The organism is Vibrio sp. TRT 2004, assembly GCF_050113735.1.
In the GTDB taxonomy this organism is placed as follows: Bacteria; Pseudomonadota; Gammaproteobacteria; order Enterobacterales; family Vibrionaceae; genus Vibrio.
In genome coordinates this window covers 115,343-173,013 of the sequence record NZ_JBNJOH010000004.1, presented here as the reverse complement: position 1 = coordinate 173,013, position 57,671 = coordinate 115,343, and the positions used below count along the sequence as shown (strand labels likewise).

Annotated in this window: 50 protein-coding genes (2 of these 50 running past the window's edge); 31 read left to right on the top strand and 19 right to left on the bottom strand. The window is 45.6% G+C overall.

Annotated features, from left to right (window positions below; translation table 11 throughout):
- The 13 genes in view from ACQEXR_RS03410 to ACQEXR_RS03350 are tightly spaced (at most 28 nt apart) and all read left to right on the top strand, a layout consistent with a single transcriptional unit that may run on beyond the window.
- Positions 1-38: the end of an A24 family peptidase gene (locus ACQEXR_RS03410; RefSeq protein WP_427019749.1), read on the top strand. It extends 481 nt beyond the left edge of the window; only the last 38 of its 519 coding nucleotides appear in the window; its start codon lies beyond the left edge, outside the window; its stop codon occupies positions 36-38.
- Between the two features lie 15 nt (positions 39-53).
- On the top strand, positions 54-1,400 hold the full coding sequence (locus ACQEXR_RS03405) for an AAA family ATPase (protein ID WP_138970414.1): 1,347 nt from the start codon (positions 54-56) through the stop codon (positions 1,398-1,400).
- Positions 1,397-2,140 carry a Flp pilus assembly protein CpaB gene (gene cpaB, locus ACQEXR_RS03400; protein ID WP_138970415.1) on the top strand — a complete coding sequence of 248 codons (744 nt, stop codon included), beginning with the start codon at positions 1,397-1,399 and terminating at the stop codon, positions 2,138-2,140. Before ACQEXR_RS03405 ends, cpaB begins: the two co-directional genes overlap by 4 nt.
- Positions 2,141-2,148: 8 nt before the next feature.
- The gene (locus ACQEXR_RS03395) at positions 2,149-3,606 is read left to right on the top strand and encodes a type II and III secretion system protein family protein (RefSeq protein WP_138970416.1); all 1,458 of its coding nucleotides are present in this window, start codon (positions 2,149-2,151) and stop codon (positions 3,604-3,606) included.
- Positions 3,607-3,615: 9 nt separating this feature from the next.
- The gene (locus tag ACQEXR_RS03390) at positions 3,616-3,879 is read left to right on the top strand and encodes a hypothetical protein (RefSeq protein WP_138970417.1); all 264 of its coding nucleotides are present in this window, start codon (positions 3,616-3,618) and stop codon (positions 3,877-3,879) included.
- Positions 3,880-3,897: 18 nt separating this feature from the next.
- Positions 3,898-5,133, top strand: a complete 1,236-nt coding sequence (locus ACQEXR_RS03385; RefSeq protein ID WP_138970418.1) for a pilus assembly protein TadG-related protein — start codon at positions 3,898-3,900, stop codon at positions 5,131-5,133.
- Positions 5,130-5,573, top strand: a complete 444-nt coding sequence (locus ACQEXR_RS03380) for a TadE/TadG family type IV pilus assembly protein (protein WP_427019748.1) — start codon at positions 5,130-5,132, stop codon at positions 5,571-5,573. The genes ACQEXR_RS03385 and ACQEXR_RS03380 overlap by 4 nt, the downstream gene beginning before the upstream one ends.
- Complete coding sequence (locus ACQEXR_RS03375) at positions 5,570-6,055, top strand: TadE/TadG family type IV pilus assembly protein (protein WP_138970420.1); 486 nt, start codon at positions 5,570-5,572, stop codon at positions 6,053-6,055. The genes ACQEXR_RS03380 and ACQEXR_RS03375 overlap by 4 nt, the downstream gene beginning before the upstream one ends.
- Positions 6,056-6,064: 9 nt before the next feature.
- A complete protein-coding gene (locus ACQEXR_RS03370; protein WP_427019747.1) occupies positions 6,065-7,285 on the top strand; it encodes an AAA family ATPase in 1,221 nt (406 codons plus the stop codon).
- A 28-nt stretch (positions 7,286-7,313) separates the two neighbouring features.
- Positions 7,314-8,804: a CpaF family protein gene (locus tag ACQEXR_RS03365; RefSeq protein ID WP_138970422.1), complete on the top strand. Its 1,491-nt coding sequence runs from the start codon at positions 7,314-7,316 to the stop codon at positions 8,802-8,804.
- An 11-nt stretch (positions 8,805-8,815) separates the two neighbouring features.
- Positions 8,816-9,784 carry a type II secretion system F family protein gene (locus tag ACQEXR_RS03360; protein WP_138970423.1) on the top strand — a complete coding sequence of 323 codons (969 nt, stop codon included), beginning with the start codon at positions 8,816-8,818 and terminating at the stop codon, positions 9,782-9,784.
- Position 9,785: 1 nt separating this feature from the next.
- The gene (locus ACQEXR_RS03355; protein ID WP_427019746.1) at positions 9,786-10,727 is read left to right on the top strand and encodes a type II secretion system F family protein; all 942 of its coding nucleotides are present in this window, start codon (positions 9,786-9,788) and stop codon (positions 10,725-10,727) included.
- A 9-nt stretch (positions 10,728-10,736) separates the two neighbouring features.
- A complete protein-coding gene (locus ACQEXR_RS03350; RefSeq protein WP_331426700.1) occupies positions 10,737-11,744 on the top strand; it encodes a tetratricopeptide repeat protein in 1,008 nt (335 codons plus the stop codon).
- Positions 11,745-11,787: 43 nt separating this feature from the next.
- Here the strand turns inward: ACQEXR_RS03350 and chrA are convergent, their stop codons facing one another.
- On the bottom strand, positions 11,788-12,933 hold the full coding sequence (gene chrA, locus ACQEXR_RS03345) for a chromate efflux transporter (RefSeq protein WP_331416479.1): 1,146 nt from the start codon (positions 12,931-12,933) through the stop codon (positions 11,788-11,790).
- Positions 12,934-13,039: 106 nt separating this feature from the next.
- Between chrA and ACQEXR_RS03340 the strand changes: the two genes are divergently transcribed.
- Positions 13,040-13,948 (top strand): LysR family transcriptional regulator, encoded by a 909-nt coding sequence (locus tag ACQEXR_RS03340; RefSeq protein ID WP_427019745.1) that lies wholly within the window; start codon positions 13,040-13,042, stop codon positions 13,946-13,948.
- On the opposite strand, the gene ACQEXR_RS03335 is transcribed toward ACQEXR_RS03340, so the two are convergent.
- Both ACQEXR_RS03335 and ACQEXR_RS03330 read right to left on the bottom strand, forming a co-directional pair.
- Positions 13,929-15,023 carry a phosphatase PAP2 family protein gene (locus ACQEXR_RS03335; RefSeq protein WP_138970428.1) on the bottom strand — a complete coding sequence of 365 codons (1,095 nt, stop codon included), beginning with the start codon at positions 15,021-15,023 and terminating at the stop codon, positions 13,929-13,931. The two genes, ACQEXR_RS03340 and ACQEXR_RS03335, sit on opposite strands and share 20 nt — an antisense overlap.
- Before the next feature lie 109 nt (positions 15,024-15,132).
- Entirely contained in the window at positions 15,133-16,215 is a 1,083-nt protein-coding gene (locus tag ACQEXR_RS03330) for an ABC transporter ATP-binding protein (RefSeq protein WP_427019744.1), read from the bottom strand.
- 343 nt (positions 16,216-16,558) lie between these two features.
- Between ACQEXR_RS03330 and ACQEXR_RS03325 the strand changes: the two genes are divergently transcribed.
- The 5 genes from ACQEXR_RS03325 (at position 16,559) to ACQEXR_RS03305 (ending at position 25,057) form a co-directional block, all read left to right on the top strand.
- Positions 16,559-17,479 carry a sugar ABC transporter permease gene (locus ACQEXR_RS03325; protein WP_331416483.1) on the top strand — a complete coding sequence of 307 codons (921 nt, stop codon included), beginning with the start codon at positions 16,559-16,561 and terminating at the stop codon, positions 17,477-17,479.
- Positions 17,479-18,330 carry a carbohydrate ABC transporter permease gene (locus tag ACQEXR_RS03320; protein ID WP_331416484.1) on the top strand — a complete coding sequence of 284 codons (852 nt, stop codon included), beginning with the start codon at positions 17,479-17,481 and terminating at the stop codon, positions 18,328-18,330. Before ACQEXR_RS03325 ends, ACQEXR_RS03320 begins: the two co-directional genes overlap by 1 nt.
- 108 nt (positions 18,331-18,438) lie before the next feature.
- Positions 18,439-19,665 carry an ABC transporter substrate-binding protein gene (locus tag ACQEXR_RS03315; protein WP_331416485.1) on the top strand — a complete coding sequence of 409 codons (1,227 nt, stop codon included), beginning with the start codon at positions 18,439-18,441 and terminating at the stop codon, positions 19,663-19,665.
- A gap of 159 nt (positions 19,666-19,824) precedes the next feature.
- Positions 19,825-22,932 (top strand): beta-galactosidase, encoded by a 3,108-nt coding sequence (locus ACQEXR_RS03310; RefSeq protein ID WP_427019743.1) that lies wholly within the window; start codon positions 19,825-19,827, stop codon positions 22,930-22,932.
- Between the two features lie 10 nt (positions 22,933-22,942).
- Complete coding sequence (locus tag ACQEXR_RS03305) at positions 22,943-25,057, top strand: alpha-galactosidase (RefSeq protein WP_427019742.1); 2,115 nt, start codon at positions 22,943-22,945, stop codon at positions 25,055-25,057.
- 31 nt (positions 25,058-25,088) lie between these two features.
- Here the strand turns inward: ACQEXR_RS03305 and ACQEXR_RS03300 are convergent, their stop codons facing one another.
- Positions 25,089-26,432: an MATE family efflux transporter gene (locus ACQEXR_RS03300; RefSeq protein WP_426950971.1), complete on the bottom strand. Its 1,344-nt coding sequence runs from the start codon at positions 26,430-26,432 to the stop codon at positions 25,089-25,091.
- A gap of 156 nt (positions 26,433-26,588) precedes the next feature.
- On the opposite strand from ACQEXR_RS03300, the gene ACQEXR_RS03295 reads away from it, so the two are divergent.
- Positions 26,589-27,302 (top strand): helix-turn-helix domain-containing protein, encoded by a 714-nt coding sequence (locus ACQEXR_RS03295; protein ID WP_427019741.1) that lies wholly within the window; start codon positions 26,589-26,591, stop codon positions 27,300-27,302.
- Here the strand turns inward: ACQEXR_RS03295 and ACQEXR_RS03290 are convergent.
- From ACQEXR_RS03290 to ebgR, 5 genes are all read right to left on the bottom strand, one after another.
- Positions 27,253-28,161 (bottom strand): DMT family transporter, encoded by a 909-nt coding sequence (locus ACQEXR_RS03290; protein ID WP_427019740.1) that lies wholly within the window; start codon positions 28,159-28,161, stop codon positions 27,253-27,255. The genes ACQEXR_RS03295 and ACQEXR_RS03290 overlap by 50 nt on opposite strands.
- A gap of 190 nt (positions 28,162-28,351) precedes the next feature.
- The gene (locus ACQEXR_RS03285) at positions 28,352-29,785 is read right to left on the bottom strand and encodes an amino acid permease (RefSeq protein ID WP_427019739.1); all 1,434 of its coding nucleotides are present in this window, start codon (positions 29,783-29,785) and stop codon (positions 28,352-28,354) included.
- 97 nt (positions 29,786-29,882) lie between these two features.
- Positions 29,883-30,335 carry a beta-galactosidase subunit beta gene (locus ACQEXR_RS03280; RefSeq protein ID WP_138970430.1) on the bottom strand — a complete coding sequence of 151 codons (453 nt, stop codon included), beginning with the start codon at positions 30,333-30,335 and terminating at the stop codon, positions 29,883-29,885.
- 3 nt (positions 30,336-30,338) lie between these two features.
- The gene (gene ebgA, locus ACQEXR_RS03275) at positions 30,339-33,443 is read right to left on the bottom strand and encodes a beta-galactosidase subunit alpha (RefSeq protein WP_427019738.1); all 3,105 of its coding nucleotides are present in this window, start codon (positions 33,441-33,443) and stop codon (positions 30,339-30,341) included.
- Positions 33,444-33,799: 356 nt separating this feature from the next.
- Positions 33,800-34,783: a transcriptional regulator EbgR gene (gene ebgR, locus ACQEXR_RS03270; RefSeq protein ID WP_427019737.1), complete on the bottom strand. Its 984-nt coding sequence runs from the start codon at positions 34,781-34,783 to the stop codon at positions 33,800-33,802.
- Between the two features lie 365 nt (positions 34,784-35,148).
- Between ebgR and galE the strand changes: the two genes are divergently transcribed.
- The 4 genes from galE (at position 35,149) to galM (ending at position 39,571) form a co-directional block, all read left to right on the top strand.
- Entirely contained in the window at positions 35,149-36,165 is a 1,017-nt protein-coding gene (gene galE, locus ACQEXR_RS03265; protein ID WP_331416492.1) for a UDP-glucose 4-epimerase GalE, read from the top strand.
- Between the two features lie 45 nt (positions 36,166-36,210).
- The gene (locus tag ACQEXR_RS03260; RefSeq protein WP_331416493.1) at positions 36,211-37,266 is read left to right on the top strand and encodes a UDP-glucose--hexose-1-phosphate uridylyltransferase; all 1,056 of its coding nucleotides are present in this window, start codon (positions 36,211-36,213) and stop codon (positions 37,264-37,266) included.
- A gap of 70 nt (positions 37,267-37,336) precedes the next feature.
- Complete coding sequence (galK, locus tag ACQEXR_RS03255; protein ID WP_427019736.1) at positions 37,337-38,497, top strand: galactokinase; 1,161 nt, start codon at positions 37,337-37,339, stop codon at positions 38,495-38,497.
- A gap of 9 nt (positions 38,498-38,506) precedes the next feature.
- Positions 38,507-39,571: a galactose-1-epimerase gene (gene galM, locus ACQEXR_RS03250; RefSeq protein ID WP_427019735.1), complete on the top strand. Its 1,065-nt coding sequence runs from the start codon at positions 38,507-38,509 to the stop codon at positions 39,569-39,571.
- A gap of 68 nt (positions 39,572-39,639) precedes the next feature.
- On the opposite strand, the gene ACQEXR_RS03245 is transcribed toward galM, so the two are convergent.
- Both ACQEXR_RS03245 and ACQEXR_RS03240 read right to left on the bottom strand, forming a co-directional pair.
- A complete protein-coding gene (locus tag ACQEXR_RS03245) occupies positions 39,640-39,984 on the bottom strand; it encodes a ribosome recycling factor family protein (protein WP_427019734.1) in 345 nt (114 codons plus the stop codon).
- A 3-nt stretch (positions 39,985-39,987) separates the two neighbouring features.
- Complete coding sequence (locus ACQEXR_RS03240; protein ID WP_427019733.1) at positions 39,988-40,881, bottom strand: LysR substrate-binding domain-containing protein; 894 nt, start codon at positions 40,879-40,881, stop codon at positions 39,988-39,990.
- 192 nt (positions 40,882-41,073) lie between these two features.
- Between ACQEXR_RS03240 and ACQEXR_RS03235 the strand changes: the two genes are divergently transcribed.
- Positions 41,074-41,955 (top strand): aldo/keto reductase, encoded by an 882-nt coding sequence (locus ACQEXR_RS03235; RefSeq protein WP_331416497.1) that lies wholly within the window; start codon positions 41,074-41,076, stop codon positions 41,953-41,955.
- Positions 41,956-42,014: 59 nt separating this feature from the next.
- On the opposite strand, the gene ACQEXR_RS03230 is transcribed toward ACQEXR_RS03235, so the two are convergent.
- Positions 42,015-43,019 carry a substrate-binding domain-containing protein gene (locus tag ACQEXR_RS03230; protein ID WP_138970440.1) on the bottom strand — a complete coding sequence of 335 codons (1,005 nt, stop codon included), beginning with the start codon at positions 43,017-43,019 and terminating at the stop codon, positions 42,015-42,017.
- Between the two features lie 166 nt (positions 43,020-43,185).
- Between ACQEXR_RS03230 and ACQEXR_RS03225 the strand changes: the two genes are divergently transcribed.
- Positions 43,186-43,518 (top strand): tRNA-binding protein, encoded by a 333-nt coding sequence (locus ACQEXR_RS03225; RefSeq protein WP_138970441.1) that lies wholly within the window; start codon positions 43,186-43,188, stop codon positions 43,516-43,518.
- A 64-nt stretch (positions 43,519-43,582) separates the two neighbouring features.
- Here ACQEXR_RS03225 and ACQEXR_RS03220 read toward each other — a convergent pair whose 3' ends face one another.
- The gene (locus ACQEXR_RS03220) at positions 43,583-44,143 is read right to left on the bottom strand and encodes a gamma-glutamylcyclotransferase family protein (RefSeq protein WP_427019732.1); all 561 of its coding nucleotides are present in this window, start codon (positions 44,141-44,143) and stop codon (positions 43,583-43,585) included.
- A gap of 247 nt (positions 44,144-44,390) precedes the next feature.
- On the opposite strand from ACQEXR_RS03220, the gene ACQEXR_RS03215 reads away from it, so the two are divergent.
- Positions 44,391-45,575 carry an NnrS family protein gene (locus ACQEXR_RS03215; protein WP_427019731.1) on the top strand — a complete coding sequence of 395 codons (1,185 nt, stop codon included), beginning with the start codon at positions 44,391-44,393 and terminating at the stop codon, positions 45,573-45,575.
- 78 nt (positions 45,576-45,653) lie between these two features.
- On the opposite strand, the gene glpD is transcribed toward ACQEXR_RS03215, so the two are convergent.
- The 4 genes from glpD to ACQEXR_RS03195 all read right to left on the bottom strand — a co-directional run bounded on the left by glpD (position 45,654) and on the right by ACQEXR_RS03195 (position 50,652).
- Positions 45,654-47,207 carry a glycerol-3-phosphate dehydrogenase gene (gene glpD, locus ACQEXR_RS03210; RefSeq protein ID WP_331416501.1) on the bottom strand — a complete coding sequence of 518 codons (1,554 nt, stop codon included), beginning with the start codon at positions 47,205-47,207 and terminating at the stop codon, positions 45,654-45,656.
- Positions 47,208-47,386: 179 nt separating this feature from the next.
- Positions 47,387-48,160 (bottom strand): DeoR/GlpR family transcriptional regulator, encoded by a 774-nt coding sequence (locus ACQEXR_RS03205; RefSeq protein WP_426950987.1) that lies wholly within the window; start codon positions 48,158-48,160, stop codon positions 47,387-47,389.
- Between the two features lie 173 nt (positions 48,161-48,333).
- Positions 48,334-49,851 (bottom strand): glycerol kinase GlpK, encoded by a 1,518-nt coding sequence (gene glpK, locus ACQEXR_RS03200; RefSeq protein WP_138970446.1) that lies wholly within the window; start codon positions 49,849-49,851, stop codon positions 48,334-48,336.
- Positions 49,852-50,127: 276 nt separating this feature from the next.
- Positions 50,128-50,652 (bottom strand): TetR/AcrR family transcriptional regulator, encoded by a 525-nt coding sequence (locus ACQEXR_RS03195; RefSeq protein WP_426951065.1) that lies wholly within the window; start codon positions 50,650-50,652, stop codon positions 50,128-50,130.
- A gap of 317 nt (positions 50,653-50,969) precedes the next feature.
- Between ACQEXR_RS03195 and ACQEXR_RS03190 the strand changes: the two genes are divergently transcribed.
- A complete protein-coding gene (locus tag ACQEXR_RS03190) occupies positions 50,970-51,503 on the top strand; it encodes a DUF2867 domain-containing protein (RefSeq protein ID WP_427019730.1) in 534 nt (177 codons plus the stop codon).
- A 27-nt stretch (positions 51,504-51,530) separates the two neighbouring features.
- Here ACQEXR_RS03190 and dapD read toward each other — a convergent pair whose 3' ends face one another.
- Together dapD and ACQEXR_RS03180 are read right to left on the bottom strand one after the other, a co-directional pair.
- On the bottom strand, positions 51,531-52,562 hold the full coding sequence (gene dapD, locus ACQEXR_RS03185; protein ID WP_138970447.1) for a 2,3,4,5-tetrahydropyridine-2,6-dicarboxylate N-succinyltransferase: 1,032 nt from the start codon (positions 52,560-52,562) through the stop codon (positions 51,531-51,533).
- A 322-nt stretch (positions 52,563-52,884) separates the two neighbouring features.
- Positions 52,885-53,493 carry a peroxiredoxin C gene (locus tag ACQEXR_RS03180; protein ID WP_269377677.1) on the bottom strand — a complete coding sequence of 203 codons (609 nt, stop codon included), beginning with the start codon at positions 53,491-53,493 and terminating at the stop codon, positions 52,885-52,887.
- Positions 53,494-53,691: 198 nt separating this feature from the next.
- On the opposite strand from ACQEXR_RS03180, the gene ACQEXR_RS03175 reads away from it, so the two are divergent.
- The 3 genes from ACQEXR_RS03175 to aceA form a co-directional block, all read left to right on the top strand.
- Positions 53,692-54,597, top strand: a complete 906-nt coding sequence (locus ACQEXR_RS03175; RefSeq protein ID WP_427019729.1) for a hydrogen peroxide-inducible genes activator — start codon at positions 53,692-53,694, stop codon at positions 54,595-54,597.
- Between the two features lie 710 nt (positions 54,598-55,307).
- The gene (gene aceB / locus ACQEXR_RS03170; RefSeq protein ID WP_331426681.1) at positions 55,308-56,954 is read left to right on the top strand and encodes a malate synthase A; all 1,647 of its coding nucleotides are present in this window, start codon (positions 55,308-55,310) and stop codon (positions 56,952-56,954) included.
- Between the two features lie 125 nt (positions 56,955-57,079).
- A protein-coding gene (aceA, locus tag ACQEXR_RS03165) for an isocitrate lyase (RefSeq protein WP_138970451.1) crosses the window boundary here: on the top strand, positions 57,080-57,671 show its 5' end (the start). 722 nt of this gene lie beyond the right edge of the window; the window shows 592 of its 1,314 coding nt (coding positions 1-592); the start codon lies at positions 57,080-57,082; the stop codon falls past the right edge of the window.

Genomic DNA, 57,671 nt, shown 5'->3' with positions numbered 1-57,671 from the left:
TTGTTGGAGTAGCGCTTTATTTCTATTTTCTGAATTAATCACAAGGAGTGTTTATGGTTCAGGCAATGTCCAAGGTTCAACATCGAACAGAGTTGACGCCGCAAGCTCCGCAACCCCCTGTGCCAACAAGCTTCGACGACTTAGGAATACCCAAAGCGGTGGTCGAAAATCTGGTCATCAAACACATTGCCGCCTATCCCAAGTCTGACATTCTCCAATTGACCAAGTTGTTATGTATCAATAGTCATATGATTGAGGATGTCATCGCAGGCCTAAGAGCAAAGTCAATGGTCGAGGTTTTTCAAGCTGCTTCCTCAACGTTTTCCACTCAATCTACCGGACATGTGCGCTATGGTTTGTCAGAATCAGGCATGCAGGAAGCCGATACCGCTTTTGTAAAAGATGCCTATTTAGGCCCAGTACCCGTCTCTTTGAATCAATATTGCGAAATGGTCAAGGCGCAGGACGTTCGAGCTCAAATGGTTAATCGAGCCGATGTCGAATATGCACTCTCAGATGTGCTGGGCGCTCATCGTATGGTCGGGGTTTTGGGGCCTGCGATTAATTCTGGTCGGGCGTTGTTGCTTTACGGCAGTGCAGGTTCAGGTAAAACCTTTGTCGCGACAAAAATTCTTAACTCACTCAACACTTCGGTTTACATCCCTCACGCTGTCTTCGCCGCGGGTAACATCATCAAAGTCTTTTCGCCTCAGCATCACAAGAGGGTATCCAGCTCAGATATTCAGTCCATCACGTTTAAAGAACAATTTGACCGCCGCTGGTGCCTTTGTGAACGACCCAGTATCCAAGTCGGTGGGGAATTAACCATGGACATGCTGGAGGTCAACCACAGCGAGCACAACAAGGTATGGATGGCTCCACTACAGATGATGGCGAACAACGGAATTTTTATTATCGACGATTTGGGCCGCCAGCCGATGCCAGTTGATACATTGCTGAACCGATGGATCGTACCGATGGAATATTTCTACGACTATCTGAACTTGCCCAATGGTCAACAGATCTCAATACCTTTTATCCTCACTCTTGCCTTTTCTACGAACCTAGATCCGGAAAAGATCAGTGACCCGGCTTTTTTACGTCGACTTGGCTACAAGATTCAGTTTGGTCCTCTACTCGAAGAAGAGTATCGCGAACTGTGGGGCATTATTGCGAAATCTAAAAATCTGACCCTTACCCAAGGGTGTTTTGAAACTTTATTTGACTTACATCGTCAGCATGACGTGGGCTTTTATCCTTGTTTACCAAAAGACATTGTAGGGATCAGCCGAGATATCATCGTATTTGAAGAAGTTGAACCTGTTATCTCCTCTGAAATCGTAAGCCGTGCGTGGGAAGTGTACTTTACAGCTGATGGCAAAGGAGGAGGTGCTCGATGAGTCGAAATCAAGTCATATTACTCTTTTTACTCTCCATTGCGTTTGGTTTAGGAGCCGTGTTTTTCGCCAAACAGTGGATGGACAACCAATTGCAGCCTCAAACTGAAGTAGAGGTGGTCGAGCGAGAGCCGGTGATCATTGCCTCTCAGGAAATACTCGCAGGGACGGTTATTGAGGAGCAACACATTACCAACAAGTTGCTAGAAAAAGCGTGGCGCTCTGAATCTCAATTTACATCGGCTGAAGAGTTGATCGGGCAAGTTGTTGCGAGCAATGTTTATCCGGGCGAGATAATCCATGTTAGCCGTCTAGCCAATCAGGGAGAGGGTTCAACGTTAGCATCTCTAATCCCAGAGAATAAACGTGCTGTGACTATTCGGGTAAACGATGTTATTGGTGTTGCGGGCTTCTTGCTGCCGGGCAATAAGGTGGATGTGTTAAATACGATTAAATACGGAAAAAACTCGGCTAATACCGTAACAGTGCTCAAAGAAATCAAAGTATTAGCTGTTGACCAAACGGCGAGAACCAAAGAAAACAAGCCAATTATCGTAAGGGCTGTGACGTTAGAGGTGACACCTAGTCAGGCCGAAAAGTTGTTGTCTGCCCAAAGTCGTGGAGACATACAGTTAGCATTACGTAATCCTCATGAAGAGGAAAAAGTGGTCAAAAAATATGTTGCCCCTAGTGTCACCATTATTAAGGGCACTGAATCCAGCAATATCCGCGTCAGGGACTGAGGTGAGCTATGAATAAAATAATAACACTGTTTTTTATCTTGCTGCTGTGCAGTGGTGTTACCTATGCGGCTTCACAATCAGGGAAAGTGGTCAAAGTTCCCCACCATAAATCCACACACGTAACATTAGCTGGCAAAGCAAAGCGTGTTTCATTGGGTGACCCGGATGTGCTTGATATCGTGATGCTCAAATCCGATGAGCTGTTTTTGATTGGTAAGAAGCTTGGCTCGACCAACCTGATGGCTTGGGATAGCCGTGGTCAACTGATTGAATCCATCAATATTGAAGTCACTCATGATTTAAACAGCCTCAAGGCCAAACTCTTTGAGTTTTTACCCAATGAAACCATTGAAGTGCACAGTGCTCAAAACCGATTGATTCTGAGTGGGCAGATAAGCAATCAAGCGGCAATGAATATTGCTTTGAGAGTGGCAGAAACCTACTCCGCTGGACGAGAAGCAGACAAGGAAAATGAGTCTCTGAGTAAGCAAGTTGATAAAACTGGCGTGATAAATCTGATGACGATTGGTGGTGCGCAGCAAGTCATGCTTGAAGTTACCGTTGCTGAAGTTCAGCGCAGCTTAGTGCGTAAGTTTGATGCTAACTTTGCTTTCTTCCAATCCAGCGGCTCTAAGTTTAAATGGGGCGGGGCATCTACCGCAGCTGGTATCGCGGGTGCGACGCCAATTTTTGAGATACCGACATCTGGTGATTACGGGATTTTAGGCTCCTTTATTGATGGCAATACCTTATTTAGTTTCGCCCTCGATGTCGCCCGACAAAACGGCACTGCGAAGGTATTGGCTGAGCCCAATTTGACTGCGTTGAGTGGCTCAAAAGCGGAATTTCTAGCTGGGGGTGAATTCCCAATCCCAGTACCGGATGATAAAGGTATAACGATCGAGTACAAAGAATATGGTGTGGGTCTGAAGTTCATCCCAACCGTGTTAAGCGACAAAAAAATTAATCTTAACTTAGCGGTGGATGTGAGTGAAATTGCCAACAGTTCTTCGCTGACTTTGTCTCCAGGTAGTACCAATAGCACCTACGTTATCCCTCCCATTACGCGTCGCAGTGCTTCGTCTACTCTTGAGCTAGCGGATGGACAGACGATTGGTATCGCTGGACTACTGAGTGAAAATGTACGTGATGTGGCGAGCAAGATGCCCGGTTTAGGCGATATTCCGATCTTGGGGCAAATGTTTAATAGCCAAGAGTATGTTTCAGGTGAAACTGAGCTGGTTATTTTAGTGACACCAAGGCTCGCGCAGCCAATTGACCGAAACAAGGTCACTCTGCCGACTGACTCTTTTGTCGAACCCAATGATTTTAAGTACTACTTACTCGGTCGTGGTTCGTATATCGCGCCTGTCAAGAAAACACCCAAAGCAAAACCTGCCGATGAACAAGAGTATGTTGACCGAAGTAAAGGCGGCACTGAAGGCACATTTGGACATAGTTTGTAGGAGAGCGATATGAAAAACGTAATAACTATAGCGATTGTTGTTTGTTGTTCCGCTCTGCTTCTCGGCTGCGCGAATAAACCGCGTTTAGGACACCATGTGGCCAAGGTAAAAACACAACAAACATACAATCAAAATGCATCTCAAGAAAACTTGGGAGTCATTCCTTCGGGTAGTGGTGAACGAATGGAAAGTGCCTATCAAGTCTATACAGGCAAACAGAGCTCCGACTTAGGAGGCACTGATAGTCAAGTTTTGCAGGGGTTTGCTAATTAGACCCTAAGGATGGACGCAATGAGGTTGCCAAGAGAGCGAATAGGTAAATATTCGCGACAAAGGGGCTTGGTTTTGGTCATGGTGACGGTAGCGATGCTTGCTTTGGTAGGCGTCGCTGCCTTGTCTATTGATGTAAGCCATGCTGTGCTAAATAAAGCGAGATTGCAAAACAGTGTCGATGCTGCTGCGTTAGCTGCCGCCATTGTCATGGATAGCGAAGGGACAAATGCCCAAGCGACCACCGCGGCCAACTCAACATTGAATAACGTCGCAGCGGCTACTGGCAACTCCGAAATGGACTTCTCCAATGCGACCGTCACAGTAGAGTATTCAAACGATCCCACCATATTTCCTCAGTCGAGTGGCTATAACGCGAACTTGGATACTTATGTTCGTGTCACTGTAAGTGCATACTCGCTTGATAATTTCTTTGCTTACCTATTTGGCGTCGATAAACAGTTAGTATCGAGCGCGGTGGCAGGACCAAGCCCGGGTATTGATGTGGTCAATGTTGTGCCTATGGCAGTATGTGAAGGTGATTCAGGCACTGGAGGTTCGACTGGCTACGATACAGGAGAACTCTACGCACTTAAAATTGCCGAACAGAATCAGAGTGATATGGGATCGGGTAATTATCAACTGCTTGACTTTGGTTCTGGTGCAGACACGGTGAGAAAAGCTCTCGCTGGTGGTTATGAAGGAAGTGTTGGGGTAGGTGATACCGTTATAACCAAACCCGGCAATACGATAGGTCCGGTAGGCCAGGGGCTAAACACGCGTTTTGGTGCTTATAGCGGTGGTGGGCTATCTGCCAGTGATTTTCCTTCAGACATCTACGTAAAGGAACCGGACACCAAAGCGACTTTAGATAATGATGGCAATATCGTTTACAACGATGAGAGTGTTGAAGGTGAGCCGTGGGGATACGAAGATTATAACGATGCGTTGCCGGATTGCTCAGGCGATCCTGACTGCAAAATGGACTCAGGCGGACAGCATGATCGACGTATTTTGGTCGTTCCAATTGTGGACTGCACGGGAGCCAGTGGTGGGACAAGCAGCTTTACCGTTACTGCATTAGGGTGCTTCTTTATGCTGCAAAAAGCACCGACCTCCAATAGCGGTAAAGAAGCCGTGTTTGGGGAGTTTATTTCTGACTGTACTGCGTCGGGCGGGAATCCAGGTCAAGATTCTAGTAATGAAGGTCCTTATACCATTGTCTTGTATAAGGATCCGGGAGGGGATGAATCATGAACAAACGCAATAGGAATCACTCCCGAACAACAGGATTGGCAGCAGTGGAAATGCTGATTGTTCTGCCAGTATTAATGATGATTTTAATGTCGATTGCTGAGTTTGGTAATGCGTTTGTTCAATATACAAACTTAACCAAAATGGCTCAGAGCGGAATTCGTTATGCAACCGCTGGTGTAACTGGTACATCAAGCTATGACCAAATCGCCGATGTCGATGAAATTAAAAACATGGTCGTTTACGGTAAAACTGTTGTGGGGGACGGGGCTGTATCTTTGATGAGTGGCATAGACACGTCAGACGTCACTGTATTACATGAGAATGGTTATGTCACAGTCACGATTAATCATACTTATGTTCCGGTTATTACTGAGTTTAGCTCGACGCTCAATTTTGCAGTGCCTTTAAATGCTTCGGCAATGATGAGGACTGCACCATGAAGAAGCAAAAAGGTCTATCGATCATAGAATTTACCTTGGTCTCAACCGCGTTGTTATTGGTAATTTTTGCTGTGATTGAGGTAGGGCGTTACATCTATTCATTGCAGATGGTTAATGACATGACACGAATCGCCGCGCGTTTGGCGGTTGTTTGTAAAGTTGAGGATAAAGCCAATATTCCAGCCTTAGCGGTAGTCAGCGGAGCGCCGTATGGTTTCTCTGCTAGCAATCTGACCATTGAGTATCTCGATGCTTCGGGGAATGTTATTCAAGGAACTCTGACAGATGATGCAATCTTTCCTACAATTGAATATGTGAGGGCTAAAGTCGTTGATTTTGAATATCAATTTACTGGCTTGCTCAGTTTCATCAACTTGACAGGAGGTCTGTCTGTTCCGGAGTTTGAAACGACTCGACCAAGGGAAAACCTAGGTCATCACAGAGAGACCCCCTTTAATGAAGAAAATAGCACGGACTGCTAGGAGAACGAGATGGGAGAAGCAGTGACGCTAACGACTCATGGTGACCAACCCATAAGACTGAAAACAAACTTAACTGTTTGGGTATTCTATTTATCTGACGCCTTTCACCTTCATATCAGTCATGAGCTGTCAAAGTGCCCTAGTGTCAGCTTTGAAATGATTTCGTTCCATGGTCTGGTGGTAGGTAATCTTGCACATTTCTCTCCACCTGATCTTATTTTTGTAGAGACGGGGCCGAATTGGGCACAAAAAATTGTTGAGCTTCAACAGTATGAGGGGCCAGAGCATGCTACTGGCCATGAAGCGTCATTGATTGTTTTCGGCAATGAGAATGACAATGGCGCACTAAAAATCGCTTTACGCATTGGAGCCGCAGACTTTATTTCCGACAAGGCGACCTTGGGGGAGCTGATTCCGCTACTTAGGAATGTTGCTGAAGAAAAAGTGGCAAGCAGAAACCTTGGTGAGCTGCTTGTATTTATGAATACTAAAGGTGGTGCGGGTGCATCAATGTTGGCGCTCAATACCGCCATTACGATTGCAAAACAGAACCCAGATAATGTTCTATTTGTTGATCTAGATACTCAGTTTGGCGTGATAGAAGATTATCTTAACGTTTCTTGTACTTACGGTCTCACAGATGCCATCGCGAATCTTTCTGATTTGGATGAAGTCTCTCTGGGTGGGTTAGTCACTAAGCATGAATCTGGTCTGCACACTATCGGTTTTAAACGTGAAAATAGCCATGAAAATTTCGAAAAAGCCCCTCAACTCAATAAGTTAATCACTATCTTACGTGAAAGATACCCATACATTGTGATCGATTTATCTCGCGGGCTTGATCGGATGTTTGGTTCGGTTATCTCACCCGCGACGAAACTGTTCTTGGTGACTCAACAAAACTTAGTCGCGATTAAAAATACGACGCAGATTATCAAAGTGCTGACGTTCGAGTTTGGTGTCTCTAGAGATCAAATGGAAATTATCGTCAATCGTTATGAGAAGCGACAGTCGATCAAATTAAAGGATATTCAAGAAACCATAGGTGGCATGAAAATTCACACCATACCTAATGAATTTAAAGTTGCGCTTGAAAGTGCCAACTTAGGCCGACCTTTTATTCTGTCCAAAAAAGGCAGCGCAATTTCCAAGTCAGTTCAACGATTAGCACACTCTTTAGTTCCGGATAAGGAGAGTGAGAAAGGTTGGTTTAAGAAAATGTTCTCCTAACAAAGCTTGATAATAACAAGGGGCTAATATGTTCTTTAAAAGGAAAAACATAAACCCGGAGCTACAAAAGAAAGTGGTTGAAGCTGAGGAGCGTCAAATCCAGCAAGCGAATCAACGACAAGAGGCTGTGACTACAGAGCCACAAACAAGTCAAGTGGTAGAAGAAAAGGCTGCTGAATCTTTTCAAGAAAGAAAACGTCGCGAGGCTGAAGCGAAAGGTCATGCCGTTGAAGAAGAGAAGAAGCAACTCGAGCTAGAGCTTTCGGTTAAACATTATTATCACCAAATGTTGCTTGAAACGCTCGACTTAGGCTTGTTGGCGAGCTTGGAAAAGGAACGTGCTAAGTCTGAGTTGCACGACGCCGTTGTACAGCTAATGGCGGAAGACCAAACGCACGCATTGAGTGCGGAAGGACGTAAACGGGTAATACAACAAATCGAAGATGAGGTTTTTGGTTTAGGTCCTCTTGAGCCACTGCTCAAAGACCCGACTGTGTCGGATATTTTGGTGAATGGACCTAAGCACGTCTTTGTTGAGCGACGTGGTAAGTTGGAATTAACTCCTTACACCTTTCTTGACGAGCGACATCTTCGCAACATTATTGATAGAGTCGTGAGTCAGGTCGGTCGACGTATTGATGAAGCATCACCTATGGTCGATGCTCGTCTGACTGACGGGTCACGTGTAAACGCCATTATTCCACCTCTTGCGCTTGATGGTTCATCAGTGTCGATTCGCCGCTTTGCGGTAGAGAAGTTGAATATGGATAACCTGCTCAACTATAACTCTCTGTCTCCCGAAATGGCTCAGTTTGTTGAAGCAGCGGTGCGTGGGGCGATGAATGTACTCATCTCAGGTGGTACCGGTTCAGGAAAAACCACCACACTTAATATCTTCTCGAACTTTATTCCTTCTGATGATCGTATTGTGACGATAGAAGACTCGGCAGAACTTCAATTGCAACAACCTCATGTCGTTCGACTAGAAACACGTCCCGCTAACCTTGAAGGCAAAGGGGAGATCACCCAGCGAGATTTGGTGAAAAACTCACTGCGTATGCGCCCCGACAGAATTGTACTGGGGGAGGTTCGTGGTGCTGAGGCGGTTGATATGTTAGCTGCGATGAACACTGGCCACGATGGTTCGTTAGCGACAATACATGCCAATACGCCGCGCGATGCTCTCTCTCGGGTAGAGAATATGTTCGCGATGGCGGGCTGGAATATGACCGCCAAAAACCTACGCTCTCAAATTGCGTCGGCCATTCATTTGGTTGTGCAAATGGAACGTCAGGAAGACGGTAAGCGACGTATGGTCAGCATTTGTGAGATCAACGGCATGGAGGGTGAAATTATTACCATGTCGGAGATTTTTAAGTTCCAACGTAGAGGAATGGATGAAGAAGGGAATGTCTTAGGACACTTTACGGCGACGGGAGTCGTGCCGCAATGTCATGACCAGCTCTCTAAAAAAGGCCTTCATCTTCCTTTCGAAATTTTTAATGAGTCACACTCATAGAAGGGGGCATTATGCAGCAGGATGCGACACTCTTTTTTGTCTTACTTTTCTTCGCAGTGGTGTTTATTTCGCAGGCGCTGATTCTGCCTGCAGCAGGGAGTAAAGCAAAGCATAAAGAGTTATCAGAACGATTAAAGGAGTCCCAGTCTAAATTAGATGAAGAGGCACGTTCACTGCTTCATGAACATTACTTAAAAAGCCTGACCCCTTGGGATCGTCGTTTAGTAAAAATTGAGGCACTGTCGTCACTCAAGAAAATGATTGAGCTGTCTGGATATGACTGGAGTTTAACTCAAACCCTACTCATTACATCTATCTCGTCGGTTTGTTGTTTTTTTATCGCGCTGTTTATTGGTCAACCTCTTTATGTCGGGATCGCAGCGATTATTGCGGTTTGGATGTGTCTATATTTTTGGTTAGGTAAGAAGATTTCAGATCGCTTGGCGGCCTTTGAAGAACAGTTGCCTGAAGCCCTAGATATCATGCGTCGTATGTTACAAGCGGGTCAGCCGGTCACCCAGGCCTTTAATGAGGTGGGGTTGGAAATGCCTGCACCAATCGGAGTTGAATTCAAAAACACGTTCAACTTACTCAATTACGGCTATGACATGCGGATGGCGATCATGCAGATGGCGGAGCGTACACCAACGGTTTCCATGCTCGCGTTTTCCAGTGCGGTTTTGTTGCAAAAAGAAACTGGCGGTAATCTATCGGAGAACCTTGAGAAAGTATCAAGAGTGCTGCGGGCGCGTTTTAAGCTGCAAAGAAAAATCAAAACCTTGTCAGCGGAAAGCCGCCTGTCGGCGTGGATATTGGTTCTTTCACCTTTTGTTCTGTTCATTTTCCTCAGTGTGATTAACCCTGGCTATGTCGAGCCGCTCTATACCGACCCAAGGGGAATGAAACTTGTGAGTGGGGGTGTCGTTAGTCTATTTTTTGGTTCACTGTGGATCAGAAAAATCATTAACTTCGAGGTGTGATATGGACTCTGTACTGACCTTTATTTCGTCCTTTAACCTTGATGAACAGACTGTTTTTTTAGGCTTGATCCTATTGGCAACCGTGTTGATCATTTTCACTCTATCACTGTTACTCGTCGGCTCAAAATCGCCGTTAAAAGCCAAACTTAGCCAACTTAAAAGTACTAGTGGTGTCGAAAAGCAGCGGACAAAACGCTTAGAGAATACTTTAGAGTCGCTTGCACCAGCCATGAAACCTTCCAACTCTAAAGAGAGTGAAAGCATTCGTGAAAAGCTGATGCATGCGGGCTATCTTGATGCGAGTGCGCTCACTATCTTTTATGCAATTAAAGCGTTGTCGTTAGTGGTAGGGCTACTGATGGCGGCAGGATTCTTCTTCTTTGCTCCAGATATGCCAATGCGTAACCTTGCCATGATTGTTAGCGTTGGTGTCGGCATGTATGGACCGAATATTGTGCTCGGATATATGGTTGATAAGCGGCAATCAAAGATTCGCAGTGGGATTCCAGATGCCTTAGATTTATTGGTTGTGTGTACTGAGTCTGGGTTAGGGTTTAACGCTGCTCTTCGCAGAGTCGCGGATGAGTTGACCATATCGCACCCTGAATTTGCTGATGAACTGGATACCGTATGTGTCAAAGTAAAAGCAGGGGTCGAATTGTCGGATGCGTTTAATGACTTGATTTATCGAACGGGGCTGAAAGAGATCGCTGGTCTGGTGACTATGTTGGCTCATGCATCAAGAATAGGCGGTAGCTTGTCACAAACGTTACGTGAGTATACTGAAGACTATCGAGACAAGCGTAATCAAGAAATCGAAGAGGTTGCAGCTAAGATTCCAACGAAAATGATTTTTCCTCTGTTGATCTTTATTTGGCCTTGCTTCTTTATCGTTGCAATTGGTCCGTCAATGCTGCTCTTCACTGCATCTATGGGAAAATAAGGACGGACTATGAAAGGAATTCAACTGGTTGTATTCGCTTTATCTGCGATATTACTTTCCGCATGTGCCTCTAAAGAGTCGAGCTTAGACACTTCTCTCTATGATGGTAAACCTATCGACTCACTTTCGTCAGAAGAACCACCGACGACAGAGAAAGAGGCCATCGAACGGGGTGACAAGGCGCTGAGTGGCGGAAACACCGATTTAGCCTTGTATGAATACATTCGCTCTCTTTCGTTTGAAAACGGTCAGTATAGAGATCGTTCACTGTTCAACATTGGTCGTATACACCAATCTAGAGGGAACTTAGCGCTGGCTGAAAAAGCCTATCTGATTGCGATTGAGGAGAATCCCAACAATATCCAAGTCCTTGAACAGCTTGGTATCCTCTACAGTCGCAATGGAGATATTCAGCAGGGTACCAGCTATTTTATGCGAGCAGTCAATGCGGATCAGGTGAGGTTTAATAACAACAAGACCTTGAGTAACACTGACCTAAGTACGGTGGAAGCCGTCAATAAGCTTCAGGTTGATAGTTACTCGCCTGAATATGCCTTAATGGGGTTGGGGGTCATCGCTGACTTGGACAAAAACCACGAATTGGCTCAAGCCTTCTATAAGCAGGCGCTCAGTATTGATCCTGACTCGGTTAAAACCTTGACCAATGTTGGATACTCTTTCTATATGGCAGGGGATTATCGCAAAGCTCAGCGTTTCATTATACAGGCATTGGATAACGAGCCCAATAATGATAAAGCTTTGAATAATTTAGCGTTAATTTATCTAGCTAAAGGTGAGATTAATCGTGCTCTGAACGTATTTTCTCAGCATATGACGAAACCAGAAGCGTTAAATAATGTGGGTTATTTCCTTACCCTTCAGGGTAAACCAGAACAAGCGATTCCATATCTCCAGCAGGCGATTGATTCGAGACCGACTTACTACAAAGTCGCTAATGAGAATCTAGAAAAAGCCCTTGCTATGGTTAGGGAGGAGAAAGCTAGACAAGATCAATAGAAAAGGGGGAGCACGCTCCCCCTTTTCTCTACTCGCATTCTTGTTAAGCGATATAGCCAGTAGCGAACCCCGCCAGCATAAAGAATGCGACCATCCAAACAATCGGCAGTTTCTGTTGCTTGAGTAAATAGAAGCCAACGAGAACCAGCGAGATATCAAGTGGATTCATCACTGCGCTGGTAAATACCGGTTGGTATAAAGCGGCGACCAGTAACCCCACAACCGCAGCATTTACTCCGTTGACGGCGCCAGAAACTTTGTGATTTTTAGCCAGTGATTGCCAGTTCTTTAGTACTCCAAGTAGCAATAAAAAGCCCGGTAAGAAAACCGCTAAAGTCGCCATTAACGCACCCGTAATTGGGGCTGAAGGCATCAACTCATAACCTATGTAAGTTGCAAAGGTAAACATAGGCCCAGGAACCGCTTGTGCTGCCGCATAGCCTGTTAGGAAGGCATCTTGGCTTAGCTGATCACCGACAATGTTTTGTAGCAGTGGAAGAACCACATGGCCGCCACCGAAGACCAAACTACCTGCTTGGAAAAAGTCGCTGAATAGACCTAGTGCGGGTAATACTTGCGCCGCAAACGGCAGTCCAACAAGCAAAGCAACAAACAGGGCAAGAGGCGTAATAGAAGGCTCAAACTTGCTGGTGCTGAGCGCGTCGTCATTACCTAAATATTTTACACCGATCAAAGCAGCCATAATCAGGACACCCATTTGGGTCGCAATACCAGGTAAAAGTAAGAGTGCGACAGCCGTTATCAAACAAAGTGCCACCGATAGCTTCTCTTTGCAGAAGTTTTTGTACATCCCCCAAGTTGCATCGGCAACCACTACAACCGCAAGTAATTTCAAACCATGAACCACATTATGAAAGGTGGTGGTTTCAGTCAGTTGGCTACTTAACATAGCTAACGCCAGCATGATAAGTACGGAAGGTAGTGTAAAGCCAATAAACGCCATACACGCGCCGCCAAGGCCACCTCGTTTGTAACCTAGAGCAAAGCCCACCTGGCTTGAACCGGGACCGGGTAAGAATTGGCTCAGTGCGACGATTTGAGCATATTCACTGTCATCAAGCCATTTGAGTTTCTCGACGAAGGTATTACGAAAATAGCCAATATGAGCCGCTGGACCACCGAAACTTATCCAACCAAGCCAAAAGAAGGTTTTAAAAATCGACAACATTGCCATGTTACTCGTCTAACAAATACTGCCCATACTCTACTCAATGAACTAAAATGACTCAAATTGATATTCTTAATACAAACTATGAATTAAACAGGATAGGTTCATGAAGGAGTTTAACTGGAAAGGGATCGACCTTAACTTACTGGTGGCGTTTCAAGCTCTTTACCAAACCAACAGTGTTAGCCTAGCGGCGGAACAGTGCTTTGTCAGTCAGTCTGCTATGAGTCATACGTTGCAGAGAATGCGAGCGCTATTTGATGATCCTTTATTCGAACGAGTGGGGGCGACGATGCAGCCGACTCGGCACGCTCAAGACATTGCTCCAGTGATCGATAAGCTGCTTGGTAGCATTAAGAATGACTTATTGGTTAAGAAGCACTTTGCTCCGCAAAGCTATACTGGCGTATGGAAAATAGGACTAACGGATTACGCTGAGCAGCTTTTTGCACCAGCGTTGTACGACGCGATCAAACACCAATCACCAAATTCACAGGTCAGTTTTTTTAACGTCAATCGCAGCAATTATGTAGATATCGTTGAGAGCGAAGCGCTGGATATCGTGATTGGTAGTATCGAAAACCTTAATCGACGTTTTCTGTCTGAGCTGCTCTATACAGAGCAACACTTGTGCTTATTCGATCCTAATACGGTTGAAGCAGGTGATACGATGTCGATTGAGGAGTTTGTCGCAGTAGAACATGCCTTAGTTAGCCCTGATGGTAGGCTGCAAACTCAAGTTGATAAATCATTGTATAAGCTCGGATATACCAGAAGGGTAGGTGTGGCATCACGCAACTTTCTTACTATCAGACGCTTGTTACTAGGTCGGAAATTACTGTGTATTGTGCCGAAACGTTTTGCTGAAATGGAAATGTATTCACATGATCTGCAAGCGATCACTAGCCCGATTGAGATCCCTGATTTTGATATTCGCCTATTGTTTGCCAAAGCCAATCAGTATGAAGAAAAGAACTGCTGGATTCGACAAATCGTTACTGAGACGGTTCGCTAGTGAGTCGATGAGATATCCAACCACAGCCTTTCCAGATGAGTAACGTCAATATGATGCTTAGATAGCCATCAATCGCGTAGTGCCATGCAAGATGGACAGAGCCTATTTGGATGAAAATCATGTATGCCCACATGAGTAAGCCAAGTTTCTTGTTGTACTGGTAGCTGGCTAATGCCATCAGCATCGCAACGGAGACGTGCATACTCGGCATCGCCGAAATACCCGCTCCAATGCCTCCCTCGCGACCTAAGTAGTTAAGCCAAAGGGTATCCTGTACATCTAAGGCCCAGACGGGAAACCATCCCGCCTCAACCATGATGCGACTTTGATCGTTGAGCAAATCGATCAACGGCAAATAGTGAGTATGCTCGGGATTGAGTAAGTGGGTATAGCAAGGGCCTGCAGAAGAGAGCAGAGTGGCGGTAATACCACCTATCAAAAGCCAGCTTGACATATAAGCGATCAAGTACTGATTGCGAAGATGAGTTAGGTCACGACGAACGATAAAAAACAATGTCATCCCCCACATAAGCAGAAACCATAGGTGGTAGAGAAAGTTGATCCCATAGGTCGCAAAGGGGGAAGAGAAGATCCCATGAGTGATCTCCCAGGGTGAAACTCCGAAATGAAGCCACTTATCTAATTCATAGAAAGCCAAGTCATACTGAAATGGTTTGATGTCCGGTATTACAGACTTAAGATACGAATAGCATGAGTAAGTGAGATTCAGCGCTAATACCAACAGAATAAAGCTTATCGCCTTTGAAAGTGGATTAAAGAAACCGATCAGGGTTTTGATATAGGCTTGTATCGGATGAGGTCGACGGTGATAAAGAAGATAAAGGTAATAGGCGCTGCTCCATGTGAGAAAGGTGATGTAGCAGATTCGAATCAGGGTGCTGAGGTAAGTAAATGCGCTGTACTCGATGTGAGAAGCGTAGCTAAACATTAGCGACATCAAATACAAAGCAATGGTCGTAAACAGGACGTAACCATAAAGGAGCTTGTCTTGATAAAAGGCCTGCTTAATTTGTTGCCAGTGGCGAGTCCGTGCTTCTGACGTCAGTATTTGCATATAAAGTAATGATTTCACATAGCTTTAAGTCAAGTATAGAACATGCAATACGACAATATTTAATGACTCAGTGACTGAGATCTAACTTCAGCCACTGAAATCAACACAGTTACTCCACCCGCAGACCTTGTTGATCAAAAAGATGGCAATCTGAATGTTTACAGCTTAAGTCCATTGTTTGGAATTTTGTCACTTCCTGATCGCCAGGCAGATGGACCTTAAAGCCATCAACACCGCAAGCCTGACCAAACATATAGGTACTGTTGCCAAGCCTTTCTACCACTTCACTCTGGAAGTTAAAATGAACATCCCCAGACAGTTCAATTTCCAGATGTTCCGGACGAATGCCTAATGTAATGCTGTCACCTGCAGACAAAGAGCGCTGTACTGCTGGCAAGGTGAACACGGAACCATCCTCACTAACCAGTTGTAAACCTTGACCACTAGAAGACTCAATCTTGGTTGGGATAAAGTTCATCTTAGGAGAACCAATAAACCCGGCAACAAACTCATTCTGTGGTTTATGGTATAGCTCAAGTGGAGAGCCAACCTGTTCTACACGTCCGTCACGCAATACCACGATCTTATCGGCCAGAGTCATGGCTTCAATCTGATCATGAGTTACGTAGATCATAGTGTTTTGCAAATCTTGATGCAGCTTGGCAATTTGCAAGCGCATGTCGACGCGCAGCTCGGCATCCAGATTTGAGAGTGGCTCATCAAACAGGAAGACTTTCGGGTTGCGGACAATGGCGCGACCAATAGCAACACGTTGACGCTGACCACCAGAAAGTTCTTTTGGTTTGCGCTTAAGTAAATGATCAAGTTGTAGAGTTTTCGCTGCGCTTTGAACCTGTTTATCGATCATCGCTTTTGGCTGACCGTTCATTTTGAGGCCAAAGCCCATGTTCTCTTCCACTGTCATATGCGGGTAGAGAGCGTAGGACTGAAACACCATGGCAACACCGCGTTCGGCGGGATCTACATCATTGACCAGTTGGTTATCTATATGGATCTCTCCACCTGAGATCTCCTCTAGTCCAGCAACAAGACGTAAAAGTGTCGATTTGCCACAACCTGATGGCCCAACGAAGACAACAAACTCACCGTTCTCTATTTCCAGATCAACACCATGAATGGTCTGCACATCCCCATAGCGTTTGATGACCTGTTTTAAGCTGATGTCAGCCATAGTTACTCCTTGCCTTATGGCTCAAAATACTTTTCTAGTGAGCGAATCATGCGCGTTAAAACAGCACAAATATCGCCTGATGTATAAAACATACTCGCTTGATAGATTTTTGTTACCTCGTAAAGGGAAATAGTTGATCGTGATTATGGTTATTTAGTGGAAAATGAGCATTTTTGTGGAAACGTTTACAAAAATGATTTCTCGGTATGTATTTAATCATCATAGTTATTAATATGTAATTGTAGATTAGATAAAACTTCATCCTTTAGTAACTTTTTGTCTACTTTTAATAGCGTTTACTGAAGTGGATATAACTAAAGGATGTGACAAGGAGTCACACGAAATGGAGCAATCTGTGAAAACGATATACCCCGAAAATCGTCTTCCTTCCGCAAGACGTAAAGCAAGGGTAAGCGCAAAGCTTTCACCATGGCTGTTTTTAGCCCCAGCAATGGCTATTTTTGCTATTTACGTTATCTATCCAATTTTAGATAGTATCTGGCTTAGCTTCTATGAGTGGGATGGTCTGGGGGACAAAGTTTGGGTTGGCTTAGATAACTACCGTGAGTTGTTTGACTCTGAAGCGTTTTATACCTCTCTAAAGAACAATACTATGTGGCTGGTCTTTTTTATGCTGGCGCCACCCATCGGCTTGGCAATTGCACTGTTCCTTAATCAACAGGTAAAAGGGATTCGCGTAGTTAAGTCGTTGTTCTTTTTCCCATTTGTTATTTCTCAAGTGGTCGTGGGTTTGGTGTTTGCATGGTTCTATGATCCGTCGTTTGGTCTGTTCAATATGGTGCTTGGCGCGTTTGGCATAGAACCTATTTCAATTCTTGCTGATGAAGATTATGTCACCTACGGCATTATCGCAGCAGGCCTATGGCCACAAATCTCCTACTGCATGATTTTGTATCTGACAGGTTTAAACAATCTCGACCCAGAACAAATTGAAGCTGCTCGTCTTGATGGAGCGAAGAAATGGCGCATGCTTTGGTATGTGGTTATCCCTCAACTTCGTCCAGCTACCTTTATTGCTATTGTCGTGACTGTCATTGGCGCGCTGCGCTCATTTGACTTAGTTGCCACTATGACCGCTGGTGGTCCATGGGGCAGTTCGACAGTTCTGGCGTACCAAATGTATGAAGAGTCGATCTTCAACTACCGAATGGGATATGGCGCATCTGTTTCTGTTGTGTTGTTCCTCATCATGGATGTGTATATCGCTTACTTCTTATGGCGTATGTTGAGGAGTGAAAAATAATGTACCCACAACCGATTCAAAAAGCGGGACGCTTTGCCAATATCAGCTACCGCGTCGCGCTACCTATTGCGATAGTGATGTGGCTACTGCCTCTTATCGCAGTGATGATGACCTCTATTCGTGGCATCGAAGACATCAATACTGGTAACTACTGGGGATGGCCAAGTGAGTTCCAGTTGGTCGAGAACTACACTCAGGTATTTACCTCAACGTCGATGGGTCAGTATCTGTTTAACAGTTTATTGATCACTCTACCTGCGGTAGCGGGTGCGGTTGCTCTGTCTACCTTGGCTGGTTTCGCTTTGGCTAAGTACAAGTTCAAAGCCAATGTCTGGATCTTTGCGCTGTTTATCGCCGGTAACTTTGTCCCTTTCCAAATCCTGATGATCCCAGTTCGTGACCTGACCATTAGCTTTGGCCTATACGATACTCACTGGGCATTGATTCTGTTCCACATCGCCTTCCAAGCCGGCTTCTGCACGCTGTTTATGCGCAACTTTATTGTCGGTATTCCGGATGCATTGATTGAGGCGGCACGAGTTGAAGGGGTCAGCGAGTGGAAAATATTCTGGCATGTTGTTTTGCCATTAGTTCGCCCTGCTTTGGCTGCATTGGCTGTGCTGGTATTTACCTTTATCTGGAATGATTACTTCTGGGCTCTGGTGCTGGTGCAAAGCGACGAAGTGCGACCTGTTACCGCAGGCTTAAGTTCACTTAAAGGTCAGTGGCTGGCATCGTGGCAGTTTATCTCTGCTGGCGCCATTGTTGCTGCAATTCCTCCCGTGGTGCTGTTCTTTACTATGCAGCGTCACTTTATCGCTGGTTTAACTCTTGGTGCGACCAAAGGTTAGTTTTCACAGCTTGCCAGTCACTCTTCTCTGGCTGGTCAGCTCTTTTATGTCGTTAATAAATATAACTATTGGACCCATGAGCATCTGCTCACAAACAAGGATCTGAATATGAAATACGTGAAACATCTTGCTGCCTCTGCAGTTCTCGGAGCAACACTCTCGACCACCGCTTGGGCCGGAACTCTAGTGATTAACTCAGATCAGGCTGACCCTGCACCCAAAGCCGCCTGGCAAGAGATTGTTAAACGCTTTGAAGCAGCAAACCCAGACATCAAGGTTGAGTACAACCTGTATGATAAAGAAGCCTACAAAACCACGATTCGTAACTGGCTGGTGACATCACCACCAGATGTGGTGTTCTGGTATGCGGGTAACCGTATGAAAACTTTTGTTGATCGTGGCCTGTTTGAAGATGTAAGCGATATCTGGGCTGATAAAAATATGAAGCAGGACTTTGCGGCTGCAGCTCCGGCAATGACGGTTAACGGCAAGCAATACGGTGTGCCTTACACCTATTACCAGTGGGGTGTTTACTACCGTAAAGATATTTTCGAGCAGTATGGCATTGCAGAACCTAAAACTTGGGAGGAGCTGAAAGCCGCCTCAGCAACGCTGAAACAGAACAATGTTGCTCCTTTTGCTATCGGTACTAAGTACTTATGGACAGCAGCTGGCTGGTTCGATTACATCAACTTGCGTACTAACGGTCTTGATTTCCACATTGACCTTATGGACGGCAAGATCCCTTACACTGATGAGCGTGTGAAGAAAACTTTTGCCAACTGGGCTGAACTGGTTGAGCCGGGCTACTTCCTTGATAACCATGCATCTTACTCATGGCAAGAAGCACAGCCATTCCTATACAACGGTCAAGCTGCTATGTACCTGATTGGTAACTTCATTACGCCAAACTTCCCTGAAAATATGCAAGGTAAAATGGGTTTCTTCCAGTTCCCAATTATTGATGCTTCAGTTCCTGTAGCAGAAGATGCGCCAATGGATACTATTCATATCCCTACCAAAGCGAAGAACAAAGAGGACGCACGTAAGTTCTTAGAGTTTGTCGCACAGGCTGAAATTCAGCAATTGATCAATGAATCTATCCTACAAATCCCGACCAACAACAAAGCTAAAGCAGCGGATGATGAGTTCCTCAACAAAGGTGTTCAGATGCTTGCTGGCGCTCAGGGTACGGCTCAGTTCTACGATCGCGATACCGATCCAGCGATGGCTAAAGAAGGTATGAAGGGTTTCCAGGAGTTTATGGTTAAACCTGAACGTATCGACAATATTCTGAAAAAACTAGAAAAAGTACGTCAGCGTACGTTTAAGTAATTCAGCAATAAATCTTCCCTTACTTGCTACTGACGTTCCCTATTTACTGGTTAGTAGCAAGTAGAGGATGGCACCACTCTATTTGGGGTGGTGTTACCTTCAGAGCACTGCCTTGCCAAATGGGGGCGCTCTCTTTTCTCTTATCTTTAGGGTGCTGTGATGAGAACTTTTAGCCAAATCATAGCGGCGCGAGAATGGGAGAACCAGCATGTGGTTCACCATAATGTTTTACCCGCGCACGCTCCTCTTCATGCTTATTCAAGCGAACAGAACGCTTTAACCAAGTCTCAATCGGAGAAGCAGCTTAGCCTCAATGGTTGTTGGCACTTTGAGCTGTTCGAAAGGCCGGAAGATGTGCCCGCTGAGTGTGTTGATAAGAGTTTTGATCATAGTGAATGGAGTGAAATAACGGTGCCGGGAAACTGGCAGCTGCAAGGTTTTGATAAACCTATATATACCAATGTGAAATATCCGTTTGCTGACACGCCTCCGTTGGTGCCACAGCACAATCCCACCGGTGTTTATCGCTGCCATTTTGATTTTTCCGCCAGTGAAGCGCAAACCACCATTACGTTTGACGGAGTGAATAGTGCCTTTCATTTGTGGTGTAACGGTCATTGGGTCGGATACTCGCAAGACTCAAGACTAGCGGCAGAGTTCGATTTGTCACACTTGCTTGTTGATGGTGACAACCAAATTACCGTGATGGTGTTGAGGTGGAGCGATGGCTCCTATCTCGAAGATCAGGACATGTGGTGGCTTAGCGGTATCTTTCGAGACGTCACCTTACTGAGTAAACCTGCCATTCATATTAAAGATGTCGAGGTAGTGACTGAGCTAGACGACAGTTACCGCGATGCCAGACTGAAGGTCGTGACGACCTTGTCAAAAAAGAATCTACCGCATGTGGTTAGAGTTAGTCTTTATGATGCTCAACAGCAGTTAGTCATTACTCAGGATGCCAGTGCTGGAGTCGAGTTTGTCGACGAAAAAGGCCCATGGTGTGACAAAGTCAACCATAGCTTAAATATCAATGCCCCACAGTTATGGAGCGCAGAATCACCGACCCTGTATCGAGTGGTGATTAGTTTGTTGGATGAGCAGGGTAAGTTAGTGGACTGCGAAAGCTATGACGTTGGCTTTAGGCAGGTTGAGATCAGTCAGGGGCAGCTCAAGGTCAACGGGCAGCCGTTGTTGATTCGAGGTGTGAACCGCCATGAGCACCATCCTGAATTAGGTCATGTGATGACGCGTGAAGATATGCTTCGCGACATCAAGTTGCTTAAACAAAACAACTTCAATGCAGTGCGCACCGCTCATTACCCTAACCATCCGTTGTGGTACCAACTGTGTGATGAGTATGGTCTCTATTTAGTCGATGAAGCCAATATCGAAACTCACGGTCAGTTTCCTATGTGCCGCTTGTCTGACGATAGTGAGTGGCTCAATGCCTATATGCGTCGTATGACGCGTTTAGTCGAGCGTGACAAGAACCACCCATCAGTGATTATCTGGTCGTTAGGTAATGAGTCTGGCATTGGCAGCAACCATCATGCTATGTATCAATGGGTTAAGCAGCGTGATCCGTCACGACCAGTACAGTACGAAGGGGGCGGTGCAATGACCGCTGCGACAGATATTATCTGCCCTATGTATGCCCGTGTGGACTGGGATCTACCTGTTGTTGCTCACCAGCCACATGTGACACCGCGAGTAGGAATCAAAAAGTCCATCGCCTTACCTGACGAACAACGGCCTTTGATTCTGTGTGAATACGCTCATGCGATGGGCAACAGCTTAGGCAGTTTCAGTCATTATTGGAAGGCCTTTCGCGATCATCCTCGTCTGCAAGGGGGCTTTATCTGGGATTGGGTCGATCAGGGTTTGACTAAGGTTGATGAGCAGGGCAATCAATACTGGGCATACGGAGGTGACTTTGGTGATGAAATCAATGACCGCCAGTTCTGTATCAATGGTCTTATTTTCCCGGATCGAACCCTTCATCCGACGCTGTTCGAAGTGAAGAAAGCACAGCAGTTTTATCAGTTTAATCTAATCGATCAGGCACCGCTTACCCTGCGCATTAGCAGCGAAAAACTATTTACCTCCTCACTAGGAGAAACACTTCAATGGCAAGTGTTAGAAGATGGGGTTGTGGTTGATTGTGGTCAGATTGAGCTGGTGATTGACTGTCAGCAAAGCGTTGAACTGGTACTGGAAAACAGCACTGCACGCGACAAAGTAGGCGCTCGTTATCACCTTAATCTTGATGTAGTGCTTAACCAGTCAACACCATGGGCGGAGGTTGGACATATCACGGCTAGTGAACAGTTTGAATTATCGGTCGATGCTCAGTTAGTACTACCAGACGCCAATCCAGCCTGGCTGGCTAATGTCTCTGATAGTCCTGAAAAGCTGTTGGTCTACAGTGATCTTTTTGCTATTGAGTTCGATAAGCAGCTCGGTGCTATCTGCAGTTGGAAAGTAAACGACAACGAAAAACTGACTCAGCCTGTTTTGGATAACTTCTATCGCGCCCCGTTAGACAATGATATTGGTACTAGCGAAGCGGATCGACTCGACCCCAACTCTTGGTTCGCTCGTTGGCAGGCTATTGGCTTGGCCTCTCTTGAGCGTCAATCAATTGATTTTGAATGGAGTGAAAACAAGGCAGGTGTGCAGGTTGTGGCTAAAGCGACCTATCTGCAAGCGGGTAAAGTTTTCATACTTTCTACCTGGCGCTATCAGATTTCGCAAAGTGGTGATGTTTCGATAGATGTCGATGTCGAGCTGGCTAATGGACTGCCCCCATTACCAAGGATAGGTATGGAGCTGGCGCTGTATGACCATGGTGTGAGTGAACATCAGCAACCTGTGAGTTGGTTTGGTCGTGGTCCGCATGAGAACTATCCTGACAGAAAGCTTTCCGCCCATTTTGGCCGTTATCACTCTTCTGTAGAGCTGATGCATACCGACTACATTTTCCCGTCAGAGAATGGCTTACGTTGTGATGTTAGCCAAGCGCAGGTGGGGGAACTCTTTATACGAGGCAATTTCCATTTTGCGGTCAGTGAGTTTAGTCAGGAGAATCTGGCTACAGCCAAACACACCAATGAACTGGTCAAGCAAGATAGCATTTATGTCCGCCTTGATGGTTTCCATATGGGGGTTGGTGGTGATGATTCATGGACGCCAAGTGTCCATCAGCATTACCAGTTACTTGAAAAGCGTTATCGCTATCAGCTCACGCTAAGCTTTGTCATTTAAGGAGCGATTGATGAATCAGTTCGTACAACTTCACAGTGATAATGTGTCACTGGTGATCAAACTTAGCCCTGCTCCAGAAGTGCTCTATTGGGGGATGTCTATTAATTGCTTAGATGCTCAGCAGTTTGATTCTCTGGCACAAAGTCAGTTGCGTGCGGTGCCTCAGGCACGTTTGGATCATGATGTTCCTTTAACTCTTTGTCCTGAGTTAGGGCGGGGCAGTTTTGGCTCTTCGGCGATTGAAGGGCATCGCAATGGTCTGGCGAGCATGCCTCGACTTGATTATCTCAGTCACACTCAATCTGGCAATGAGGTTGAGATTGTTTGTCAGGATGAGTTGGCCCAACTTATCTTAACAATCTGCCTTAAGCTCGATAGTACAGGGGTGTTGAGTAAACAGATGACCCTGAGCAACGTCAGCCAACAGGAGTACACGTTAAACAAACTGGCGCTGACACTTCCGCTACCATTCAGAGCTTCGGAGTTGGAAAGTTATCATGGTCGCTGGAGTCGGGAGTTTCAGTCTCAGCGCCAGACCATCAACCACGGTTCCTGGTTGGTGGAAAACCGTCGAGGTCGCACTTCCCATGAATACTTTCCCGGTTGCCTGCTGGGTACAGTAGGGTTTTCTGATCAAGCCGGTGAAGTGTGGGGATTTCATTTAGCATGGAGTGGTAATCATCATTGGCGCGCAGATGTGAAAAGTGATGGCCGTCGATTACTGCAGGCAGGTGAGTGGCTTATTCCCGGGGAAGTGATTCTTAAACAAGGGCAGAGTTACACCACTCCAGAGCTTTTGGCTACCTATAGTCCAAAAGGTATCAATGGTATTCGCAAAGCAAACCATAGCTACGTTCGACAGCAGATTTTACCTTTTGAAAGTCACAAGTTGCGCCCCGTCCACCTTAACACGTGGGAAGGGATTTACTTCGACCATGACCCTGATTATATATGCCAAATGGCGACTCAGGCAGCTCAGATGGGGGTTGAACGTTTCATCATTGACGATGGCTGGTTTAAAGGCCGTAACAATGACAAGTCTTCATTGGGAGACTGGATATTGGATGCAAGCAAGTACCCAAATGGTCTGGAGCCAGTGATTGAACATGTTAACTCTTTGGGAATGGAGTTTGGTATTTGGGTTGAGCCAGAGATGGTTAACCCAGATTCTGACCTGTTTCGCCAGCATCCAGACTGGTTGCTTGGAGCCGAGGGGTATCAGCAGCCGACCGGGCGTTATCAATATGTCCTGAATCTGCAAAACAGTGACTGTTTTCAGTATTTATTTAACAGTCTGGATACCCTGCTCAGTGAGCATAACATTGGCTATGTTAAGTGGGACATGAACCGCGAGCTGGTTCAGGCGACTCATCAGGGGAGTGGTGCAGTACATGGTCAGACCAAAGCTTTGTATCGACTTATTGACCAGCTGGTTTCCGCTCATCCTAATGTTGAAATTGAGTCGTGTAGCTCAGGTGGTGGTCGGGTTGATTATGAAATCCTTAAACGAACCTGTCGTTTCTGGACATCCGACTGCAACGATGCACTTGAACGGCAAACTATCCAAAAGCACATGGGGATCTTTTTTCCACCCGAGGTGATGGGGGCGCATATCGGGCCGTCCCACAGCCATACCACAAGACGCAGTCATGATATTAACCTGCGCGGTCTGACAGCTCTCAATGGTCATATGGGGGTTGAACTTGACCCGGTTAAAGAGAGTGAACAAGAGAAACAGGCTTTTGCCAAGTATATTGCGTTGCATAAACAGTATCGAGAGCTGCTGCATAGCGGTGACAGTTTTTATCTCGACAGCAGTGACCAGACCCGTTTGGCCTATGGGGTGACAAAAGCTCAGCAAACCCTGATTACAGTATGTCAAAAAGCGATGCCAGACTATGCCCTGCCGGAACCTTTATTGATTGAACATTTGGAACCACAAAAGTGCTATATAGTTCGTCTGGTGGATTACCCCCAATCCAGCGCTCAGTTGATGAAAGAGGGTGAAACCTGGTGGCATGAGGGAGAGATTACACTCAAAGGTGAGTGGTTAGCCACAGTTGGTCTCAGTCTGCCTATCCTTGACCCTGAAGCTTGCTTATTGCTTAGCATTGAGGCGATATAAATAGTTAAGGGCGCATTGTGCGCCCTTAAACTTAACTCAAGGTGAAGCGCGTCCAGACTTTTGAACGCCAGCGCCTCGCCATGATTAAACCTCGGAACCACTCATCGAGTGCAATCGCCATCCAAGCACCGATAACACCAAAGCCCCAATGCACACCAAATAGGTAACTCATGGCTACGCCTAGTCCCCACATACTGAGAATGCCCATTTGGACTGGGAATTTAATATCTCCTGCGGCTTTTAGTGCCGAGATAAAGATCAAATTAAACACCCGACCAGCTTCTAAGATAATTGACCCTGCAATGAGACTGGCTGTGAGTGCTGAAATCTCGGGATCGGCGGTGAACAGCGGAATAATGTTGTCGCGCAGTAAATAGATAGCAATAGTCACCAGTGTCGAAACAACAAAGCCAATCACAAAGTAGCGTTGTACCAGCTTGAGAATCGAATCGATCCAACCACGCCCAATATAGTAGCCTGCTTGTATCTGGCTGCCTTGCCCTAATGCAAGGGCAAAGGCGAATGACAGACGCGCAATATTTTGTGCGTAGGTAAAGGCGGCGAGTGAGGCGGTGCCCATCTGAACGATAAAAAAGGTGATGCATATTTGAGCCATATTATATGACAGGACCTCACCTGCATTCATAACACCTATCTTTACGATGCGAGAATAAATCGTCTTCGGAATCTGCTTAAATTGACCAAACGGTAGCGAAATATCACTACGTCGAATGACCACCGCTAAAATCAGAGTGCCGATAACTTGGCTGATGACAGTAGCAATCGCGACACCTTCCACGCCATATACGGGTAAGCCGAAAGGTTGGTAAAGGGCGATGTAGTTTCCGACAATATTGATGACACCACTAATCAGGTTGACGACCATTGGTGCGCGTGAATAGCCGTTACTGCGCAAAATCGTCGTCAGGACAATGCCGAGTGTAATATTAAACGTCAACGCTCCACTGATGACTAAGTACTCATGAGCATATTGCTCTACCTGTGCTTCAAGCCCGTACAGCGGTAAAAAATGATAAGCGCCGATCACTGCGATCACGCTTAACGAAATTCCGACGAGCGCGGAAAGGGCAATACTTGCGATACCAACATACGCAGATTCCAAAGTACGGTTGGAACCATTGTATTGAGCAATAAGGATCCCAGTCCCACTGCTAACCATTGAAGATACAATGATAAGAAAGAACGATAGCTGAGAAATGACGCCTACGGCAGAAACGGCTTTGTCTGAGTATCCACTTAGCATGAATACATCACTGGTATTGAGTGCTGTCCTTAGCAAAATTTCGACGAACAGAGGCCATGTCAGGGCGACGATATTCATACGTTTATCGATAGAACTTGCTGAATTCGACATAGGGGTCTTAACAAATGAAGTGGAACCGACAATTATATAATCACAAAGAAAGTGTGGATATGAGTTTTCTTACTTACTGGGAAAATCACTAAGCTGTGGACTTTTCTTTGTGTGATAAAGTGGTGCTTTGATAGTGAATGGATTCAGGACGAAACATTGAGCGGAAAAATTACAGTCAGAGCATACAGTCGCAGCTCAGATGGACACACTCATGATCATCATCAGGTACTGCTTCCTCTTCGGGGCTACATTGATCTGACATTGGATGGCCGTGCTGCCAGTGTCTCTTATGGAGACTGCGTTGTCATTTTGTCTGGCTGTTACCATGAATTTCGTGCTCGTGAAGATTTCCGTTTTTTGGTGATCGATGTAGAGCAACTTCCACAATCATTGCTCACACTGGAACAGCCAATTCTTTTACTTGATGAAGCGACCCATCAGTATGTCCGCTTTATTGAAAAGCAGTTGGAACACAATATTGAGGATGAGCTAGAAGAGAGCATGCTTGGGTTACTCTTTGAGCTGCTTTCACGTCAATGTTCGACAAGTAAAATGGACAACCGAATCAAGCAGGTGATCCAATATATTAATCAAGATATTGCTGCGAATTACACTATCGAAGAGTTATCTAAGGTGGCTTGTTTAAGCCCTACTCAGTTCAAGCATTTGTTTGGCAAAGAGATGCAACTCACGCCTCTCAAGTATCTCGCCAAACTAAGAATGGAAAAAGCGCGCACTCTGCTGACCAACACCGATATGCCAATCAGCAGAATTTCAGAGGAAGTAGGATTTAGTAATCCATCTTCGTTTACGCGAAGCTTTAGCGGCTATTTTGGCTTATCACCGAAGAGCTTTCGTAGTCATGATTAGTGGATGTCTGGCGACGGTAGATAAGAACGCTAAACGCAACCAAAGCCATACCGAACAAGGTCGTACTGCTTAATGTCGTGCCAAACAGCAAGTGGTCAAACAGGTAAGTCAGTACCGGAACTGCATAAAACAATACGCTGACTTTGTCCGAGCTCTCTTTGTTGACCATATACATCAGCAATAGCAAGGCGCCTACAGAGACAACAATGCTCATCCACAGCGCAGAGAAAACAAGCTCACCAGCCCAATTAATCTGCCATCCAACATACAGGCTAACAAGCGTAAATATCGTGCTTGATAGTAGGCATTGATACCACATCGCTTGAACTGGTTGGATGATGACTTTTTTCTGTTTGATGGTGCCAAACGTGAGCGCTAATAGCGCGAGCACGGCAGACAATAATCCAGACCAACCTATTTTAGTCAAAGTTTGCGCGCCAGCTATGGCGATGCATAGGCCAGTGAAGCCTAAAACTAACAACAACACTTTGATGCGGTCAATTTTTTGCTGACAAAGTAACGGGGTGATGAGTGGCTGAACTCCCAGTACTAAAGTGACCAGACCCGGTGACATCCCACTATCAATCGCCAAAATATAGAAAGTGAGGTAGAGAACTTGTAACAGTAAGCCGATCGTCAGTATTGAGGCGACATCACTTCGGGTTGGCTTAGAAAATGTTGCCTTGCTGAAACGTCTTGCGATGAGAAAAATTACGGAGATACAGAGCAGAGAAATCAGAGCCCGCAGGGCTAGAAAACTCCACTGTGAAGAGAACTGCAAGCCGAGCTTAACGATCACCGCACCACTACTCCACATCACCAGAAATAACACGGGTGCTATGGTATTGAGTTTAGTCATTGTGATTAACCTTATTGTTGATATGACAGAACATGCAAGTGGCGGCCGCGCACCTTGCTGATCACTATATCTGGTCTTGAGCGGGATAAATGATCCGAAAAGACGCTTTTCTGTTCGTGAAGGTCGTAGTTGACAGTGATAGACAAAACAAAAAAGGGCACCACTAGGTGCCCAAAAGGGGTTGTCATTATTATTTTAGGGCAACGGCAGGCGCGGCCTCTTGTAAGCGCTCTTGATCATTGAGTGACTTTTCGTATTGGCTGTACTTCCACCAAGCAAAACCTAGGAAGATAACAATGCCGCCAACGTTGTAGAAAATGATGGTCATGATGTCTGCGCCTGTTGGGAACGTTGACGCTAGGAAGCCCACAGTGAAGATACCGATCAGAATCGAAACCACGGCAATCCCTGTCATGCGTGAACCCATTTTGAAATCACGTTCTAGATGATCCAGTTTTAGGCGCAAGTTTAGGTAAGCCAGCATAATGAACAGCGGTGGGAGCATTGAAGCCGCTGCGGTCATATTGATCACCGTATTCATAAGATCCTGAGCTGTATTTGAGCCTAAGGTTGGGATAATCATTAGTGGGAATACGATGGCGTACTGTACCCAAGCTGCACGTGCTGGAACGCCATTTTCATTAAGCACTACCGTTTTCTTACCAAAGATACCTTCAGGAATTTCTGAGAAGAAGATTTTTACAGGTGTTGCAGTCCACATTAGTAGAGAACCAAACATGGCTGTGAATGAAACCAAGCCCACGAAACGGTTCATCAGGATTTCAGGTAGGCCAAAGTAACTTGCTAGCCCTTCAAATACCTGAACTGAGCCACCTGTGTATTTTAGCTCTGAGCTAGAAACAAATACGTTGATGAGTACAGAAGAGACAGAGTAAAGCGCACCAATAAAGATACCTGCAATAATGATCACTTTTACAAAAGACTTAGAACCACCTTTAACGTCGTTGACGTAAACCGCGACAGACTCAGCACCGCCCGCAGCCATAAAGATCCATGTAGTAATGCCAAGGAATGCCCAACTGAAATCAGGGATCATTGCTTCAACAGTTACTGGGTCAGCCGGTTCTACACCGCCAAGTAGCGCAGCGCCAGAAAGCAAGATGTACGAGATAGTGAGTAACAGCATTAATGATGAAGTGACGGAAGTAATTGGCCCCAGCATTTTTGCGCCGTTGGTAGACACATAAGTTGCGAACGCAAACAGGATCATACTGAGAGCAGTGGTCGCGAATGGTGTCAGAATGTACTCATAGCCAAGGAAAGCATAGGAAGCGTAGGCGATAACGCGTGGCAGTAGTGAGGTAAAGAAGAACAGGTTTACGAACCAGTAAGTGTAAGCAGAAATAAATGCCCAGCGACCACCGAGTGAGCTTTTAACCCAAGCATAAACCCCAGCTTCTGAATCTTTGTTGAGAGAAACGAACTCAGCGATGATTAAGCAGAAAGGGATGAAATAAAAGATGGTCGCTAAGAAGAACATTGGTGCCGATGCTAGACCGATTTCAATATTGTTGTTAATGACGTTGTTGAAACTGAATACGGCAGCAAAGGTTAAGGACAGCAAGCCAAACTTGCCTATGGTGTTACGTTTGGTATCAGACATTTGTTATATCTCCGAAGAGTCACGTGTTTGTAGGGTTTTATCGAGAGGCTGATGCGACAGGCATCGCCCCTCGTTGTTATTGGTATGAATGTCTTGGTTACTTGTTGAGGAAGTAGCCATCTTCGATGGTTACTTTCAGCACCACTTTGCGCACTCGGTTGTCACCTAAGAAACGATAGCCTTGGCTATTGTCAAAAATGGCCAACTGACCTGCGCTCAGTTCACGTACTTGCCCTTTACCTATCAGGTATTCACGATCCGTTTCATCGCTATACGCCTCAAGCTGTTGTAGCTGAGACTTATCCGCAAATTCTACTGATTCTTTGCCTTCCAGATAGTAGTGCACATCAAAGTAGCGGCGGTTACCGATAAAAGTGTCATTGTTCAGTGAAATGCCATCTTCAATCATGTACACCAGTGAGTCGCCAATGGAGTGCATTACGCCATCTTTGATGTTGACGCAGTTTTCAATCGCCTCAACACAGCGGTTCCATTTACGACCATTGCGGTACACTTGTTTGAATTGCTCTAAGCTTTCTAACACGATCATGGGTTATGCCTCGTTTACATCAGTTGTTGTGACACGCTTGTTCTTAAAGAAGGCGTCACCAAAGTTGTGTGCAGCCAGTGCTTGGGCGTTACAGTCACCCGCTTGCAGTGGCATTAGTGTCAGGCCATAGCAAAACTCATCCATGTAGACACGGTATGAATCGAGCACTTCACTGCCCCAAGAATTGGAACCAAGTCCCATCAATTTGTGGTCGAGATTCAGAGTGATGTAACCACTTTTCTCAAGCTCAATTGTGTGCTGAGCTTGATGTAGATTTTGGTTGGTGTAGAACCAAGCACTGAAGTTGATCTCTTGCTGAGGCTTTACTAACAAACCGGTGCCATTGCGATTAGTCAAAGCTGCCCAGCGAACGTTTTGACGGTTGCCGTTATTTTGAGGGAATGGGTAGTTCTCAAACATATCAGCGACGGTTGTCTGGTAAACATCAATCATGTTGGCTTGCTTGCTGTCTTGGTAGTTTTCTTCTGGGCCACGACCATAGTATTTGACCTGTTCGAACTCACCATTGATCCCAAGATCTAAACCGATCACAGGAATGACATGCGGGTAATTGCCATAGCGTTCGCCGCTCAGTTCTAGGTTGAGTTGTCCTTCAGCGTTGATCTGGTAGCGGTAGCTGCAACGCATCCCGAAATCGAATACTGGTGGCGCGATGATACTGGTCGTGGTGATTTCGACTTTGCCATCAATCAGCTCAACATTGAGGGTGCGGAAGTGCTCTTGCATGATTTGAAGGTGGGCAGGTTGCCACAATCCTTCATGCTCTTGCTTGTGGTTGTCGATCATTGGTTTGAAGAAGTTGAGCTTCGGTTCAGATTTGATCAGCTCCTCACCATTGACCAACCACGAGGTTAGCTTGCCATTGACTTTCGAGAAGTTAATTGCAAAGTTATGGCCCTCAATCAAATAACCAAGACGGCTCTCTTCGATATTTAACCTGGTTGCGTTGGCGTTACTATAAGTTGTAGTGGTTGCCGTATTTGCTTTGATTGGGTATTGGTAAACCGCAATGTCGTGGTTAGCCGCGCTGTAGAGAGTGCAGCTATCTTTACGCACGGTAAAGTTGACGAAGACTTCACGTTGATCCAATTCCGGGATCGCAATCTCAATGTCTCGTTCAGAGTTGGCGGCTAAGTCAGCTACTTTGAATTGAACGGTGCGTAAAGTCTCACCTTCGGCGCGAATATCTGCGGTAATGGTGTAATCGTTGATGTCTGAGAACCACAGCTTGTTTTCAATGGTAAACTTACCCATTTGTGGGTCGATAGCGCGGATTTTTACTGGCGCGATCACCTGCTTGTACTCTTTCAAGCCTGGGCCTGGAGTTTGGTCAGGGTAGATCAAACCATCCATACAGAAGTTGTAGTTGTTAGGGTAGTCGCCATAGTCACCACCGTATTTGTAGAAAGACTCACCTTTCTCATCGTGGGCTAAAATGCCATGGTCACACCATTCCCAAACATAATGACCTTGGATGTGATCATGTTTGTAGAACACATTTTGATATTCAGTCAGACCACCTGGGCCATTACCCATAGCGTGGGCGTATTCACAGATGATGCGCGGTTTTTCGTGCGGGAACTCGCCGAAATAGTTCATCAATTGTGCACGTGAGTACATGGTTGAAATGACATCAACAACCTCCGCGTCACGGTCTTCTTCATAGTGGACGAGGCGAGTGTCATCAATCGCTTTGGTTGCCGCGCACATCGCGCGGATGTTACAGCCGTAGCCTGATTCGTTGCCCATCGACCACATGATGATGGATGGATGGTTTTTTTGTGCGTGGATGTGGCGTTCGGCGCGCTCGACAAACACAGCTTCCCACGCGGCATCATTCGTGATTCGGCTCAAATCTCCCACGTTGGCAAAACCATGAGTTTCTACATCGGTTTCCGCCATAACGAACAGACCATAGATATCACACAGTTCATAGAAGCGAGGGTCATTAGGGTAGTGAGCTGTACGCACAGAGTTAATATTGTGTTGCTTCATCAACACGATGTCTTTCTCGACGCGATCCATTCCCACAGCGCGACCCTTTAGATGATCGTTGTCGTGACGGTTAACCCCGTGGAGCATTACATATTGATTGTTGATGTAAAACAGGCCATCACGCACCTTAATGTCACGGAAGCCAACTCGTTGTGGGATCACTTCCAAGATGTTGCCTTGATTATCACGCAGAGTGATCAGAAGTTGATAAAGGTAAGGATTTTCAGCGGTCCAGTGAACTGGGTGGGTCATCTCGATGTTAAAGCGAGCCTGAGCAGATTGGTCGATAGTCAGGTTACTGCATGAGCCTTGAGCAATAACCTGACCTTTATCCATCAGAGCGTAGTCTAGTGAGTAGCCATGCGCTTGCTGGTTACTAAGGTTCTCAAGTTCCACCTGACAAGAGAGCGTTGCTGCGACGTAGTCGTCGGCAAAGTCAGTGCGGACGGTAAAATCTTGCACATGGGTTTGTGGTCTACCCACAAGGTAAACATCACGGAAGATGCCGGCGGTCCACCACATATCCTGATCTTCGATGTAGGTAGAGTCTGCCCACTGCATCACGCGCACTGACAGAAGGTTATCGCCTTGTACTACGTATTTTGAAATGTCGAATTCGGCGGTAAGTCTGCTCCCTTTGCTAAAACCGACATATTGACCATTTACATAGACTTCAAAGTAGGTTTCCACACCATCAAATTTGATGATGGTTTGTTGATCATTCCAACTCTCGCTCAGAGTGAAATTACGCTGATAAGCGCCAGTTGGGTTATCGCTTGGCACAAAAGGAACATCAATTGGGAAAGGAAAACCTTCATCAGTGTATTGAAGATCGCCATGGCCTTCCATTTGCCACATATTTGGAACCGTAATCTGGCCCCACTGTTCCATCTTGTCAGTGTAAAACTCCTCAGGAACCAAGAGCGGGTTTGTGAAGTAGTTAAAACGCCACTGTCCGCTTAGCTGCATAAAGTGGTTGCTGAGCTCGCGTTGAAAAGTTTGTGCGCTGTTGACGGAATCGTATGAGAAAAAATAGGCACGTGGTGCCATGCGGTTCTCATGTAGGTGTAGGAAGTTTTCCCAATTGTTCACGATTGCTCTCCCTCGGCTTAAAGCGTGCGATGACTGCCGACGTTCTGTTAAAAAATGCTCAGTGAGCTTATGGGAAAGATATTAGTAAAACTTTTACTAAAATAAATTGGTGAAAACGTTTTACTTTAACTGGATCACGATTTATTCGAGTCGGTAGGTGAAAGCTGTGATCACGATTAAAGAATAATGTTTAACCACATCTTATTGCTAGGTGAGGGGGGAGTAGCAGCATGGATTTGAGTTTTAAATAATAAAAAAGGCACTGAAATTCAGTGCCTTAGAGATGCTGTTTGATTGGTTTTATTTGAATCGTTGTTCAAGATGCGGAGTGAGAATGGCTAGCCACTGCTCTGGAGTCATTGAGTGGTGCCTCTTAGTTTTAGCTTGCTCGGAACATAAACCTGTAATGGTAGGGCGCGACCATCACGAACTTTTTCAATGAGAAGGTTAACGCCTTGAATTCCCATCATCTCTGAGTGAATTCGCACCGTAGACAGGGATGGGAACGTAAACTTTGCGGTAGGAATATCGTTAACACTAATAAGCGAAATGTCTTCAGGGATATTAAGCCCGTGCTCATGAATGGCTCTTAACACCCCAATCGCAATTGAATCCGAGGCAATAAATAACGCTCTAGGGAAGTCCGGTTTTGCCAGCATTTCTTTAGCAAGCTTATAGCCAGATGAGCTGGTGAACTCGCCACGATAGATATCATCAAGTGACACTACGCCTTTAAGTTGCCCATATTCAGCGAAGGCAATTTCACGAATGTCGGCACAATTGGGTTTATCCTGACCCCCAATAAAACCAATACGTTTAAAGCCCTGGTTGATGAAAAAATCGGTGATTTGTTTGCTGATTCGTTTGAGGTCAATGTCGACAGAATCGAATTCAGAGTCACAGTCACTGAAGTCGACATAGCAAATATTGTCAGTCATCTTAGTCAACTGGGCTAAGGTGGCCGGATTGCTTCGTCCAACCAAAAGAACACCCGTTATCTTATTGCTTGCTGCGACAATTTCATTGTTATAACAATTTGTTAGCTCAATGTTTAGTTTATCGCATTGAGTTTCGATGCCGTGGCGGATAGAAAGGTAATAGGGGTCGTTGACTTCCGCTTCCTGAGGGTAGTTGTATACCGCCATAAAGTGATGATTTTGTTTTCTAGCTAGCGCCGCTTTCTTGGAGCTACTGGTTTTATACTCTAGCTTTTCTGCGATCTCAAAAATGCGGTGCTTAGTCTCTTCTTTAACACTTAATGTTGGATCGTCGTTAAGTACCCTTGATACGGTAGCTAAGGAAACCCCCGCTTCCGTCGCAATATCTTTCAATGTTGCCATTAATTATTACGTCCCTTTATTACTTGTTGCGCTTACGTAGGCAATCTAACTATGCCAAGTATTGTAAACAATCACACCGATCAAGTACCGATTTTTAGTAAAAAATAGCAAACATTGTTATCTATTCGAATGCTGAATGGAAAAAGCTTCAACGGAAATCTTGTTTACTACGGCCAATCGGTCATCAACTTTCATTAACTAAACCATTTATCACACTAATCTTGAAGGTCATTTATGGTTAATTTTGTGGAAACGTTTACATAACGCGAAATTGATCACGGATCTTGGACGTCGTTGATTGATAGACTTTTGCCATCGAAGAGATTTGAGCATGGTATTGCTCACCGATTGATGGAGATCGAATAGTGAAAGTTCTTGTTACCGGCGGTATGGGATACATAGGCAGTCATACTTGTGTGCAGATGATTGAAGCAGGTATTGAACCCATTATTGTAGATAATCTTTGCAACGCCAAAGAAGAGGTGCTTACTCGTATCGATGCTCTGACTGGTAAAACACCGACGTTTTACCTAGGTGACATCCGTGATGAAGCATTTCTCGATTCTGTATTTTCGAAACATGACATCACGTCGGTGATCCACTTTGCTGGGCTAAAAGCGGTTGGTGAATCTGTTGAAAAGCCCCTCGAATACTATGACAACAATGTTAATGGCACAGTGGTTCTTGCTCGTTCGATGCGTAAAGCGGGTGTCAAAAGCCTTGTTTTCAGCTCTTCTGCCACTGTTTATGGCGATCCTCAACAAGTACCTATCACCGAAGAGTCGCCAACTGGAGCGACGACAAACCCTTATGGTCGCAGCAAATATATGGTCGAACAGTGCCTCAGTGATCTGTTTGCTGCTGAGCAGGACTGGAGCATCACGTTGTTACGCTACTTTAATCCTGTTGGAGCACACCCTTCTGGAACGATGGGGGAAGATCCCCAAGGTATTCCAAATAACTTGATGCCATTCATTGCTCAGGTTGCTGTTGGGAGACGTGAGCGCTTGTCTATTTTTGGTGACGATTATCCTACACAAGATGGTACCGGTATCCGCGACTATATACATGTCATGGATCTCGCTGACGGGCATATCGCGGCACTGAACTCTGTGGGGAGTCAACATGGTTTGCATGTCTACAACCTAGGCACGGGGAAAGGATCGAGTGTATTGCAGATGGTGGAGGCGTTTAGTCGTGCCTGTGGACATGCCGTTCCTTACCAAATATGCCCTCGTAGAGCTGGTGATATTGCTGAGTGCTGGGCAAGCACTGAAAAGGCTGAAAAAGAGTTGGGATGGCGCGCGCTGCGCAGTATCGATGAAATGACAGCCGATACTTGGAATTGGCAGTCAAACAACCCTCAGGGTTATTCCGCCTAACACCATATTTGATATGAAAATAGTTTAAGTAGTTGAGTAAGTACGATGTCGAAGATTGAGTTTAACCCTGTGGATCATCCACACCGCCGATTCAACCCATTAACTGGGCAGTGGATTCTTGTATCGCCACATCGAGCCAAGCGACCTTGGAGTGGCGCTGATGAGAAAGCGGCTGTAGATGAACTACCTGAATATCAAGCAGATTGTTTTCTATGTCCAACAAACCAACGTATTTCGGGTGATGTAAACCCAGATTATCAGGGCACTTATGTGTTTAGTAATGACTTTGCTGCATTAATGCCAGATTCACCAGATGCACCTGAATCAGACAATCCATTGTTCAAGACACAAGGCGTTCGAGGGCTGAGTCGAGTTATCTGTTTTTCTCCTGATCACAGCAAAACCTTGCCAGAACTCTCTGTGACTCAGATCCGCGGTGTGATAGATACTTGGAACCGTCAGATCGAAGAGTTAGGTGAGCACTACATCTGGGTTCAGGCATTCGAAAATAAGGGGGAAACCATGGGCTGTTCTCAGCCTCACCCGCACGGTCAGATTTGGGCGAACAGTTTCCTACCGAATGAAATCGAACGTAAAGAGCAGAATCTTAAAGCCTACTACCAACAACACGGCAGCAATTTGCTGGTGGACTATGTGAATGCTGAATTGAAAGACGGTTCACGAGTTGTGGTGGAAACCGAGCATTGGGTAGCTTTGGTGCCATATTGGGCGGCATGGCCATTTGAAACACTGTTACTGCCTAAAACGCATATTCGCCGTATGAGTGAATTGACTGACGAACAACGCGATGATCTTGCCGTGGCGATCAAGAAGTTGACCAGCCGTTATGACAACTTGTTCCAATGTTCATTCCCTTACTCAATGGGCTGGCATTATGCCCCCTTCTTTGAACAGGGGACGGATATTGAACATTGGCAGCTTCATGCACTGTTCTATCCACCACTTTTGCGCAGTGCCACAGTACGAAAATTTATGGTTGGTTACGAAATGTTGGCCGAAAGCCAACGTGATCTCACCGCAGAACAAGCTGCGCAACGTCTTCGTGACTTGAGTGATGTTCATTACAAAGAGCAGAAGTAACCAACCATTTTAGCCAGCAATGCAGTGCAAGCGCTGGCATGAAAAATTTAACAGAATTCTAGAGGGCTTTATGTCAGAACTAATCAACAGTGTGAAAGCATCATTTAGCCAAGTACTTGGCTACGCAGCGAGCCATATCATTCAGGCTCCAGGGCGCGTCAATCTTATTGGTGAACACACCGACTACAACGATGGTTTTGTATTGCCATGTGCGATCGACTATCAAACGGTCGTTGCTGCGGCGAAACGTAACGATAGTATTGTGCGAGTTGTTGCCGTTGACTACGAAAACCAAATCGATGAGTTTGATATCAGCCAAGAGATCACTTTTGTTAAGGATAAAATGTGGGCCAACTACATCCGCGGTGTGGTCAAGTGCTTGCTCGCCCGAGGCTATGAGTTTGGCGGTGCAGATATTTCTGTGAGTGGTAACGTACCGCAAGGCGCGGGCTTGAGTTCTTCTGCTGCGCTAGAAGTCGTGATAGGTCAAACTTTTAAAGTGCTTTATCAGCTAGAGATTTCTCAGGCGGAGATTGCGCTCAATGGTCAACAGGCAGAAAACGAATTTGTTGGCTGTAATTGCGGCATTATGGATCAGATGATTTCCGCTGAAGGCAAAGAAAATCATGCAATGTTGCTAGATTGTCGAAGCTTGGAAACCGAATCTGTCTCTATGCCTGCTGATATGTCCGTCGTGATCATCAACTCCAATAAACAACGCGGTCTGGTGGACAGTGAGTACAACACTCGCCGTCAACAATGCGAGCAAGCGGCCAGTCTCTTTGGTGTCAAAGCGTTACGTGATGTCACTATGACTGAATTTGAAGCGAAAGCAGATCAGCTTGATGAAGTGGTCGCTAAGCGTGCTCGTCACGTAATCACCGAAAATGACCGAACACTTGCAGCCGCTCAAGCATTGCGTGCAAACGATCTCAAGCGTATGGGGCAGTTAATGGCACAATCGCACATTTCTATGCGTGACGATTTTGAAATTACCGTCAAAGAGATTGACACCTTAGTGGATATTGTTAAAGAGGTTATCGGCGAGCAAGGCGGTGTACGTATGACGGGGGGCGGCTTTGGTGGTTGTATTGTTGCAGTAATGCCGCCTGAACTTGTCGAGCCAGTCAAAGCAGCTGTTGCTGAGCAATATCAAGTCGCAACCGGATTAAAAGAGTCTATCTACGTTTGTCAGGCCAAAGATGGCGCCGGCCTGATTGAAATGTGCTAAGGACTGTTGATGGAAAATTCTCTCTTTCGCACCATGACTGAGCAGCTTGCCTATGACGGTCAGCCCGCCCAGTTATTTGAATTAACCAATGTGAGTGGGGTTCGCATTGTGTTGATGGACATCGGAGCAACATGGCTCAGTTGTCGTTTGCCTTTGGCGTGTGGTGAGCTGCGCGAAGTTTTGTTAGGTGTAGGGACCATGGCAGACTTTGAGCGTCAGCCTAGTTACATGGGGGTAACGGTTGGCCGCTATGCGAACCGCATTGCCAATGGGCTTTTTACGCTTGATGGGCAGTCATATCAGTTGTCTGTGAACCAGGCTGGTAACTGCTTGCATGGTGGCATCTCGGGTTTTGATAAGCGGCGCTGGCAAGTGGTCGAACAGCAAACCAATACCATTATTTTTGGTTTGAGTTCAGCCGATGGGGATCAAGGTTTCCCTGGGAATCTTGATGTTCAACTGCGCTATCAGCTCCATGATGATGGACGATTCGATATTGAATACATCGCTCATTGTGACAAAGCGACGCCGATAAATTTGACCAATCATGCTTATTTTAATCTCAATGGTACAGAGAGTGAGTTGGATGCCCGTTCACATCAACTGCAAATCGAAGCGGATTACTACTTGCCGACGAATGAGAATGGTATCCCACTTGACGATTTGGTCAGTGTCCAAGGTACTGGTTTTGATTTCCGCAGAGTCAAAAGTGTCGCTCAAGACTTATTAGCGGATGAGCAACAACAAGCCGCTAAGGGATATGATCACAGCTACTGGTTTGATCCACAACGTGATACCAGTGTGCCTGTAGTGACGTTGACCAGTCAGGATCAGCAAGTGTCTCTTTCGGTGATAACTGACAAACCCGCGATGCAACTCTATTGCGGCAATTGGTTAGCGGGTACGCCAGCGAGAGCGGGAAAAGAGTATGCAGATTATGCGGGATTAGCCCTAGAAACGCAGTTTTTGCCGGACTCGCCCAATCACCCACAATGGCCGCAGTCAGGTGTCATTCTACGTCCGGGAGAGGAATATCGTTATCAAACGACATTCCAATTTTCCCGCTCGCGATAATCGCCAGATAGAAAAAGCCAGTCACACGACTGGCTTTTTATAATTTAAGGAAGCGTCAGCTACGCCGTTTAGAATCCTTCATGCTGGTCAATTGCAACGCGAGCTTCACTCATCGAGCAACCTGTTTCTTGCACGAGTTGACTAACGGTCATGGTGGGATTGCTGAGCAGTATTTGAGACAAATCGACGTCAGGTTCGGGCAAGGATTTGCCAATCGCTGCAACTATCCACTGTTGATCCTCATCTTTTAGAGTCTCTATCAATGAGCGCAATTGCTGTTCGTGGCCGCTCAACTGCCAATGCCTTGAACGTCGAATTCGCTTTAACTGACAACCATGCTGGTTGGCACACTTGATCACCGCTGTTTTGTCAGCAACTCGGTGGACGAAACTGTTGAGAGTGATGGACAACATGCCTTAGTGTTCCTCAAACCAATGTTGGACAAAATCGATGAAGGCTGACAGCTTGGTGCTACGACGAAGCTGAGGAGGGAAGATCAGGTAGATGTTGCTTTGAGTCATTACATAGTCAGGTAAGACTTGCAACAGTTTGCCGCTATCCAGCGCGGGCTTGACTAAATAACAGGGCATCTTGATCACCCCTTTGCCTTTCAACGCCGCATCAAGCAGTAGAAGGTTATCGTTGATGAGCATATCGCCATCTGTTGCCACTTCAATCATCTGATTATCGTTTGTGGAAAATTGCCATTTACGTAGATTTGGATCAGATAAACAGTTGTGTTTAGTGAGATCTTGCGGATGAGTCGGGATGCCGTTTTGAGCCAAATAGTCTGGTGAGGCGCAGCAAATGTGTTGGTACGGCATCAGTTTTTTCGCCACCATATTCTCTGGTGGGGTATTGGTCGCACGGATGGCTAGGTCGAAGTTGCTTTTGGTGAGGTCTTCTCTGGTATAGCCAATGTCTAAGTCAAATTCGATGTCAGGGTGCAGCAGTTGAAATTGATGGCAAATCTCGATCAGAAAGCGGTGGCTGAAAATGGTGGGGGCGGTAATTCGTAGCAGTCCGCCGACGGTACTCTTGGTGTGATCGAGTTCCTTTTCTAACTCAAGGATTGACGCATTGATACCTTGCATTTTTGCTAGAATCTTTTCCCCTGCGGCTGTTAAGCGAACACTGCGCGTAGAGCGGATTAATAAGCTGGTTTCTAGCTCCTGCTCTAGCTGGAGTATTTGCGATGAGAGATAGCTCCTCGAAATGCCGAGATTATCTGCGGCTTTAGAAAAGCTAAGTTGTTTGGCTACCTCGCCAAATAGTGCGTAGCGCTCGAAACGCTTGTGCATTTTATGCATCAACACAAACCTATAATTCGAAATCTGTTGTTGATTATATCGTTCAATATAGAAAATTAAAGTAAGTTAATTGTGCGTTATACCGAATTATCTTTTCGTCTTTATGGTCTTAATCGTCCTGCTGGCTGGCAGTATACTGAATCCAGAACAGCGCAAGTATCGCTGATAAATTGCATCTTTCAGGGGACAAATATGAACAAGTCACACCCGGTTTTTTCACCGATGATCCAAGGTTACTGGCGCATGGCAGAGTGGGGTATGAATACTCAGCAACAGCATGCGTTTGTACAGCAACATCTTGAGTTGGGTATCACCACGGTTGATCATGCTCCAGTGTATGGACCAGACTCTGCATGTGAGAAAATGTTTGGTCAGGTGCTGGCACTCGATAGTCGCTTGCGTGACCAGATTCAGATCGTTTCAAAATGTGGTATTTACCGTGGTGAAGGCAAGCAGGTCAATCACTACAACAGTAGCAAGGCTGCGATTATCGAATCGACTGAACAATCTCTTCGCCGTTTGAATACCGATCATCTCGACGTCTTGCTATTGCACCGTCCAGATCTGCTGATGGATGCCGATGAAGCCGCCGAAGCGTTCGCACAGTTAAACAGTGCTGGTAAAGTAAAGCATTTTGGTGTGTCTAACTTTACCCCAGCTCAGTTCGCGTTACTTCAATCTCGCCTTGATGTACCACTTATCACCAATCAGATTGAAATTAATCCGGTGAACTTACAAGTGACGGAAGATGGTACGCTGGAGCAGTTACAAAAGCAGCGAGTTCAGCCGATGGCTTGGTCATGTCTTGCTGGTGGTCGAATATTTAGCGATAGCAGTGAACAGGCATGCCGTCTACGTGACACATTATCTGAAGTTGGCCAAGAAATTGGAGCCGACTGTATTGACCAAGTCATTTTTGCTTGGGTGATGAGAATGCCTGCGCGCCCAGTTCCTATCATTGGTAGCGGTAACATCCAGCGCGTGAAGACAGCGGTCGGTGCATTACAGCTGGAGTTGACACATGAACAGTGGTACCGCATCTGGGTTGCATCGAAAGGTCATGGTGTCGCGTAACTACCTGTATCAAAAGAGGGCTCTAGTTTGAGCCCCCTAAATACCGTTACGCTTATTGGCTACTTGGCAATTTTTGCAACCGAGTTACGACGTACTAACGTTGGTGTAAACATGATGGCTTCGTTGTTAGTTGCTTCTTGTTTGGCGAGATTTAATGCTAGTCGCGCAGCGCGCTCTGCCATCATAGCGATAGGGTAACGAATCGTCGTCAATCGAGGGCTGATGTAACGAGCAATCAGACCGTCATCGAATCCCATCATAGAGATTTGATCTGGCACTTTGATGCCATTTTCATCGAGTACAGACAGTGCTCCCGCAGCCATGTAATCGTTATAGGCGACCACACCAGTGATATCGAGTGATTTGGTGAGTAAGGTGGTCATAGCAACTTCACCGCCATCGTTGTTTGGCTCACCACGTTCGATATAGCTGCTAGGCAGTTCAATATTGTTGTCTTTTAGCGCTGCGAGATACCCTGCAACTCGTTGCGAAGAGTCTTCTATTTCGTGAGCTGACGCTACACAAGCAATTTTAGTGTGTCCATGACGGATCAGGTATTCAGTCGCTAGATAAGCCCCTTTGAAGTTATCGAGTGCGATGCAGCGTTCCGCAATTTCTTCAATAAATCGGTTTATGAGCACCAGACCTTTGACTTCTTTCGCGTAGCCGATGAGCTCTTGATCAGATAAGCCTTTTGAGTGGATGACCAGAGCCTCACAGCGATTGTTGATAAGCAGTTCAATCGCTTTGCGTTCTTCTTCAGCATCATGGTAACCATTTCCGATCAGTATATGTTTACCATGTTCGTGAGCGACATTGTCCACTGCTTTGACGAGGGCTCCGAAAAAGGGATCGGACACATCACCAACCAATACGCCAACGGTATTGCTGCTCTGGCTAACAAGTGCTTTGGCGGCGGCATTGGGTCGGTAGCCTAGTTTTGCCATCGCTTTTGAGACCGATTCTATCGATGCTTTGCTCGCTTTAGGAGACTTATTGATCACTCTGGATACTGTAGCAATCGATACGCCAGCTTCCTTGGCGACATCTTTTATGGTTGCCATATTTGACCTCGAAAAATACGAATGGAGTTATTTAACCTTGTTGATGTAAATAAGGCAAATACTGTTATGAATACATTTTTAAATTGAGATCTTTACCACTTGCAATATAAGTGATTGCTGATAGTGTAAACGTTGTCTTTTAGTAAAATTTTACCGGTATCTTAACATGGAAAAAGTCGCTTATTCAGATTTCGCTAAATTGGAAATTCGTACAGGAAAAATCATTGAGGTTGTCCGCCATGAGAACGCGGATAAGCTATACATTGTGCAAATTGATGTTGGTGATAAAACACTACAAACTGTGACCAGCCTTGTGCCTTATTACACAGAACAACAGCTGATGGGGAAAGAGGTGGTTGTGCTGTGCAATCTGGAAAAAGCCAAGATGCGCGGTGAAACATCAGAGTGCATGCTGCTGTGTGCAGAAACAGATGATGAATCGGAAAGTGTACTGCTGACTCCTGAGCGTTCGATGCCAGCTGGTATTCGTATTGTCTAAAGGTAGACACCAAGCTCGAAGGCTTGGTGCTCCATTTAACTTATCTCTTTTTGGCTGAGGGTTTTCAGGCTCTTACTTCAGCCACCAGAGCATCAATTTGCTTGTGGTGCTCTGGTTTTACTCCTGCTAGGTTGCCATATTTTGGTTCATGGCGATCATTTTCGAGCGGAAAATGCCAGCCTATCGTTTGCTTAATAAACTGTTTGGCAAACTGTTCCGATATTTCTAGACACCCAACGAGAACAGTATCCACATAAGTTTGCATTATTGGACTGAGTGTACAAGGTGGCTCAGGATTGTCTTTGATGTAAACCCAAACTTGATCGTTGTCGCTAAGTGGCAACTGTGACTCAACTTGATTCACTTGGACTTGAACGCGATGGTAGCCTCGTTCACGAATATCGAATTCTTTAAGACCGCATTGACTTACTTCGAGTAAAACACCATTAACGTACCCGTGTCCTTTATCGACCACCAAGGGTGAGAGCGTATAACTCTCATCCACTTTGCCCCAATAGCGTTTAAACCCCTCTACGGTTGCGGTGGTTGCCGCCGAAGTTTGCCCTGTTAATTGGCGTGATGCGGAATTCATCAGACTGCCATAACCGAAGATATAGTTTGCCACTGTTGTCACCTCATCTTGGATGTGAAATAGGAGTATTCGTTAACCTAACCAGTTTCACTGAGAATTGAAAGTCGTTCATATCATATCTATCGTGTCTTTTTGACATTTTCAAATTGGGTTAATTTGACTTCTTTTTTGGCTTGTTAATATCACTAACCCTTTGAGGTAAAAGAGTTACAAGGGTTGGAACATTTCTTGCGATAGCCTAGGAAGATTTCAGTTTTTTATAACTTTTAGGAGTCACTTAGTGCTCAATATTACTGATAAAAAAGTAGAAGAAGCGATCCCAGCCGTTTTACGTTTAGGTTTTAGACCTTTCTTCCTATTAGGATCCATCTACGCGGTTATTGCTATTGGCTTATGGGTTTGGATGTTCCAAAGCGGACAACCCGCGATGCTTCAAGTGCCTGCACTATGGTGGCACGTTCATGAGATGTTGTTTGGTTTTGCCATGGCGATTGTGGCTGGATTTGTCTTAACCGCGGTTCAGAACTGGACGGGAATTAATGGTACAAAGCATCACCGTTTAGCTGCGATAGTGGCACTGTGGTTGTTGCCGCGATTGTTGCTATGGACTCCAACGCCGCTTTGGCTGGTTTCTAGCCTTGAAGCCTTGTTTTTAGCTTTTGTCGCCTACGAAGTCGGCAGCCGAGTCGTCAAAGCGAAAGGGTGGCGTAATCTGTTTTTTATTCCGTTATTTTTGATGGCTATCGTGGCTAATTTTGCCAGTTATGCGGCGGTAAAAGGTATGCCGCCATTTCCTGCTTCAGCGGTGTGGCAGGCGATGCTTTGGTGGTTTACTTTGCTGCTCTCTGTTATGGGCAGCCGTGTTATCCCATTTTTTACCGCTCGTCGTTTTAACTTTGAAAAACCTCAGCCAATAGTCTGGTTGGACTGGTTAGCAAACCTACCTCTGATCGGCTTATTTATATTAAGTTTTTTCCCGATGACCTTTGCTCAACTTGGTCAACCATTGATGTTGTTAGCCGGTGTGGCGCATCTGATCCGAATCATACGCTGGAAACCGTGGCTTACTTTGAGCGAACCTTTGGTTTGGTCACTGCATGCTACTTACCTGTGCATCCCAGTGAGCTTGCTATTACGTGGTTTGCTGGATAATCCATTTGCCAGCCACAACATGTTGCATTTATTTGCGATTGGGGCCATTGGCGGTGTGATTTTGGCGATGATCGCTCGCGTGACAATGGGGCATACTGGTCGTGCGATTTACCAAGGTCCAAATATGAACCTAGCCTTCGGTGCTTTGGTATTGGCTGCAATTGTACGTGGGATAGGGGTGGCGTTCTTCCCTCAGTATCTGATTTCTGCGCTAAACATCAGTGCAGCGTTGTGGATATTCGCTTTTGTCATGTATGTCGGTCTGTTTGGAAAAATGCTAGTCACCCCAAGGGTCGATGGTCATCCTGGTTGAACGCCAGTTTCGATTAGAGCTAAAAAGGCTTGGTGTCGTAACCAAGCCTTTTAATGATAAATTGCCTTACTGAGATGGTTAGCCAGCTTCAGACAGGCTGATCACCTGCTGAGGTTGTTTCCCTGAAATGTACTTGGTGACAGCTTCAATCTCGTCCTGATTGAGGTAGAGACCAAGTTTGGTTCGACGCCACAGCAGATCATCGGCTGTGAGAGCCATTTCATGTTCAATTAGATAATCAATTTCTTGCTGATAAACGCCTTGCGCAGAGTCAGAGAACGGGACACCCATACCTTCAATACTTGTTACCCCTTGAAGTAGCTTCCACGTATAAGTACCAAACTGAGTGACATAGCGCAGTAGCAACGCTTGTGATAGCCAAGGGTACTGAGCATGGATCGTTGCAGCCAGTTGTTCTCTGGTGCAACTAAAGTTACCACCTGGCAGGGCGTGGTTGGCTGTCCATGGTGTCCCCATATTAGGTAAATATGGGGCGAGCTTTGCCAATGCCGCTTCACCAAGTTTACGGTATGTGGTTAATTTTCCGCCAAAAATTGATAGCAGAGGAGCTTGATCGTACTCAGATTCAAGTTCCAGAGTGTAGTCTCGGGTGATGGCTTGTGGAGAGTCAGATTCATCATCACAAAGAGGTCGCACGCCACTATAACTCCAGATGACATCCTCACGTGAAAGTTGCTGGACAAAGTGCTGATTGACGATATCGATCAGATAATCCACCTCTTGATCTGAGATCGCCACTTCTCTTGGATCTCCTTTATATTCAACATCGGTCGTACCTATTATCGAAAACTGATCCAAATAAGGGATCATAAACACGATTCGATGATCTTTGTTTTGCAGGATATATGCTTGTGGCTCATCGTGAATGCGAGGAATCACAATATGAGATCCTTTGATTAGACGTATATTACGTGGTGAAAGGTTTTCTAACCCTTGATCAAAGAACTGCTTGACCCAAGGCCCTGCGGCGTTCACTAGCGCTTTCGATTTACGCTCAAAGGTTTCTCCTGTCATGACATCGCGAATGGTCACGCGCCAGATATCGCCTTCGCGTATTGCGCCTTCTACATGGCAGTAGTTACGAATTTCAGCATTATTTTCTTTTGCAGCCAACACGTTTAGCAATACTAATCGCGCATCATCTACCCAACAATCAGAGTACTCGAAGCCTTTTTTCATTTCCGGCTTGAGTAAGCCAGATTGAGCCAAGTCGATGCTTTCACTTGCCGGCAGCGTCGTTCTTTTGCCTAGGTTGTCGTAGAGGAATAAACCGCAGCGAATCATCCATGCTGGACGTAAGAAAGGGCGGTGTGGGAGTCGAAAGCGCATTGGTTGCGCGATATGTGGCGCTTTTTTCAGCAGCACCTCACGTTCAGCGAGCGCTTCCGAAACTAAGCGAAACTCATAGTGTTCGAGATAGCGCAACCCACCGTGAATGAGTTTTGAGCTGGCAGATGAGGTTGCAGAGGCGAAGTCTTGGGCTTCATATAAACCGACAGATAAGCCTCGGCCAGCAGCATCAGCAGCGATGCCTGCACCATTAATGCCACCACCAACTATGATTATGTCTAACGTTTTGTCTGATTGTGCAGCATTAGCTGAAATACTCATGAATTTAACCTTTTGTTGAGCGAACGAGCATTTTTGACCATAAAAGAATCCTAACGCAGCTTTCGTTTTAGATCATTGTTTATTTTCGTTTGCGCTCGTTTGTGTGATTTGTGCACAAAAAAACCTTTATTAGGGAATAAAGGTTTCTTGAAGGTTAAATTTGATTGAAATTACTGTGACTATTTACTGTCGTTAATTACTTCAAGCGGAATTGAGTGTTCTTTGAGGATAGACAGTATTTCTTTTGGCGGTTGTTTGTCAGTAAACAGCATATGGAGTTGAGAGATATTGCCCAGCTTGACCATCGCATTACGGCCAAATTTAGAGTGATCAACAGCAAGAAAAACACTCCGGCTATTCTCGATAATGGCTTGCTTTACACGAACCTCATGGTAGTCGAAGTCAAGCAGTGAACCGTCATAGTCGATACCGCTAATCCCCAAGATGCCGAAATCAAGTCGGAACTGTTTCACGAAATCAAGAGTGGCTTCACCGACGATACCGCCATCACGGTTGCGTACTTCTCCACCAGCAAGGATGACTTTAAACTCTGGGTTTTGCAGCAAGATGGTTGCGACATTAATATTGTTAGTAACCACACGTAGTTGCTTGTGATTTTTGTTTAGTGCTCGTGCAATGGCCTCTGGAGTGGTACCAATATCAATAAACAAGGTCGCCCCATCGGGAATGTGTTTAACCACTTCTTCTGCAATAACATCCTTCTCGTTGAAATTCATGCTCTTGCGCGCGGTGTACGAGGTGTTTTCTGAACTCAGTGGAATGGTTGCACCACCATGGTAACGGCGAATTTTATTGTCATCGGCAAGTTCGTTGAGATCGCGTCTGATGGTCTGTGGACTGACATTAAATTTCTCTACCAGCTCATCGGTGCTGACATAGCCTTGCTTTTGAACCAACGCAATTATTTGCTGATGTCTTGGAATTTGTTTCACGGGCAGCTCCCTGTGCATTGAGCCAATATGCTCATTACACTGATTTTCGAAAATAATAACTCGCGTTATTGTGCTCGAATTAGCGCATTGTGAGAAGAGAACGATGTAAGGAATAGGGGATATAACGCAAAAAGAGCGCCATAATCGGCGCTCTTGAATAGGAGTTTGTGACTTTAATCTTCCTCGTTATGCATTTCTGCCCAAACCTGCGCACACTTAACGGCGCGCTTCCATCCCTTGTAGCGGCGATTACGTTTTTCTTCATCATGATGAGGTAGGAAGGTGCGATCGAGCTCGGCTTTGTCTTTCAGCTCATCAATACTATTCCAGTACCCAACGGCAAGACCTGCTAGGTAGGCTGCACCTAAGGCGGTAACTTCCGTGACTTTAGGGCGGTGAACTTCTGTATCTAGAACATCAGATTGGAACTGCATTAAGAAATTGTTTGCCACCGCTCCACCGTCGACTCTTAAGCTAGCCAAGTTAATGTTGGAGTCCGCTTGCATTGCATCCAAAACGTCGCGAGTTTGGTAGGCAATACCTTCAAGCGTGGCTCGGATAATGTGGTTTGAGCTGACGCCACGCGTTAGACCGACAATGGTCCCACGCGCCCAAGCATCCCAATAAGGAGCACCAAGGCCAGTAAAGGCAGGTACAACGTAAACACCGTTGGAAGAGTCAACTTTGGTCGCAAAGTACTCTGAGTCTTTGGCATCTGCGAGTAGCTTCATCTCATCGCGTAGCCATTGAATTGAAGCGCCTCCCATAAATACCGCGCCTTCTAGTGCATAGGCAGGCTCGCCATTTGGACCACAGGCTAGCGTGGTTAAAAGACCGTGAGTTGATGTCACTTTCTCTTGGCCGGTGTTCATAAGTAAGAAGCAACCTGTGCCATAGGTGTTTTTAGCTTGTCCAGCCTCAACACACATTTGACCGTAAAGCGCAGCTTGTTGGTCTCCGGCAATACCTGCGATAGGAATACGAGTACCGCCTTTACCACCGATGTTGGTCTGACCGTAAACTTCCGAAGAACGCTTCACTTCAGGCATCATTGAGGCTGGGATTCCTAGTTCGTCGAGCAGTTTTTGATCCCAGCTTAAGTTATTGATATTGAAGAGCATGGTGCGAGAAGCATTGGTATAGTCTGTGACGTGTACTCGGCCTTGGGTCATTTTCCATACCAGCCAAGTATCGACAGTACCAAACAACAATTTGCCTGCTTCTGCGTCTTCACGTGCGCCTTCGACATTATCCAGAATCCACTTAATCTTAGTGCCGGAAAAGTATGGGTCGAGTACTAATCCGGTGTTTTCGCGGACATACTCTTCTAGGCCACGTGCTTTGAGCTCTTCACAAATTTCCGCAGTGCGACGACATTGCCACACAATGGCGTTGTAGACAGGTTTGCCAGTTTCTTTGTTCCATACAATGGTGGTTTCACGTTGGTTGGTGATACCAATGGCCGCAAGCTGGTCGCTACTGATTCCTGACTTGGCGAGAGTTTCGATGAGAGTTGAACTTTGTGTCGCCCAAATTTCAAGAGGATCGTGCTCGACCCACCCAGACTGAGGGTAAATTTGGGTGAACTCACGTTGAGAGATGCTAACAATATTGGCATCGTGGTCCAGTATCACCGCGCGAGAGCTTGTTGTGCCTTGGTCTAGGGCAACAATGTACTTTTGCTCAGTCATGGTAAGAATCCTTTTGTCTTATTATTACTATTTTAGCTAATCTTGGCTTGCTTATCGTTTGAGCGAGTTCGATGTGTGGCAGCAGCAGATTGGTGTATTCCCTATTTACGCAGAGTAATTTTGCATAAATAGGCGAATTCGAAAATAAACGAGCACTAAAAATGAGTGTTTGAGCATAAAAATGTCAATGAAATGTTATCCGAAACAGCGAGTCGAGGTGAAGTATCTCGCTGCGAAACGGAAAAAACTGTTCGTTCGAAAGCCGATTATGGATTGTTAAGACTCGCCCAGTAACACTCGATATTTGTACTCAAGCTCTTCCAGCGCAAGCTCCATATCAGGCACCTCTTTGCTTAAGTGACTGATTAGAGTCATGAAGTAACAATCTAGGATCACTGGCATTTTATTGATCACTGAAGCGGGAAGGATGGTGGTCTCGAACAGAGACAGATTGAAAGATTGGTAGTAACCCATGTCCCAGATTACTTCTTTAAGTAATGCTCGACTGAGATTGATATTCGCAAAGTAATAGCCGTAGTAAGTTCGCGCAAACTGCATGCCTAGTTCAAGAGCATCCTGAGAAGGAGAGCTTAATGTTTGTTGTGAAAGCTCTGCGAGTTGGCTCAACATTCCTTCACGCAGAATAGCGAGTTTGGTGTCAAAGTGACTAAATACTGTGCCGTCAGCCACCCCTGCATGCCGAGCTATCTGACGAGTGGATGTTTCTTGATAACCTTGCTTTTCAAATAGTTGCCATGCTGCGGTGAGAATTTTTTGTCTTGTTTGCTCTCGTTTACTCATCATTATCTCAGCTTTAAACCTTACCTGTGAATCATACGCTTTGGCAGATAATTTGACAAACTGAGCGTGCTCATTTATAAAATTGAGCGTGCTCATTTATTTTTGTGAATGTTAAGGTCTGCTATGGAAAGTATAATTCGAACTCCCATCATTCAATTATGTCGTTGGCTGGTATTTATCCCCGGGCTTTTTTGTTTCTCTTACTTGTTACGGCCGTTGCTTATGGTGATCTTGATTCCCGGCGCATTGGCCTTTTTAGCCGTTATTGGCGGTAAAGAAGTACGAAGTGCACTAAAACAGATGATCAAGGAGCTGATATGAGTAAGGTGGTTTGTGGAGGAGTGCCTGCCCATAGCCAACTCAGTGGTCGCCTAAGCAAAAGAAGCTTTAGCGACAGCCTGAGCTTTTCACTTGACGATCCGAACCTGAGCCCAGCGCAAGTGTATGTGAATATATTTGGTCAGTTACCAGCTGCTGTTACCGCTATGATGGCGTTAAGAAACCGGCTTGTACGGCCGTTAGGCTTTGCCGTTTCGTCTGAGCCAGAGGTTCTGAGCGTAGAACTGTTGGAGCAAGGGACATCGGACGGACTTCATCAGGTCGAGTGGCTATCAGATGAGGAAATAATCTGCACTACGCAGGACAGGCACATGCAGGTGAGCTTGTCGGTACTCAAAAGCGGGGAAGGTCAGTTTACCTTATCGACTTTGGTCAATACCCACACCTGGATAGGCTACGGTTATCTACTGGTGATTGTTCCTTTTCACAAAGTGATTGCATTAGCGAGCGTCCGCAGCGCGATAAAACGAGCAGAAAGGTCATCAGGTGAAAACAAAAAAGCCGAGCATTGAAGCTCGGCTTTATCAACTCGCCTTGGCTTAGTTGTTGCTGTGTAGCTCTGAGTTCAGCTCTACCGCAGACTTGTTCGCAAGACATTCGATTTGGCCTGTCACTGAGTTGCGACGGAACAGTAGATCAGATACACCAGCGAGATCGCGAGCTTTCACTACTTCAACTTCTTGGCCAGATGAATCTAACATGCGTACTTTAGAACCTGCCGTCACATATAGACCAGATTCAACAGTACAACGATCGCCTAGAGGGAAACCAAGACCCGCATTCGCACCTAGTAGTGAGTTTTCACCAATTGATACCACTACTGTACCGCCGCCCGATAGTGTACCCATGATAGAAGCGCCACCACCGATGTCAGAGCCATTGCCGACAACAACACCCGCAGAGATACGACCTTCAACCATGCTCACGCCTGTAGTACCAGCGTTGAAGTTGATGAAACCTTCGTGCATAACTGTGGTGCCTTCACCCACATGAGCACCAAGGCGCACGCGAGATGTATCAGCAATACGAATACCAGCTGGAACAACGTAATCGACCATTTTTGGAAATTTGTCGACACAGTCAACAGACAGTGAGCGGCCAGCAAGACGCGCTTCAATTTGACGGTCAGCCAGCTCAGGCAAGTCGATTGGACCTTCGTTAGTCCATGCAATGTTATGCAGCAGACCGAAGATACCATCTAGGACAGTACCGTGTGGTTGAACTAGGCGGTTAGAGATAAGTTGCAGTTTAAGGAAACCTTCAGCAACGGACTCAGGTTTCTCATCTGTTGCTAGAACCACAACAACCAGAGGTTGAGAAGACTCTGCCGCTTTTGCAGCGAAAGAAGCATTCGCTGTATCTCCGTTTGCTTCAAAGGCACTAACTAACTCAGCACTTTGAGCTGCAGAGATTTCGATAGCTTGGTTACCTTGCTCATAACCTGCAACTTTAGCAACGGCTTCAACCAGTGCATCTGATGGGTTTAGAACTGGGTTTGGAAAAAATGCTTCAATGATTTTTCCATCGCGGTTTTTAGTTGCTGTACCAAAGGCTAGAGAAAAGTAAGCCATTTTAAATCTCCATGTTTATATTCATCCAGAAAGAGCAATGATGCTCAGTCTCAAATTAAGTTAAATTCATCATAAAGAGAGCAATGCAGACTTTAAAGGGCTGAATCCGAGAAAGTCTGTAAGACGATATTTTTTGTCTCTTTAGCGATATGTTGTCTTTTTATCAATATTTCGACTTTGGTAGTGAAATAAAAAAGCCCGAAGCAATGCTTCGGGCTTTGATTAAGACTTTACTTAGAACTGATTGGCGTTGCGCTTATGCGCTATGTGCTTTTATATACTTACCAACCATATACCCGTTGAGCTTGGGTATAGTAAGCAATTACTTGCTTAGGTCGTCTGCGTGCTCAGATAGGAACGCTGCAACACCCTTAGGAGATGCGTCCATACCTGCTTTACCTTCTTCCCACTGTGCAGGACATACTTCACCGTGTTTTTGGTGGAAGTTTAGTGCGTCAACCATGCGTAGCATTTCATCGATGTTACGGCCTAGAGGTAGGTCGTTAACAACTTGGTGACGTACAAGACCGTCTTCGTCGATTAGGAAAGAACCACGGAACGCAACACCTGCTTCTGGGTGCTCAACGTCGTAAGCTTTACAGATTTCGTGCTTAACGTCAGCAATTAGAGGGTATTTTACTTGACCGATACCGCCGTTTTCGATCGCAGTGTTACGCCATGCGTTGTGAGAGAATTGAGAATCGATAGAAACACCGATAACTTCAACGCCTTTAGCTTTGAAATCTTCAAAACGGTTGTCAAAAGCGATTAGCTCTGATGGGCAAACGAAAGTGAAATCTAGTGGGTAGAAGAAAACAACTGCTTTCTTACCTTTGGTGAACTCTGCAAAGTTGAAGTTATCAACGATTTCACCGTTACCTAGAACAGCTGCAGCAGTAAAATCTGGGGCTTGACGACCTACTAGTACCATTTTTTTGCTCCTAAAATATTTGGTTAGTTCCAATGCAAAACGTCTGTTCCGCTTTGGTCCGTGTTTGTACGGGACAAACTATAGTACACATTGTAGTATGTAAAAAAGCGAATTAAATAGATTAAGTTAATCGAAAAAAGCGATAAGTTTGATTTTATTAACTTGGTCAATATCCAGTCGGAAGTTATAGATAAATCTATGAATAAGTGGCCCAGTCTCAAACAGTTACACTATCTAATTACCTTGCACGAAACACGTCATTTTAGCGATGCCGCTGAAAAGTGCTTTGTCAGTCAATCTACCTTAAGTAAAGGTATCCAGAATCTCGAAGAGCTGATTGGTTGCCCTTTATACGAAAAGAAAGACAAGAAAAGCCCTTTGGTTTTTACCTTGGCTGGCGAACAAGTGGTGCAGCAGGGGCGAGAGTTATTGGCAAAAGGACAAGATCTCGTTGAACTTGGGCGTTTGTGCCAAGGTGGAGAAATGGAAGGGCAACTGCGCCTTGGTTGCATCCCTACTATCGCTCCCTTCTTATTGTGTGATTTGGTTCAGGAGGTGAATCGCCGCTTTCCTCAACTGAATCTGTTATTAAGAGAAGATACGACGACCAATTTGCTCGAGGCGTTGCGCCATGGAGAATTGGATGTGCTGATTTTAGCTTTGCCAGTCGACATATTAGGTATGGAAAGCCGCATTGTGGGGAGTGATCCATTCCGTATGATCATTAGTCGCAATCAAGCTGATGCGATTCAAACGCCAATTAAGTATGCGGACTTACCCAATGAGTTTGTCTTTCTTTTAGAGAAAGAGCATTGTTTAACCGAGCACGCGGTTTCTGCCTGTCAGTTAACAGACAAAGAGAAGATTAACCCTTTCTCCGCCACAAGTTTGCATACCTTGGTACAGATGGTTGCCAATGGGATGGGAACGACCTTTATACCTCAAATGGCGATTGATCATGGTTTGATAGATAACCAGAACTTAGTTGTGATTGATGCCCCCGGGCAGCAAGCTCATCGTGATATAGGTCTGGTTTGGCGACCAAGTTCATCCCGGGTAAATACTTTTAAACAATTAGCGGATGTAGTGTCAGAGCTACTTTAGCGATAAGTATTAGTTGAAGAAATCGATTTCCTATCAAAAAGCACACTGGTTTTGGTGTGCTTTTTAGCATTTTATCCTGTCGGTAAACTTTATCTTGTAAAATTTTACAAGTAAATTTTGATGAAGCTTTCATTAAATTGTGAAATTTCACAGTGTGAATTTTACAAGCCTACGATTTTCCATTGTTTGATAATCCGATTGCATATTCCCTTCACCTCTAGTGATAAAAAGGATTTATCCCCACTGCATAGAATTAAACGCGCGTTTGAAACGATTTTACATCGTTAATTTCACTGTAATTAAATTACGTAACTGGTTACGTTTTTGTGAGTGCGAACACCACTTTTGTGCGTGCGGAATAAAACTTCAAATTTAACGTTTTGTTTACTTTAGTACTTTTACTCTAGTCATGTTTAGTATAGGTTAAATAAAGGCTCAGTAAGACTTATGTCTAGATTGAAATGAATGTTTTACTGATTCAATCTAACAGCCAACAGAACAAGAAACCTCTTCAGAGAATGATCAGTTAGGAAGTTTGATTGTTGTTTGATAGTTACAAATGTAATTGGGGCGTTCGTGAATCGAAATGACCCGATACAGAGGTGGGCTGGCAATGACAGTGACGAGCTCGGCAGAAGTGTTCGCAGTGTCAGATAAGTGCGGCTAACCAGTGACGGTTTCATATACAGCAGGATATTAAGGAAGAAATTATGCTTGCCAACACACCAGAAAGAGATAAAACAACAGTAGAAGCCCAAGAAACCCTACTAAAAGAAGGCATGCTTGATGTCGCTGGTACCCTTTCACCAGAGCATCAGGCGATTTTCCCTGTTGAAGCCCAAACCTTCTTATCTCTACTGTGTGAAAAGTTCGCTGGTCGAGTTGATGAACTGCTCGCTGCTCGTGAGGAGAAGCAGGCACGCATTGACGCTGGTGAACTGCCGGATTTCCTAACAGATACGCAAGATATCAGAGAAGGAAGCTGGAAAATCCAAGGGATCCCTAAAGATCTTCAAGACCGCCGCGTTGAAATCACAGGTCCTACAGACCGAAAAATGGTGATAAACGCTCTAAACGCGAACGTAAAAGTGTTTATGGCTGACTTTGAAGACTCATTAGCTCCAGCGTGGGACAAAGTGCTTGATGGCCAAGTCAACTTACGTGATGCGGTAAATGGTGATATTAGCTACACCAATCCAGTTAATGGCAAGCTCTACCAGTTGGAAGACGATCCTGCGGTTCTTATCTGCCGTGTACGTGGACTACATCTCAAAGAAAAGCACGTTACTTTCAACGGTCAGATTATCCCTGGGGCCCTGTTTGACTTTGCGCTTTACTTTTACAACAACTATACCAGTCTGTTGAGAAAAGGCAGCGGCCCTTATTTTTACATTCCAAAGCTTCAGTCTCACACGGAAGCAAAATGGTGGAGTGAAGTGTTCCACTTTACGGAAGAATACTTCGGTCTCGACACTGGAACGATCAAGGCTACCGTACTGATCGAGACGTTACCCGCTGTGTTCGAGATGGATGAAATTCTATTTTCACTAAAAGAACATATCGTTGGTCTTAACTGCGGTCGCTGGGACTACATCTTCAGCTACATCAAAACACTGAAAAAACACCCAGACCGCGTTCTTCCTGACCGTCAGGTAGTGACAATGGACAAGCCGTTCCTAAACGCTTACTCCCGTTTACTTGTCCGTACTTGTCATAAACGTGGTGCTTTCGCTATGGGAGGTATGGCCGCCTTTATCCCAGCGAAAGACCCACAAACTAATCAGCAAGTGCTGGATAAGGTCTATAACGACAAATCACTGGAAGCCAACAATGGTCATGACGGTACTTGGGTTGCACACCCTGGATTAGCTGACACGGCATTGGCTGTATTTGACCAAGCATTGGGACCAAGAACAAATCAGCTCAATGTATCTCGTGAACAAGATGCACCAGTGACAGCGGCAGACCTTCTTGCACCGTGTGAAGGTGACATCACAGAACAAGGTATGCGCCATAACATTCGTGTTGCTTTGCAGTACATCGAAGCGTGGATCTCAGGTAACGGTTGTGTGCCTATCTACGGATTGATGGAAGATGCCGCGACCGCAGAAATCTCGCGTGCTTCGATTTGGCAATGGATTCAACATGGTAAATCGCTGGACAACGGGCAAACCGTCACCAACGAGCTGTTCAAACAGTATCTGAGTGAAGAGATTGACGTTGTTAAACAAGAAGTGGGTGAGGAGCGTTACCAAGCGGGTCGCTTCGAAGAAGCTGCGGACTTGATGACTGAGCTCACGACCAGTGACCAACTAACCAATTTCTTAACCATTCCAGGTTACGACTACCTGGATTAGAAACAAACTCCACAACAATAACGTGAATGTTCTAAGGCAGAGATGGATGTACTGCCAAAGAAAAAGGAAAACACAGCGCCCGTTAACTCAACATAAGAAGCGCTCATCAATAGAGGGATAGACCGATGACTAACTTAACTCGCCGCCAACAAATTGAAGCTCTAGAAAAAGATTGGGCAACCAATCCACGCTGGAAAAACGTAAAACGTCCTTACACTGCTGAAGAGGTTGTTGAACTACGTGGCTCAATGGTACCTGCAAATACCATCGCTCAGCGTGGTGCTGACAAACTATGGTCACTGGTGAACGGTGATGCTAAGAAGGGTTACGTAAACTGTCTGGGCGCACTGACTGGCGGTCAAGCCGTTCAGCAAGCGAAAGCAGGTATTGAAGCGATTTACCTTTCAGGCTGGCAGGTTGCTGCAGACAACAACACTGCATCAACAATGTACCCAGACCAATCGCTATACCCAGTAGACTCTGTACCATCAGTCGTTAAGCGTATTAACAACTCATTCCGTCGTGCGGACCAAATCCAATGGTCTAACGGTAAATCACCAGCCGATGAAGGTGCTGTTGATTACTTCCTACCAATCGTTGCTGACGCAGAAGCGGGCTTTGGTGGCGTATTAAACGCATACGAACTGATGAAGTCGATGATCGAAGCGGGCGCTGCGGGTGTTCACTTTGAAGACCAACTTGCTTCTGTTAAGAAAT

Coding starts and splice junctions, on each gene's coding strand:
- ACQEXR_RS03405 (WP_138970414.1), top strand. CDS start 54: ATGGTTCAGGCAATGTCCAAGGTTCAACATCGAACAGAGTTGACGCCG.
- cpaB (WP_138970415.1), top strand. CDS start 1,397: ATGAGTCGAAATCAAGTCATATTACTCTTTTTACTCTCCATTGCGTTT.
- ACQEXR_RS03395 (WP_138970416.1), top strand. CDS start 2,149: ATGAATAAAATAATAACACTGTTTTTTATCTTGCTGCTGTGCAGTGGT.
- ACQEXR_RS03390 (WP_138970417.1), top strand. CDS start 3,616: ATGAAAAACGTAATAACTATAGCGATTGTTGTTTGTTGTTCCGCTCTG.
- ACQEXR_RS03385 (WP_138970418.1), top strand. CDS start 3,898: ATGAGGTTGCCAAGAGAGCGAATAGGTAAATATTCGCGACAAAGGGGC.
- ACQEXR_RS03380 (WP_427019748.1), top strand. CDS start 5,130: ATGAACAAACGCAATAGGAATCACTCCCGAACAACAGGATTGGCAGCA.
- ACQEXR_RS03375 (WP_138970420.1), top strand. CDS start 5,570: ATGAAGAAGCAAAAAGGTCTATCGATCATAGAATTTACCTTGGTCTCA.
- ACQEXR_RS03370 (WP_427019747.1), top strand. CDS start 6,065: ATGGGAGAAGCAGTGACGCTAACGACTCATGGTGACCAACCCATAAGA.
- ACQEXR_RS03365 (WP_138970422.1), top strand. CDS start 7,314: ATGTTCTTTAAAAGGAAAAACATAAACCCGGAGCTACAAAAGAAAGTG.
- ACQEXR_RS03360 (WP_138970423.1), top strand. CDS start 8,816: ATGCAGCAGGATGCGACACTCTTTTTTGTCTTACTTTTCTTCGCAGTG.
- ACQEXR_RS03355 (WP_427019746.1), top strand. CDS start 9,786: ATGGACTCTGTACTGACCTTTATTTCGTCCTTTAACCTTGATGAACAG.
- ACQEXR_RS03350 (WP_331426700.1), top strand. CDS start 10,737: ATGAAAGGAATTCAACTGGTTGTATTCGCTTTATCTGCGATATTACTT.
- chrA (WP_331416479.1), bottom strand. CDS start 12,933: ATGTTGTCGATTTTTAAAACCTTCTTTTGGCTTGGTTGGATAAGTTTC.
- ACQEXR_RS03340 (WP_427019745.1), top strand. CDS start 13,040: ATGAAGGAGTTTAACTGGAAAGGGATCGACCTTAACTTACTGGTGGCG.
- ACQEXR_RS03335 (WP_138970428.1), bottom strand. CDS start 15,023: ATGCAAATACTGACGTCAGAAGCACGGACTCGCCACTGGCAACAAATT.
- ACQEXR_RS03330 (WP_427019744.1), bottom strand. CDS start 16,215: ATGGCTGACATCAGCTTAAAACAGGTCATCAAACGCTATGGGGATGTG.
- ACQEXR_RS03325 (WP_331416483.1), top strand. CDS start 16,559: ATGGAGCAATCTGTGAAAACGATATACCCCGAAAATCGTCTTCCTTCC.
- ACQEXR_RS03320 (WP_331416484.1), top strand. CDS start 17,479: ATGTACCCACAACCGATTCAAAAAGCGGGACGCTTTGCCAATATCAGC.
- ACQEXR_RS03315 (WP_331416485.1), top strand. CDS start 18,439: ATGAAATACGTGAAACATCTTGCTGCCTCTGCAGTTCTCGGAGCAACA.
- ACQEXR_RS03310 (WP_427019743.1), top strand. CDS start 19,825: ATGAGAACTTTTAGCCAAATCATAGCGGCGCGAGAATGGGAGAACCAG.
- ACQEXR_RS03305 (WP_427019742.1), top strand. CDS start 22,943: ATGAATCAGTTCGTACAACTTCACAGTGATAATGTGTCACTGGTGATC.
- ACQEXR_RS03300 (WP_426950971.1), bottom strand. CDS start 26,432: ATGTCGAATTCAGCAAGTTCTATCGATAAACGTATGAATATCGTCGCC.
- ACQEXR_RS03290 (WP_427019740.1), bottom strand. CDS start 28,161: ATGACTAAACTCAATACCATAGCACCCGTGTTATTTCTGGTGATGTGG.
- ACQEXR_RS03285 (WP_427019739.1), bottom strand. CDS start 29,785: ATGTCTGATACCAAACGTAACACCATAGGCAAGTTTGGCTTGCTGTCC.
- ACQEXR_RS03280 (WP_138970430.1), bottom strand. CDS start 30,335: ATGATCGTGTTAGAAAGCTTAGAGCAATTCAAACAAGTGTACCGCAAT.
- ebgR (WP_427019737.1), bottom strand. CDS start 34,783: ATGGCAACATTGAAAGATATTGCGACGGAAGCGGGGGTTTCCTTAGCT.
- ACQEXR_RS03260 (WP_331416493.1), top strand. CDS start 36,211: ATGTCGAAGATTGAGTTTAACCCTGTGGATCATCCACACCGCCGATTC.
- galK (WP_427019736.1), top strand. CDS start 37,337: ATGTCAGAACTAATCAACAGTGTGAAAGCATCATTTAGCCAAGTACTT.
- galM (WP_427019735.1), top strand. CDS start 38,507: ATGGAAAATTCTCTCTTTCGCACCATGACTGAGCAGCTTGCCTATGAC.
- ACQEXR_RS03245 (WP_427019734.1), bottom strand. CDS start 39,984: ATGTTGTCCATCACTCTCAACAGTTTCGTCCACCGAGTTGCTGACAAA.
- ACQEXR_RS03240 (WP_427019733.1), bottom strand. CDS start 40,881: ATGCATAAAATGCACAAGCGTTTCGAGCGCTACGCACTATTTGGCGAG.
- ACQEXR_RS03235 (WP_331416497.1), top strand. CDS start 41,074: ATGAACAAGTCACACCCGGTTTTTTCACCGATGATCCAAGGTTACTGG.
- ACQEXR_RS03230 (WP_138970440.1), bottom strand. CDS start 43,019: ATGGCAACCATAAAAGATGTCGCCAAGGAAGCTGGCGTATCGATTGCT.
- ACQEXR_RS03225 (WP_138970441.1), top strand. CDS start 43,186: ATGGAAAAAGTCGCTTATTCAGATTTCGCTAAATTGGAAATTCGTACA.
- glpD (WP_331416501.1), bottom strand. CDS start 47,207: ATGAGTATTTCAGCTAATGCTGCACAATCAGACAAAACGTTAGACATA.
- glpK (WP_138970446.1), bottom strand. CDS start 49,851: ATGACTGAGCAAAAGTACATTGTTGCCCTAGACCAAGGCACAACAAGC.
- ACQEXR_RS03195 (WP_426951065.1), bottom strand. CDS start 50,652: ATGAGTAAACGAGAGCAAACAAGACAAAAAATTCTCACCGCAGCATGG.
- ACQEXR_RS03190 (WP_427019730.1), top strand. CDS start 50,970: ATGAGTAAGGTGGTTTGTGGAGGAGTGCCTGCCCATAGCCAACTCAGT.
- dapD (WP_138970447.1), bottom strand. CDS start 52,562: ATGGCTTACTTTTCTCTAGCCTTTGGTACAGCAACTAAAAACCGCGAT.
- ACQEXR_RS03180 (WP_269377677.1), bottom strand. CDS start 53,493: ATGGTACTAGTAGGTCGTCAAGCCCCAGATTTTACTGCTGCAGCTGTT.
- ACQEXR_RS03175 (WP_427019729.1), top strand. CDS start 53,692: ATGAATAAGTGGCCCAGTCTCAAACAGTTACACTATCTAATTACCTTG.
- aceB (WP_331426681.1), top strand. CDS start 55,308: ATGCTTGCCAACACACCAGAAAGAGATAAAACAACAGTAGAAGCCCAA.